We start from the raw sequence: 54,358 nt of genomic DNA on the forward strand, positions 1-54,358 counted from the left end.
GGCATGGCGGTGCCCGACGAATCGGGCGATCCGGTGCGTCTGGTCGGGTCGGTCGCCGACATCACCGACCGCAAGCACGCCGAAGCCCAGCTCCGCAAGAGCGAGGAGCGCTACGCGCTTGCCGCCGCGGCCAGCAATGACGGCCTGTGGGATTGGGATCTCGACGCCGGAACCGCCTATTATTCGCCGCGCTGGCTGTCGCTCCTCGGGCTTGAGGAAGGCAGCATCGGCAACAGCCCGGACGAATGGATGGAGCGCGTCCATTCCGACGACCGCCGTTCGTTGCGCGAAGCGCTCGACGCCCTGGGCGGCGAGAACACCGTTTTCCAGATCGAGTACCGCGTGCACCACGCCGACGGCGGCATCCGCTGGATGGCCTGCCGCGGCATCGCGGTGCTGGACACGCAGGGCCGCCCGGTGCGGCTGGTCGGTAGCCAGGCCGACGTCACCGACCGCAAGACCGCCGAGCAACGCCTGCTGCAGAGCGAGGAGCGCTACGCGCTGGCCGCCGCGGGCGCCAACGACGGGCTGTGGGACTGGCGGCTGGACACGGACGAGGTCTATTACTCCCCGCGCTGGGCGGCGATGCTTGGCTTCGCCGTGGACAGCCTGTCCAACCGCATCGGTGAATGGTTCGAGCGCGTGCACCCCGACGATCTGGCCGGGCTGCGCACCGCTTTCGACCTGCATCTGACGGGCGAGCGCGAACATCTCCAGCACGTCTTCCGCATCCAGGCCGCCGACGGGGACGAGCTGTGGATGCTGGTCCGCGGGCTCGCCGTGCGGGACGGGTCGGGACGGGCGGTGCGAATCGCCGGCTCGATGACCGACATCACCGCCCAGAAGCGGGCGGAGCAGCAGCTCCTGTTCGACGCCTTCCACGACGGCATGACCGGGCTGCCCAACCGCACCCTGCTGCTGGACCGCATCGGCCAGGCGCTCGACCGCAACCGGCGGGCCGGCGGGAAGGCCTTCGCCGTCATCTTCGTCGACCTCGACCGTTTCAAGTCGATCAACGACGCGCTGGGGTCCAGCGTCGGCGACCGGCTGCTGAAGACCATCGCCGAGCGGCTGGACGAGACCCGCCGCATGGGCGACACGCTGGCCCGCCTGTCGGCGGACGAGTTCGCCGTTCTGCTGGACGGCATCGACGATGTGGGCGACGCCCTGTCCGCAGCGGAGCGCATGGGCGAGGCCGTCGCGCGGCCGCTGGCGCTGGACGGCCACGAGCTGGTGCTGTCCGCCTCCATCGGAATCGCCCTCAGCGTCTCCGGCTACGACCGGGCGGAGGAGATGCTGCGCGACGCCAGCCTCGCCATGTACCGCGCCAAGTCGGGAGGGCGGGCGCGCATCGACGTCTTCGACAGCAACCTGCGCCGTCAGGCTATGGCCCAGATGCGCACGGAAACCGACCTGCGCATGGCTTTGGAGCAGAATCAGCTCGTCCTCCACTACCAGCCGATCGTCGCCCTCTCCTCGGGCCAGATCGCCGGGTTCGAGGCGCTGATGCGCTGGAAGCATCCCGAGCGCGGGCTGGTCCCGCCGGGCGAGTTCATCCCGCTGGCCGAGGAATCAGGGCTGATCGTCCCGATGGGCCGCTGGGCGTTGCGCGAGGCGGCGCGCCAGCTCAGCCAGTGGCAGACCCGCTTCCCGCGCTCCACCCCGCTGTTCATGAGTGTGAACGTTTCCTCCCGCCAGTTCAGCGACGACGACCTGATCGGGCTGGTCAGCGAGGTTCTCCAGGAAAGCCGGGTCCCGCCCTCCAGCCTGAAGCTGGAGATCACGGAAAGCCTGCTGATGAAGGACCCCGCCAAGTGCCGGGTGCTGATGCAGGGCATCCGCGACATGGACGTGCGCCTGTCCATCGACGATTTCGGCACCGGCTATTCGTCGCTGTCCTACCTGCACAAGTTCCCGGCGGACACGCTGAAGATCGACCGCAGCTTCGTCCAGGCCATCTCGTCCGGCGAGGGCAACGCCGCCATCGTGCAGGTGATCGCCACGCTGGCCGCCATCCTGGGCATGGAAGCGGTGGCCGAGGGCGTGGAGACCGAGATGGAGTCGGAGTTCCTGCGCGACATCATGTGCAAGTACGCGCAGGGCTATCTCTACGCACGCCCGGCCCCCCCCGACGCCATCGAGGCGCTGCTGCTCCGCGAGGCGGAGGAACCGCTGGTCCTCCCCAGCCTGGCATAAGGCTCCGCATCCTCACCTCCGCCCCCATCCAACGGACACTTTCCCCGGCACCGTTCTTTGTGCGAGTGTCCGCGCTCTTTCACCGGGACAGATCGGGATTCTGCGTTATGGCCGACCGCAACTGCGGAGAATGCACGCTGTGCTGCAAGCTGATGGGCGTGCCCGAACTGAAGAAGCCTTCGGCCAAGTGGTGCGTGTCCTGCGACCAGGGCAAGGGCTGCACCGTCTATGAGGAGCGTCCGCAATCCTGCCGGAACTTCCAGTGCTTCTGGCTGATGGACGAGAACTTCCCCGACGAGTTCCGGCCCGACCGCATCAACGCCTTGGCCGCCTTCAACGACGTGAAGGACAGCTGCGTCCTCCACGTCGATCCGGCCAAGCCGCGGGCCATGTCCAGCCCGAAGGTCAACGCCCTGATCGACGCGCTTCTCAAGAGCTACGCCAAGGTGTTCGTGCTGTCCGGCAAGGAAAGTGCCCTGATCCAGCGCTGAGCGCCGGCACGGTCATCCCCCGCGGAAGTTGAGCAGGCTCGGCGCCTTGTCGATGATCTCCTCCAGGATCAGGGAGGCGGTCTCCAGATCGCGCTCCAGGTCCTGGCCCAGCTTGCCGGCGTAGTTGGGGCGCTTCAGCTTCTCGTGGGCGTCGTGCAGGCTGCGCAGTTCCGCCACGAAGATCTCGCGGGCGCCCATCGGCAGGATTGGGTTGGCCGACAGCACAAAGAAGAAGCGCATGCTGGCTCGCACCAGAAGGGCCAGCATCACCGTGTCCAGCCGCTCGAACTGGTCGCGCAGGTCGTCGGAGCGGGTGTCCACGAGGTTGCGCAACCGCTGCTCGATCAGGATCACCAGCGCCTGGAACTCGCCCACCTTGTCGCGGAATTCGCGGTAGGCGCCGAAACTGTGCTTGCTCGCCTCATGCTCGGCCAGCTGGGCGAGCTTCGACGCCTCCCGGCACTGGCGCTCCAGCGCGGACAGCAGTTCCTTGACCTCGGCGCGGGTGTATTGGCGCTTGCTCATGACGGTGGAAAGACCCTTCGACGCGACGGCCTGCCCTATAGCACGAAGACAGGCGCCGGTCACCGGGACGCTTCACCGCGACAACGGAGCGGCGAGCCGCGATCAGTGATCCGCCGCGACCGGCTTGCCGCCCGGACGCCGCACCAGCGGCATCAGCAGAAGCCCGGCGAAGAACACGCCGGCCATCAGCAGCAGGCAGTCGTTGAAGGTCAGCACCATCGCCTCGCGCTCGACCATGCGGGCCAGCGTCTTCATAGCGGCGGCCTGCGGATCGGCGACCAGCCCGTCGAACTTGGCGGCCAGCCCGTCCAGCGTTTCCTGCACCAGCGGACGGGCGAGGTTCAGGTTGTCGCCCAGCCGGTTCATGTGCAGGGCCGACCGCTCCAGCAGCACGGTGTTGATCGCCGCCAGACCGATGGCGCCACCCAGGTTGCGCATCAGGTTGTAGAGGCCCGACGCGTTCTTGAGCTGCTCCGGCGGCAGGGTGCCGAGCGCGATGGTGTTCACCGGGATGAAGCACAGCATCAGCGACAGGCCGCGCACCGCCTGCGGCAGGAACAGCTCCCAGAAGCCGGACTGGTTGGTCAGATGGGCGTTCAGCCAGACGCCGGTGCCGAACAGGCACAGCCCCAGCGCCAGCATTACCCGCAGATCCATCTTCTTGGACAGCACGCCGGCGATGGGGGCCGACAGAAACTGGAAGGCGCCGGTCACGAACATGATCGTGCCGATCTGCAAACTGTTCAGCCCGCGCACCCGCGCCAGGAACAGCGGCTGCAGGTAGACCGCCCCATAGAGCCCGATGCCGATGATGAAGCTGTAGAGCGAGCCGATGGCGAAGTTGCGGTCCAGAAAGGCGCGCAGCTCGACGATCGGATTGCCGTAGGTCAGGACCCGCCAGAAGAAGCCGACGGCGGACACCGCGGCGACCACCGCGAAGATCGCCACATACTCGTCCTGGAACCAGTCCTGGCGCGGGCCTTCCTCGACCACGAACTCCAGGCTGCCGAGGAAGGCGGCCATCAGCCCCAGACCGATGAAGTCGAAGCCCTTGCGCAGCGCCGGGTTGGGCTTGTCCACGTCGACCAGCGTCCAGACCAGCGAGGTCACGGCGATGCCCGGCAGCACGTTGGCCAGGAACAGCCAGTGCCAGGAGAAGCTCTGGGTCAGCCAGCCGCCCAGCGTCGGCCCGAGCGTCGGCGCCATGGTGGCGACCAGACCGATCATCACCGACACGCCGGCCCGCTTTTCCGGCGGGAACAGGGAGAAGCTGGTGGCGAAGACAGTCGGGATCATTGCGCCGCCGATGAAGCCCTGCAACGCCCGCCACACGATCATCGATTCGATGCTGGAGGTGAAGGCGCAGGCGACGCTGGTCAGGGTGAAGCCGGCGGCGGCGATGGTGAACAGCACGCGGGTGGAGAGAATCCGCGCCAGCATGCCGGACAGCGGGATCATCACCACCTCGGCGATGAGGTAGGAGGTCTGCACCCACGAGATCTCGTCGGCGCTGGCCGCGAGGCCCGCCTGGATCTCCGACAGGGAGCTGGAGACGATCTGGATGTCCAGGATCGCCATGAACATGCCGACGACCATGGACAGGAAGCCCAGCCAGTCGCGCGTGCTCACCGGGCGCGGCCCGGCGCTGGACCCGGCACTGGAAGGGGAAGGAGCCGCCGCATCCCGGCCCGCAGGGGGCGGGGGAGTTTGGAGCCGGGACGCGGCGGTCTCGCCGCCCGCGTCCGCCGGGGGATTGGCGGTGCGGGCGGTGGGCGTGTCGTCGTTGGTGATGGCGGTCATGGTCGCCCTCTCCAGGACGAAAGAGATTGAAACGAAAAACGGGTGTTGGCGTGGTTACTTCGACGCGACCGTCCGGCCGGGGACCAGCGCGCCCATGACGGTGCCCCTGTCGTGCGGCTGCTCCTCGGCGCCGCGGGTGTCCACCTCGGCGACCACCGACAGGCCGGGACGCAGCAGGCCGGACAGCACGCTGTCGCGCGGCAGGGCGATGCGCACGGGCACGCGCTGGACGATCTTGGTGAAGTTGCCGGTCGCGTTCTCCGGCGGCAGCAGGCTGAACTGCGAGCCCGACGCCGGGGCGAAGCTCTCCACCCGGCCGAGCAGATGCTTGTCCGGATAGGCATCCACCTCCACCGTCACCGGCTGGCCGGGGCGCATGCGGGCGAGCTGCGTCTCCTTGAAATTGGCGACCACATAGACGTCGGGCAGCGGCACCAGCGAGAGAAGCTGCACGCCCGGACGCGCGTACTGGCCGACCTGGACGCCGCGGTTGCCGACCACCCCGTCCACCGGGGCGCGGATGACCGTGTTGTTCAGATCGTTGCGCGCGGTCTGCAGGGCGGCCTCCGCCTGACGCAGACGGGCGTCGGTCTCGCTGCGGCTGGCGTTCAGCACGCCGACCTGATCCTGTTCCGCGACCAGAGCGGCGCGGCTGCGGGCGGTCTCCGCCGTCGCCTTGCGCAGGTCAGCGTCCGCCGTCTCGAACTTCTGGCGGCTGGCCCAGCTGTCGCTGGCCAGGGCGCGGGTGCGGTCGAAATCCTGCTGGGCGCGGCGCTGCTCGGCCTCGGCGCTGGCGACCGAGGCGGCGGCCTGATCGATGATCGCCTTCTGGAGCTGCAGCTTGCTGTCGAGGGTGCCAAGCGCCGCCTTCTGCGCGGCGACGTTGGCCTCGGCCTCCGCGACCTTGGCGCGGAAGTCCTGGTCGTCCAGAACCGCCAGGACATCGCCCGCGGCGACCTGCTGGTTCTCCGCCACCCGGACGTCGCGCACATAAGCGGACACCTTAGGGCTCACCACCGTGATGTCGCTGTGGACATAGGCGTTGTCGGTCGATTCGAAGAAGCGACCTTCGGTCCACCACTCCCAGCCGGCGTAGCCGCCACCGGCCAGCGCCGCCACCGCAACACCCGACAGAACGATCTTCCGCACGGCCTTCATCGTGATCCAACCCACCCGTTTCGGTTCTTTGCCCGGCACGGTCCGGCTTGCCGCCATCCCGCCGAAACTGAACCGTTCAGTTTAGTCTTGCGAAAAGATGATCGCGGGCCTACCTGTTGTCAAGAGTGAACTGAACGGTCTAGTTTTAACGTTTGGGATTGTGGTTGAATGCGGAACGCGTTACGGCAGCGGGGACTCGGCGCACGAAGTCCCGCAAGCACCGCCGGCACCGTGGTAGAACAGGACGCAGGGCCGGTTTCAGGACACCCGGCTTCAGGACATGAGGAACGCATGAGCACGCTGGTCGCCCCCACCCCGGAGGCAGGATCGAAGCCCGCGCAGATCCTGGAGGCCGCCGGAAAGCTGTTCCTGGACCATGGCTACGGCGCCGTCAGCATGGACGCCATCGCCAAGACGGCCAACGTGTCCAAGGCGACGCTCTACGCCCATTTCGGCAGCAAGGACGAGCTGTTCCGCGTCATGGTCGCCCGCGAATGCAAGGGGCAGGCGATGGCCGCCGTCTGCGAGGAGGCGCGCGCGCTCGACATGGCCGACGGGCTGCGCCTGATCGCCCGCCATTTCGTCACGCTGATCCTGTCGCCGCAGGCGCTGGCCGGCTACCGCGTGGTGGTCGGCGAGGCCCACCGCTTCCCCGAGCTGGCGAGCGCCTTCTACGAGGCCGGCCCGGCCCGCACCATGGAGCACATCAGCGCCTTCATGACCGACCTTGACCGCCGCGGCCTGCTGCGCATCCCCGACCCGCAGCTTGCGGCGGAGCAGTTCGTCGGACTCGTCAAGTCGCACACGCATCTGCGCTTCATGCTGTGCCTGTCGGAACGCCCGACGGAGGAGCAGCTGACCCGGATCGTCGACGGCGCGGTCTCCCTGATCATCCGGGGCTACGCGCCATAACCGGCCAGCGCCCGGCACGCGCCTCAGCGACCGCCGTCGAAGGTGATCATGACCTCCAGCACCCCGGCGGCGTCCGCCTGGACATCGCGGAAGGTAGCGATCTCACCGGGAAGGATCTGCGGCGGCATCGGCTCGACGGTCCAGTTCCGCAACGGCTGACGGTCGGCGCCCAGCGCGGTGACCCGCAGCGCCGGCACCGTGCGCAGCGTCTCGGAGACGTTGACGATCTGCCCCTCCACCAGCAAAGCGGCCTTGCCGTCCTCGGCCTTCTGTTCCGAGCGGACGTTCTGAAGCTGGAGGCCGGTGCCCGGCGGTTCCACCGGCAGGCCGACCGTCTCGTAGAACAGCGCGGCCGGAGGCCACAACCGCACCACGGTGGCGCGGCCGAAGTAGCCGGCGGCACCGATGGCCAGCAACACCGCCATGAAGGCCCCCCAACCGACCAGCGCCCGGCGCCCGGCGCCGGGGTCCGCCGGGGTTTTGGCCGGTGCCTTCGTCTTGGAGGACGGCGGCGGGACCGGGTGGAATTCGGTCACCGCGTCGGGATGGAAGACGGGATCGTCCTGCGGCGACTGCCACCACATGTGGCCGCATTGGGCGCAACGCACCTTCCGGCCCTGCGGACCAACCGCCGAATCGGCAAGAGTGTACCGTGTGTCGCAGGCCGGGCAGGTGATGATCATAGATGCCGATCGTTGTCACCGAATTTGCAGACTGTCCTTATAGGTAGTCATGAGGTGTGAAGCAAGGAACGCACGGGCGCAGCGCGCGGCCGCTCCAACCAAGGCAATGGGCGCGGCAAGGCGGACAGCGGTGGACGCGCCGGCCCCTGCCGGTGCATTGTCCATCCGCGCACCCGGCGGGACGCCGCCGGGGCCTTCCGTTGCGCCTTTGGTGGGACCGTGATCCGTTTCGAGAATGTGGGACTGCGCTATGGCACCGGACCGGAGGTGCTGCGCGACATCAGCTTCACCCTGCCGCCCGGCTCGTTCCACTTCATGACGGGGGCGAGCGGGGCCGGCAAGTCGTCGCTGCTGAAGCTGATGTATCTGGCGCTCCGCCCGTCGCGCGGGCTGGTCACCCTGTTCGGCAAGGACATGGCGCGGGTCAAGCGCACCGACCTGCCGGCGCTGCGCCGTCAGATCGGCGTGGTGTTCCAGGACTTCGCCCTGCTCGACCATCTCTCGGCGCTCGACAACGTGGCGCTGCCGCTGCGCATGGGCGGCGCGCGAGAGTCCGACGTGGTGGAGCACTGCACGGAAATCCTGCGCTGGGTGGGGCTGGGCAACCATCTGAACTCCCTGCCCTCCACCCTGTCGGGCGGGCAGCAGCAGCGCGTCGCCATCGCCCGCGCGGTCATCAACCGCCCGCGCCTGCTGCTGGCCGACGAGCCAACCGGCAACGTCGACGACGGCATCGGCATGCGCCTGCTCTACCTGTTCGAGGAGCTTCACAAGCTGGGCACCACCGTGGTCATCGCCTCGCACAACGAGGCGCTGATCCGCCGCTTCGAGCACCCGCGCCTGATGCTGGAGAACGGGCGCCTGCACGTCCTGCCGGCACATGCCTCGCGCTGGGCGTGACGCGGAGGGAAGGAGACACGCCATGGCCCTGCCGCCGCTGACCCGCCGAAACTCCGACCTGCCGCTGGCTAAGGACCCGACCTCGCGCTTCCTGATGTGGCTGACTGCGCTGATGGTCTATCTGGCGGCGCTGGCGCTGGCCGGGGCGCTGCTCGTCTCCGACATGACCCGGCGCTGGGACAGCGGTCTGGCCGGCGGGCTGACGGTGCAGATCATGCCGCTGCCCGACAGCGCCCAGGCCGCCCCGCTGGAGGAGCGGACGGAGGCCGCGCTGACCGTCCTGCGCGCCACCCCCGGCATCGCCACCGCCAGCCTCCTGTCCAGCGGCGACGTCGGCCGGCTTCTGGAGCCGTGGCTGGGCAAGGAGGCCGCCGATCCGCTGCTGCCGATGCCGCGGCTGATCGACGTGATGACCAACGGGCCGGTGGACACGGCGGCGCTGTCCGCGCGCCTGACCTCCGCCGCCCCCGGCGCCACGCTGGACGACCATGCGGTGTGGCTGGCCGACCTGCGCCGCTTCGCCGGGGCGATGCATCTGGCGGCGCTGGGCATCGTGGCGCTGATCGGCGGGGCGGGCGTGATGGCGGTGATCTTCGCCGTGCGCTCCGGCCTCGCCATTCACCGCCATGTGGTGGAGCTGCTGCACCTGATGGGGGCAACCGACCGCTACGTGGCGCGGCAGTTCGAATCGCACGTCATCGGCCTGACCCTGCGCGGCGGGCTGACCGGGCTGCTGCTGGCCGCCGGCACGCTGGGCGGGATCGGCCACGCCGCCGCCGGGCTTCACGCCAGCCTGCTGCCCGACCTCGCCACCTCGCCCTGGTGGGCCGTCGCCGCGCTGGCCGCCGTGCCGCTGGCCGCCTGCCTGCTGGCCGCGCTGACCGCGCGCTGGACGGTGCTGCGCACGCTGGAGTCGATGCCGTGACCGCCCGCCCGCTCCGTCCGTCCGGAGGCTGAGGGATGGCCCACTCGCGGCGCGCCCGGGTCCTGCGGGCTTTGCGACGGCTGCTGCTGCTGGCAATGCTGGGCGGGCTGGCGTGGCTCGGCGGGCTGTTCTGGTTTGCCGCGTCGATCCCCCGCAGCCCGCCGCAACCCGGCAGCGCCGAGGCCACCCGCAACACCGACGCCATCGTGGTGCTGACCGGCGGCAGCGGCCGGCTGAGCACCGGGCTTGAACTGCTGGCCGACGGGCGGGCGCACCGGCTGTTCGTCTCCGGCGTCTACGAGGGGCTGGAGGTGCAGGAGTTGCTGAAGCGCTCCCGCCAGTTCCCCGGCGAGATGGAATGCTGCATCACGCTCGGCTATTCGGCGGACAGCACGATCGGCAACGCCTACGAGACGGCGGACTGGCTGCGCGAGCAGGGCTTCACCTCAATGCGGCTGGTCACCGCCAACTACCACATGATGCGCAGCCTGTTGGAGTTCCGCATGGTGATCCCGCAGGTCGAGGTGGTGCCCCACCCCGTCGCCTCCCCCAACGTGCATCTCAACGACTGGTGGCTGTGGCCGGGCACGGCGAATCTGCTGATGACCGAGTACAACAAGTACATTGTGACGCGCCTTCGCTACACGCTTGAGAAGCTGATCGAATCCTGACAAGTTCCCGGCCATGATCTTCCTGCGTTCCCTCGCCTTCAACGTCGCCTTCTATGTGTGGACGGCGGTCATCTGCGTCGGCATCCTGTGGTCGCTGCTGCTGCCGCGACGCAGCATGATCCGCGTGATCACGTGGTATTTCGGCACCGTCTCGTGGCTGGAGCGCACGCTCGCCGGCATCCGATACGAGGTGCGCGGGCGCGAGCACGTTCCCAAAAGCGGGTCGTTCCTCCTGGCCGCCAAGCACCAATCGGCCTGGGAGACGATGAAGCTGCACTTCCTCGTCAACGACCCGGCGATCATCCTGAAGCGCGAGCTTCTGTGGATTCCCATCTGGGGCTGGTACGCCGCCAAATCCCGGATGATCGCCGTTGACCGCGGCGCCAAGGGGCGCGCCGTCGCCTCCATGGTCCGGAACGCCCGCCCGGTGCGGGACGAGGGGCGTCCCATCGTGATCTTCCCGCAGGGGACGCGGGTCGCCGTCGGCGCCTACCGCCCCTACCGGATCGGCGTCGGCGTGCTCTACGACCATCTCGACATCCCCATCGTGCCGATGGCTCTGAACGCCGGCCTCTACTGGGCGCGCAACAGCTTCATCAAGCGGCCGGGCACCATCACCGTGGAATTCCTGCCCCCCATCCCGCCGGGCCTGGGCCGCGCCAAGGCCATGCAGGAGTTGGAGGAGCGGCTGGAGGCGGCCACCGACCGGCTGGTCGTCGCCGCGGGCGGTCCGGCGACCGTGCGGCCGAAGGCGGCGGAACCGGCCACCGCTGCGGTGAGCGAAACCGCGTCCTGATGCGCCGGGGCGCGGCCTTCGCCATCCTCGCCGGTCCTGTGCTGGCAATGTCGATGGTGGCGGCAACGGACGCCCACGCCCAGTCGCAGCCGAGCGCGGAACGCTTTTCCAACGCCGCGGTGACCGGGGGCGTCACCATCACCCGAAAGGCCTGCGCCGCGCTGGAGGCCCAGGAAACCGCCGCCTGGGTCGAGGTGGACGGGCGCGGGGAGTGCCTGCGCTACTACGCGGCGGGCCTGCGCCCCGACCCCGGCCCCAACCCCATCGCCGCGGCCTGGATGCACGGCGACATCATGGGGACCAAGCCGACCTCCGTCGGCCACCAGGAGGGGCTGGGTGTCGCCGCCATGATCGACCAGGAACGGGCCTTGGCGGAGCGGTTCGGCATCCCTTTCCTGTTCCTCGCCCGGCCCGGCGCCTATGGCAGTTCCGGCCGTTTCTGGACGACGCGCCACACGCCGCGCGAGGCGGTCCTGATGAACGCGCTGCTCGACGTCCTGAAGGCCCGCTACGGCGTGACGGAATGGGCCCTGGGCGGCCACAGCGCCGGCGGCACGCTGACCGCGGAGTTCCTGGCCCGCCGCCACGACCTGCGCTGCGCGGTCATCTCCTCCGGCGCGCCGGCCTACCGAGCCTATCTGGAGGCGCGCGGACTCCAGAAGGTGCTGGCCCGCCCGCAGGGCTGGTTCGACCCCGCCGACTCGCTCGACCGCATCCCGCAAGATCCCAAACGCCGCGTCTTCGTCATCGGCGACCCGCGCGAGACCAACATCCCGTTCCACACCCAGCGCGGCTATTCCAACGCCCTGGTGGAGCGCGGCCACGCGGCGTGGCTGGTGCCGCTGGAGCGGGCGCCAGCCCCGCGTCACCACAGCCTCGTGGACTTCGGCGAAACCGCTCTCGGCCTGTGCGGGTCCGGCGCCGACACTGGGCGGATCCTGGCGACGCTCAAGGCCATGCCGGACCAGCGGGACCGCATCAGCAACTGACGGCCAGAACGCAAGAAGAACGGTCGGGTTGACCCTCGGAAGGGCGGCCCCTACTCTTCGGACACGGTTGTCGGCGGGACGGCGTTTTCGACCGGCCGCCCGCGCAAGGGGAAGACGCATGACGGGGATCGCCACCATTTCCCAGCGGATCTGGGACATGAAGTACCGCTTCAAGTCCGCCGCGGGCGACCCCATCGACCAGACCATCGCCGACACCTGGCGCCGCGTCGCCACGGCGCTCGCCGCGCCCGAGCCCGATCCGGCGGTGTGGGCGCCGCGATTCGAACGGGCGCTGTCCCGTTTCGAGTTCCTTCCCGCCGGGCGCATCCTGGCCGGGGCCGGCACCGGGCGGACGGTGACGCTGTTCAACTGCTTCGTCATGGGACGGATCGAGGACGACCTCGGCGCCATCTTCGCCCATCTGCGCGAAGCGGCGCTGACCATGCAGCAGGGCGGCGGCATCGGCTACGACTTCTCCACCCTGCGGCCCAAGGGTGCCCTCGTGAAGGGGGTGGGCGCCGACGCCTCCGGCCCGCTGTCCTTCATGGACGTGTGGGACAGCATGTGCCGCACCATCATGTCGGCGGGCGCCCGGCGCGGCGCGATGATGGCGACCCTGCGCTGCGACCACCCCGACATCGAGGATTTCATCGACGCCAAGCGCGAGCCCGGCCGGCTGCGCATGTTCAACCTGTCGGTCCTGGTCACCGACGCCTTCATGGACGCCGTGCGCAAGGACCGGCCCTGGCCGCTGGTCTTCGACGGGCAGGTTCACCGCGAGGTGCGGGCCCGCGGCCTGTGGGACCGCATCATGCAGGCCACCTACGCCTATGCGGAGCCGGGCGTCATCTTCATCGACCGGGTGAACGGGCAGAACAACCTGAATTATTGCGAATCCATCTCCGCCACCAACCCATGCGGGGAGCAGCCGCTGCCCCCCTACGGGGCCTGCCTGCTCGGCTCGATCAACCTCGCCGCCCTGGTGATCGACCCGTTCGAGGAGACGGCCCGGCTCGACACCGACCGGCTGAAGGAGCTGACGGCGCTCGCCGTGCGGATGATGGACAATGTGGTCGACGCATCGCGCTTCCCGTTGGAGCCGCAGGCGCGGGAGGCCCACGCCAAACGCCGCATCGGGCTGGGCGTCACCGGGCTGGCCGACGCGCTGATCCTCTGCCGCACGCGCTACGGCGGCGAGGCGGCGGTCGCGCTGACGGAGTCCTGGCTGAGGACCATCCGCAACGAGGCCTACCGCGCCTCCGCCCTGCTCGCCGCGGAGAAGGGCGCGTTTCCGCTCTTCGATCGCGACGCCTATATGGCTGCCCCGATGGTGCGCGGGCTGGACGAGGATGTGCGCGGCCTGATCGCGGAACATGGCATCCGCAACGCGCTTCTGACCTCAATCGCGCCAACCGGGACGATCTCACTGTTCGCCGACAACGTATCGTCGGGGATCGAGCCCGTCTTCTCCTACAGCTACGAGCGCACCGTCCTGATGCCCGACGGCACCCGCCGGACGGAGGAGGTGAGCGACCACGCCTACCGCCTGTTCCGCGCGCGGTTCGGGGACGAGGCCCCCCTGCCCGACTGGTTCGTGGACGCACAGTCGCTGACCCCGGCGGAGCATGTGGTGATGCAGGCGGCCGCCCAGCGCCATGTGGACAGCTCCATCTCCAAGACCATCAACTGCCCGGAGGACCTGCCCTTCGACGCCTTCAAGGACGTCTATTGGCAAGCCTACGAGCTGGGTTGCAAGGGCTGCACAACCTACCGCCCGAACGCGGTCACCGGCTCCGTCCTGTCGGTGAAGAAGGAGGGCGCGACCCCGTCCCCAACCCAGGCCCCCGACCCCGCCGCGGCCTCGGGCGTCATGGCGTCGTCCAAGCCACCCGACCGTCCGGAGACCCTGCCAGGCGAGACTTACAAGGTGCGCTGGCCGGACAGCGACCACGCCATGTACATCACCATCAATGACATCGTGGAGAACGGACGGCGCCGGCCTTTCGAGGTCTTCATCAACTCCAAGAACATGGAGCATTACGCCTGGACCGTGGCGCTGACGCGGATGATCTCCGCGGTGTTCCGCCGCGGCGGCGAAGTCGGCTTCGTGGTGGAGGAGTTGAAAGCGGTCTTCGACCCGCGCGGCGGCGCCTGGATGCAGGGCCGCTACGTCCCGTCCCTTCTGGCGGCCATCGGTGACGTGATCGAACGGCACCTCAAGGCCATCGGCATGCTGCCGGACGACAGGCCCGCCGACGGGACGCCGACCGCTCCGCCGTCCGCCGATGCCGCCCCCGGTGCCGCACCGGTGGTCATCGGAACCGAGCCGGCCAATCTCCGGCAATGCCCGAAATGCGGCCAGCCCGGCCTGATCCGGCAGGAAGGCTGCGACAGCTGCCTGAACTGCGGCTATTCCAAATGCGCCTGAGGGCGGTCAGCACCGCGACGGCTCGCCGGAAATCGGCGGCGCCGGCACGCAGGGCGCGTCGCCTCCGTTCCGGGTGACGGCCGGCGTCGCCGTGGCGCCGGACAGGAGTTCGTCGATGCCGACCCCCTTCGCGATGGCGATGCCGGGCGCCATCATCAAAGGCACCCAGATCACCGCGGACAGCAGGTTGGCGGTCTGGAAGCTGTGGTGAGGCATCGCCATCATCCCGGCGGTGATCGGCACCACCGGCCGCAGCGGCCCGAGGAAACGGGCAAGGAACACGCTCTTGCCGCCGTGGCGCAGGAAGAAGCGGCTGCCCCGCTCCAGAAGCTCCGGCCGCTGACGGAATGGCCAGACAACCGGGACACGGTCACCGAACACCCGGCCGAGCCAGTAGGACACGGCGTCGCCCAGCACCGCGCCCAGCGCGAGGGCGACATAGACCTGCCAGAAGCCGAGAGCGCCGGAGGCGACCAGCGCGCCCCCCGTGGCGATCAGCACCACGCCCGGCACCACGAACCCGACGAAGGCCAGGGACTCCGCGAAGGCGCACAGGAAGAAGATCACCTCCGCCCAGGATGCGTTCGCTTCGATGAAGGCTCCCCAACGCTCCATGCCGTCGATCAGCACATTCCTTGCTGCGTCGTTCATTCAGGTTCCCTGTGAGGCGGCTCGTTGGAGCGGACTGTGCCACAGATCGGCAGCGCCGTGCAGATCGGTGAACACCCCATCCCGCCTCGCCGTACAGGGATCAGGGCGCGGCCTGGAGCCACTCGGCCAGCATCTTCTGCCCGGCCTCGCGCAATTCCGGACCGATCCGCGCCGCTTGACCGCGCAGCACGCGCGGGTCAATGCCGGCCCCCGCCAATTCGGCGGCATGGCCCGTCAGCCATCGCTCGATGCCGGCGGCTACATCGACCTCCGGATGGAATTGCAGGGCCAGCGTGTGGCGGCCAACCGAAAACCCCTGGGTTGCGCAGAGCGGCGTCGACGCTAGGCTCTCCGCCCCGTCGGGGACCTGGAAGGCGTCCCCGTGCCAGTGAAGCACCGGAACGCCCTCCAGATGTCGAAGCGGCCCGGCCCGTCCGGCATCGGTCAGAGTGAGCGGGCCGAATCCGATTTCCTTGTGGCCCATGGGGCGCACCGCCGCACCGAGCGCCTTGGCGATCTGCTGCGCCCCGAGGCAGATGCCGAGCGTCGGGCGCCCCGCGGCCAGCCTTGCGGCCAGGAGCGAGGATTCCTCGGCGAGATACGGATAGGCGTCGCTTTCATAGACCCCGACGGGACCGCCGAGGACGATCAGCAAGTCCGGCTCCAGCGGATCAAGCGTCGCGAAAGGCGCCGCGTCGAGATCATGATAGCGGACCGCATAGCCGGCATCCGACAGAACCGCGCCGAAGATGCCAAGGTCTTCAAAATGGACGTGCCGGATTGCCAGTGCCGTTTTGTGCATGGGTCGCCTCCCGCTCCCGCGCCGGGAACGTCGTGGATTGGTCGGCTCTCGGATACCAGACGAATGGCTCGCTGTGCCCAGCCATTTCCCAGCAATGGCCCAGACCAATTCTCCTTGGTCCGGAGGCCCGCCGAATTTACGGCGTCGTCGCCGTGCGAAGCGCCTTCTCCAGCTTTCTGACCGCGGTCTCGATTTCGAACGGCGTGTAGGCCGCGAAGCCCATCAGGAAACCCGCCTTGCCGTCGCCGGCGGCGTGCAGCGCCGACAGGCCGAGCAGTTCGATCCCGGCCCGCCGCGCCGCATCGACGGCGGTGCGCTCGGCAAGGCCGCCGGTCAGCAGGCAGGGCATCTGCAGACCGCCGATGGGAACCTGCGGTTCGACGAAGTCCGACAGGTGCTTGGCGACGAGACCCGCCAGCGCATCGAGGCGCTCGGCATAGACGCCGCGCATGGCGCGGACATGCGCCCCGAAATGCCCACCCTCCATGAAGCGGGCCAGCGTAAGCTGGGCCATCGGCGCCGTATGGCCATCCAGCAGGGTGCGCGCGACGGTCATCGGCTTCACGAGTTGGGGCGGCAGCACGGCGTAGCCGATCCGCAGCCCGGGAAAGAGCGATTTGGTGAAGGTGCCGATGTAGATGGTGCGGCCATGCGGATCGAGCCCCTGCACGCAGGCCGTCGGCTTGCCCGCGTAGCGGAACTCGCTGTCGTAGTCATCCTCGATGATCCAGGCCTGATGCCGGGCCGCCCACTCAATCAGGGCCAACCGGCGATCCAGCGCCAGCGTCGCGCCGGTCGGGAACTGGTGGGACGGCGTCAGGAACACCGCCCTCGCCCGCTGCGGCTCGGCCAGGATGCAATCGACGACGATGCCCTGCCGATCGACGCGGACCGGAACGCAGTCCAACCCCGCCGCCTCGAACGCCTTGCGTGCGCCGTAATAGGCCGGGTCCTCCAGAAAGATCCCGTCGCCGAGGTCGAACAGCATGGTCGCGCAGAGCGCCATCGCCTGTTGCGAACTGGTCAGCACCAGGACGCGGTCGGCGGTGGCACGCGCGCCGCGTTCGAGGTTGACATAATCGGCGATGGCGCGGCGAAGCGGCTCGGTCCCCTGCGGATCACCGTGAAACAGGCTTTGCGTGCCGACCTCCTTGCGCACCTGCCGTTCCAGACGCTCCCAGAGCGCGAGCGGAAAGCTCCGGGTTTCCGGAACGCCATGGGCGAAGGGCCGCGGCGCCGGCATCTCGCGCACGCCGCCCCCCTCGAACACGGCGGCCCCGCGCCGGCTGAGGGCCGGTGCCGGATCGCTCGGGAGCGTGTCGCGCCGGGGCCGGCGGCGGCCGGGGGTGAACTCGCTGATCTCCGCGACGAAGCTGCCGCTGCCGACGCGCCGGTCGATGAAGCCTTCGGCGTGAAGCTGGGCGTAGGCCGCCTCGATCGTGTCGCGCGACACCCCCAGCGAGGCGGCGAGCGCGCGCGAGGCGGGCAGCGGCTTGCCCGGCCCAAGCGCGCCGTCGACGATGAGCTGTCGGACGGCCCGCTGAATCCGCGCGTGAAGCGGCATGGCCGCATGGGCGGGGTTGGCGATCCACGCCTTCACGGACTCGAGCTGGGAATGCCGGAACAATTGGTCTGGCCTTCTTAGTGAAAGCGGATGGGCACATCAGGCCATTGGTCGGCTAGTTGTCAAGGCCGCTCATCGCCCTTGCGGCTCGAACCGTCCGGAGGTCCCGCGCAACCATGCCACCCAATTCCGCTCCCATCCGCCTCAACGACCTCGCCCACCCCGTCGTGGCGGGCCTGATTTCCGTCATCGTCAATTACGGCGGCACCTTCATCCTGGTCTTCCAGGCGGCGAAGGTCGCGGGGCTTAGCCCCGATCTCACCGCCTCCTGGGTCTGGTCGGTCTCCATCGGCGTCGGGTTGACCGGGCTGTTCCTGAGCTGGCGCCATCGCGAGCCGATCATCACCGCCTGGTCCACCCCGGCCGCGGCGTTCCTCGTCACCGCGCTGGCGACGACGCCCTACGCCGAGGCGGTCGGCGCCTACATGATCTCGGCGGCGGCCTTCGTCGCGCTCGGCCTGTCGGGCTGCTTCGAGAAGGTCATCCGGCTGATCCCGCCCGGCATCGCCTCCGGCCTTCTCGCCGGCATCCTGCTCCCCTTCGGCATCGGGGCGTTCGGCGGGGCCAGCGTCGATCCGCTGCTGGTCGGCCTGCTGATCGTCGCCTATGTCGCGCTGAAGCGGTTCTCCGCCCGCTACGCCGTGGTCGGAATCCTCGTCCTCGGGCTGGCCTTCCTGCTGACGCAGGGCCGCGTCGATCTGTCGGGGCTGTCGCTGGAGTTCGCCGCCCCGGTCTTCACCGCGCCGGAATTCTCGCTGAACGCGCTGCTGTCCGTGGCACTGCCTCTGTTCCTGATCACGCTGTCCGGCCAGTACATGCCGGGGATGCTGGTCCTGCGGAACGACGGCTTCACGACGAGCGCCAACCCCATCGTGACGGTGACCGGCCTCGGCTCGCTGCTCATGGCCCCGTTCGGCTCCCACGCCTTCAACATCGCCGCCATCACCGCCGCCATCGCCACCGGCAAGGAGGCGCACGAGGACCCGTCCAAGCGCTGGATCGCCGGGATCGCCGCGGGCGTCTTCTACGTGCTCGTTGGGGTGTTCGGGGTGACGCTGGCCGCCGTCTTCATGGCGTTTCCCGCGACCTTCATCACAGCGCTCGCCGGTCTGGCGTTGCTCGGCACCATCGGCGGCAGCTTGGCCGGGGCGATGGCCGATCCGGCGTCCCGCGAGGCGGCGCTGATCACCTTCCTGGCGTCCGCCGCGAACATCAAGCTGCTCGGCATCGGCGGGGCGTTCTGGGGCCTGCTGATCGGCCTCGTCGCCCATCTCGTCCTCAACGGGCGCCTGCGCCTGCCGCGCCGCAGCCTGGCGGTAAGAAAGGGGGCGGTGACCGAGGGGGCGGCCCCGTAATCGCCCTATCGGCTATCCCCGGGACGACCGCTCGATGCCGGGGATGGTTGCGACCGTTTCCGCCAGGAACTCCACCAGCAGCCGGACCCGCGCGATGCCGGCCCGCTCCGGCACGATTAGCAGGTTGAGCGGCACGGCAGGCGGCGCGTGGTCGGGCAGAAGAACCTCCAGGCGGCCGTCGGCGAGCAGGTCGTCCACCAGCCAGACATGGGCCGGGCCGATGCCGCGCCCGGCGAGGTAGGCCTCGCGCGCGGCCAACCCATGATCGACCCGCAGCCGTCCCCCCAGGGAAACGGCGTGGAGGGCGCCGTCCGGCCCTTCGAGCGTCAGCCGATCGCTCCCCGCGATGTTCGACATGCGGACGCCCTCGAACCCCGCGAGGTCGCCCGGCGTCGTCGGCCGGCCGTGCCGCTCCAGACAGGCCGGCGCCCCGACGAGAACGCGCCGGCTCGCCCCCAACGCCCGCCGCTTCAGGGAGCTGTCGGTGAGCGGGCCGAGGCGGATGGCGATGTCCACGCCGTCGCGCACGAGGTCGATGCGCTCGTCGGTCAGGCCGAGATCGACGGCGATGTCCGGATGGCGGTCCTGGAAGGCGAAGATCAGCCGGCTGATGTGCCGGACGCCGAGCGCCGCCGTGCAGGACACCCGCACCGTCCCGGCCGAGGCGCGGCCGGTGTCGCGTGCCTCGTCGCCCGCCTGTTCGACGAGGCGCAGGATCTGGACGGCGTTGGCGTAGTAGCGCTCGCCCTCCACGGTCAGCGCGACACGCCGGGTGGTGCGGCTGAGCAGGGCGACACCCAGCGCCTCCTCCAACTCGCGGATGTGCCGGGTGACGCTGGATTGCCCGATGGCCATCTCGCGCGCCACCGCCGACAGGCTCCCCCGTTCGGCGACGCGGACGAAACTGCGCATACGGTCCAGCGTGACGTTCGATTGATCCATTCTACGGCAGAATTCTATCCATTCACCTTGTCTACCGGATCAATCTCCACCGGCATAGCTTGAGGCGCAAGCGTTTCAAGCGAACAGGTGCCTGCGATGAATGTGCTGATTGTCTTCGCCCATCCCGACCCCCGCTCCCTCAACGCCGCCCTGCGCGATGCCGCCGTCGCGGAACTGGAGGCGCAGGGCCACGCGGTGCGGGTCTCCGACCTCTACGCCATGAACTGGAAGACCACGGTGGACCACGCCGACTTCCCCAGCCTCGGCGAGGGGGAGCGCCTGAAGGTGGCCGCCGCCTCCGCCGCCGCCTTCGCCGCCGACGCGCTGACCGACGATGTGAAGGCCGAGCAGGAGAAGCTGCTGTGGGCCGACGCGCTGATCCTGCAATTCCCGCTTTGGTGGTTCACCATGCCGGCGATCCTCAAGGGCTGGGTCGACCGCGTCTACGCCTACGGCCTCGCCTATGGCGTCGGCGAGCACAGCGACCGCCGCTGGGGCGACCGCTACGGCGAGGGCCGCTTCGCCGGCAAGCGCGCCATGCTCGTGGTGACGACGGGCGGCTGGGCCGAGCATTACGCGCCGCGCGGCATCAACGGCCCGATCGACGACCTGCTGTTCCCGATCAACCACGGCATCCTGCATTACCCCGGCTACGACGTGCTGCCGCCCTTCGTCGCCTACCGGGTGGACCGCTTCGACGAGGCCGGCTTCGCGCAGGCGGCGGAAAGCTTGCGGGAGCGGATGCGGACGCTGGAGACGGCGTCGCCGATTCCTTTCCGCCGCCAGAACGGCGGCGACTATGCGATCCCCAGCCTCGAACTCCGCCCGGAGTTGGAAGCCCCCGGCGCGTCCGGCTTCGCCCTGCACCGGAGTCTTTGAGCGCGCTACAGCCGGATCAGGACGACGCCGAGGATCAGGGAGGCGGCGCCGGCCAGCCGGGTCGGGCTCACGGGCTGCTGCGGCAGGCCGAGCAGACCGACATGGTCGAAGGCGAGAGAGCCGAGCATCTGGCCGACCACGATCAGCGCCAGCACCGTCGCCGCCCCCAGGCGGGGCACCATCAGGATCGCGGTGCCGATGAACAGCGCGCCGAACAGCCCGCCGGTCCAGGTGACCCATGACCCCACCCCGCCCACCGCTTCGGCGAGGCGGGGGCCGGGTGCGAAGAGCGCGACCGCCAGCATCGCCAGCATGCCGACGACATAGCTGACGAAGCCCGCCCACCAGGGCGAGCCGAGGTCGGCCCTGAGGTTGGCGTTGAGGACCTGTTGCAACGCGACGCTGACTCCGGCGCCGACCACCAGAAGGTACGAGACGGCGGACACTGCGATGGACATGCCATGCTCCCAAGCTTGCCTGTGGGCGCGCCGCCGGACCCTTGTCCGTGCGGCGCTCTCGGGCGGATGGGTAGCAGGCGGAGCGGCGGCGGTCTGGTACGGATGTGACCTACCCGGCCCGGTAGCGGCCCGGAGTCACGCCGAAGGCGCGGCGGAAGCAGCGGCCCAGATGGCTCTGGTCAGTGAATCCGGTGTCCGCCGCGACCGCGGCGATGGGCTCCCCGGCGCGGAGCAGCAACCGCGCCTCGTTCAGCCGCTCCTGAAGCCCGAAGGCGTGGGGTGGGACGCCGTGGTGCTTGCGGAACCGGCGGGTGTAGCCCTCGCGGCTCATCCCGGCGCGGCGGGCCGCCTCGCCGACGCTGTCCCACGCCTCGCCCCCCGTGAACGCGGATGCGGGCTCCGGCCCGGTCCCGCGGGAGCGACGATGCTCCTCGGCGATCCGCGTCAGGTCGGGCCAGCCCAGCCCGCCCGTCCTCCGCCAGTGCCCGGCCAGCCCGGCGATCGCCTCCGGCGCGGCGTACAGGCCGGGCGGCGTGTAGAGGTTGATGCAGACGACCTCGTCCGCTCCGCACAGCGAGCGGTGCGGCGTTCCCGCCGGGATGTGCACACCCTCGCCGGGACCGGCCTCGCGCAGGTCGCCCGCGATGACGAAGCGCCGCCGCCCCGTCAGGACAAAGGTCAGCTGGTCCTCGCGATGGAAATGCACCGGCAAGGCCACGTCGCGGCCGCGCACCGTCCCCAGCTCGACGATGCCGCTGCCGGTGGGGCGCCAATAGTCCCAAACCTGCGGCGGACGCCCCATGACAGCGATCCTTTCCATCGACCTGTTTCCGGCGACCTGTTTCCGGCGACCTGTTTCCGGGTTGTGATTTTCGCATGGCGCCGATCTGGACTCCATCGCACCGCACATCCTGTGGCATAAGAGCCCCCGCCATGCCATGGGAACAACGCCGCAGGAACGCAGCCGCACATGATCCGCTTCGACAACATCAGCAAGCAGAATGGTCACCGAATCCTCTTCCTCGAAGCATCGGCGGCGTTGAACCGGGGTGAGAAGATCGGGCTGGTCGGTCCCAACGGGGCGGGCAAGACGACGCTGTTCCGCATGATCACCGGCGAGGATTTGCCGGACACCGGTCAGGTGGCGATCGAGAAGCAGGCGACCATCGGCTATTTCAACCAGGACGTCGGCGAGATGTCCGGCCGTTCCGCCGTCGCCGAGGTGATGGACGGCGCCGGCCCGGTCAGCACCGTCGCCGCGGAGCTGGCCGAATTGGAAGCCGCCATGGCCGACCCCGACCGCGCCGACGAGATGGACGCCATCATCGAGCGCTACGGCGAGGTCCAGGCCCGCTTCGACGAGCTGGGCGGCTACGAACTGGAGGGCAAGGCGCGCGAGGTGCTGGCCGGCCTCAGCTTCAGCCAGGAGATGATGGACATGGACGTCGGCATGCTGTCCGGCGGCTGGAAGATGCGCGTGGCGCTGGCCCGCATCCTGCTGATGCGGCCCGAGGTCATGCTGCTCGACGAACCCAGCAACCATCTGGACATCGAAAGCCTGATCTGGCTGGAGGGCTTCCTGAAGGGTTTCGAGGGCGCCCTGCTGATGACCTCGCACGACCGCGAGTTCATGAACCGCATCGTCAACAAGATCATCGAGATCGACAGCGGGTCGCTGACCAGCTACTCCGGCGACTACGGCTTCTACGAGCGCCAGCGGGCGCTGCGCGAGAAGCAGCAGGAGGCGCAGTTCGAACGCCAGCAGGCCATGCTGGCCAAGGAGCTGAAGTTCATTGAGCGCTTCAAGGCCCGCGCCTCGCACGCCAGCCAAGTCCAGAGCCGGGTGAAGAAGCTCGACAAGATCGAGCGCTTCGAACCGCCCAAGCGCCGCCAGATCGTGACCTTCGACTTCCCGCCGGCCCCGCGCTCCGGCGACGACGTCGCGGTGCTGAAGAACGTGCACAAGGGCTACGGCAGCCGGACCATCTACGAGGGGCTGGACCTGACGATCCGCCGCAAGGAGCGCTGGTGCGTCATGGGCGTCAACGGCGCCGGCAAGTCGACCCTGCTGAAGCTGGTGGCCGGCGCGACCGAGCCGGACAGCGGCACCGTCGCGGTCGGCGGCAGCGTGCGCATGGGCTATTTCTCCCAGCACGCCATGGACCTGCTGGACGGCGACAAGACGATCTTCGAATCGCTGGAAGCATCCTTCCCGCAGGCGAGCCAGGGGGCATTGCGCGCGCTGGCCGGCTGTTTCGGCTTCTCCGGCGACGATGTGGAGAAGAAGTGCCGCGTGCTGTCCGGCGGCGAGAAGGCCCGGCTGGTCATGGCGATCATGCTGTTCAACCCGCCCAACTTCCTGGTGCTGGACGAGCCGACCAACCACCTCGACCTCGACACCAAGCAGATGCTGATTTCGGCGCTGGGCGCCTATGAGGGCACCATGCTGTTCGTCTCGCACGACCGGCATTTCCTGGCCGCCCTGTCGAACCGGGTGCTGGAGCTGACGCCGGAGGGCATCCACCAGTATGGCGGCGGCTACACCGAATATGTGGCGAGCACCGGGCAGGAGGCGCCGGGCATCCACTGAGGCCGGCCGGGGCGGGAACGCGTGCGCCGCAACAAGCGGCTTGCGCGGCCTGCCCCCTCCATGGAAACTCGTGCCCGTGTCGTTCGGGCTGAGTTGCGCAACCTTGGAGATTTTGGAATGGCTGGGTACGACAACGCCGACGGCCCCGCAGGGCTGGTCATCCGCCTGATCGACAGCGCGGTGAAGGCTTTGAACGAGATGTCCGATGCCGCGGGCGAGATCGCTCCGGACGTCGGCAATCTGACGGACACGCTGGTGGCCGCCCAGCGCATCGCCGACCGCGCGTCGCAGGATCTGCAACGCCTGTCCCAGAAAGTGGCGGCCCAGTAACGGCCGAAACGGTGCGGCGCCGTGAAGCGCCGCACCGGTTCTCACATCACCGGCGCTGGCCGGCGGTGAAGGTGAAGTTGTCAAAGCTGTTCTCGGCGACGCGGAACCACAGGAATTCCTCGTCGCGGAACTTCTTCCACGGCTCGTAGATCTTGGCGAACTTCGGATTGTTCTTAGCCGTCTCGTCGTACAGCTCGTAGGCCGCCTTGTAGCAGGCCTCCATCACCTCGCGCGGGAAGGGACGGAGCTGGGCGCCGCCGGCCACCAGACGCTTCAGGGCGGCGGGGTTGTCGGCGTCGTACTTGGCGTTCATGATCGCCAGCGCCTCGAAGCAGGCCGCTTCCAGAGCCGCCTGATAGGGCTTCGGCAGCTCTTCCCACTTCTGCTGGTTGACCAGCAGCGACACGTTCAGGCCGCCTTCCCACCAGCCGGGGTAGTAATAGTACTTGGCGACCTTGTTGAAGCCGAGCTTCTCGTCGTCGTAGGGGCCGATCCACTCGGCGGCGTCGATGGTGCCCTTTTCGAGCGACGGATAGATATCGCCGCCGGCGATCTGCTGCGGCACGACCCCCAGCTTGGTCAGCACCTGACCAGCGAAGCCGCCGATGCGGAACTTCAGGCCGCTCAGGTCCTGCACCGTCTTGATCTCCTTGCGGAACCAGCCGCCCATCTGGGTGCCGGTGTTGCCCGCCGGGAAGTTGACGACGTTGTAGCCCTTGAAGAAGTCGCGCAGCAGTTCCATACCGCCGCCCTGGAGAATCCAGGCGTTCTGCTGGCGGGCGTTCAGGCCGAACGGCACCGTCGAATCGAAGGTGAAGGTCGGGTCCTTGCCGACATAGTAATAGCTGGCGGTGTGGCCGCACTCGACCGTGCCGTTCTGCACGGCGTCGAGCACCTGGAGGCCGGGAACGATCTCACCGGCGGCAAAAGGACGGATCGTGAACTTGTTGTCGGTGATGGCGGCGACGCGGCGTGAAATCACGTCGGCGGCGCCGTAAATGGTGTCCAGGCTCTTCGGGAAGCTGGACGCGAGGCGCCAATGCACTTCCGGCGTGCTCTGCGCGATGGCCGGAGCCGCCAGGGTGCTGGCCGCGACGCCGACACCGGCGCTGGCAAGGAACGAACGGCGTTTCATACGGGAAGTCCCCTCCTGTTCTTTTGTTCAGGAACGAACCTATCAGCGTCCTCCGAACCCCCGCAAAAGGTTAGCCGTGCAATGGGCGAATAGCTTCCCCGACGAAATATTTCGTGACAAATGGTTTGCGGTTGAAGCCAACGGTTACGGCACCGCCAATTGGTGGTCGCGGAACCGCCCATAGGTGTAATGGGCGGCACAGCCCCCCTCCGCCGACACCATGCAGGAGCCCATGGGGTTCTCCGGCGTGCAGACGGTGCCGAACAACTTGCAATCGCTGGGTTTCTTCACCCCGCGCAGAATGTCGCCACACTCGCAGCCCTTGTGGTCGGGCACCGCGCGGCCCGGCACGGCGAAGCGCCGCTCCGCGTCGAAGGCGGCGAACGCCTCTTTCAACCGCAGGCCGCTTTCGGGAAGCGAGCCGAGGCCCCGCCATTCGAAGCCGGATCGCACGTCGAAGGTCTCGGCGACGAGCCGCTGGGCCTTCCGGTTGCCCTCCGGGGTCACCGCGCGGGTGAACTGGTTCTCCACCACCGCCCGCCCCTCGTTCACCTGACGGATCAGCATCAGGATGGCCTGGAGCACGTCCAGCGGTTCGAACCCGGCGATCACCACCGGCTTGCCGTAGGTTTCCGCCACGAACTCATAGGGGCGGCTGCCGATGACCACGGAGACGTGCGCCGGCCCGACGATGCCGTCGAGCGGCAGCGTGCCCATCTCCCGAACCTCCGGGCTGTCCATGATGCCCCGGATGGCCGCGGGGGTCAGGACGTGGTTGCAGAAGACGCTGAAGTTCCTGAGGCCCTTGGCCTTGGCGGCGTGGACGGCCACCGCGGTCGGCGGGGTGGTCGTCTCGAAGCCGATGGCGAGGAAGACGACCTCGCGGTCCGGATTCTCCTCGGCGATGCGCAGAGCGTCCATGGTCGACAGGACCATCCGCACGTCCGCACCCTCGGCCTTCGCCTTCAGCAGGCTGACCCGCCCCGATCCTGGAACGCGCAGCACGTCGCCGTAGGTGCACAGGACCACGCCGGGCTGGCGGGCGATGGCGATGGCGTCGTCGATCCGCCCCACCGGCAGAACGCAGACCGGACAGCCCGGCCCGTGGATCATCCGCACATTGTCCGGCAGCAGGTCGGGGATGCCGTAGCGGGACACCGCGTGGGTGTGGCCGCCGCAGAACTCCATCAGATGATAGGTCCGCCCGGTCGCCGCCTCCCGCGCGATGGCGGCGGCGATGCCGCGGGCCAGCGCCGCGTCACGGAACTCATCGACGTACTTCATCGCTCCAGCCCCTTCCGCCTGCCGTCACGGCATTTGGACGGCGGCGGCGAGCGCTGGCGTTGATGCGGATCAAGAATGGGGCGCGGCGCGGCGGCATCACGACCGCCGCGCCGCGAACGCCCTTACTTCGAGGCGCCCATCACGGGCAGCGACAGCTCCGGCCCCCGCCCCGAATCCTCAATGGCGATGGCGGAGGAGCCGGGGGAGCCCAGCGCCACACTGACCGGACGCCCGTTGTTGTGGTTCTTCCACATCTCGTAGAGCGCCAGCGCCGCGTAAATCTTGGCCTCGCGGCTGGTGTTGTAGAGCCATTCCTGGGTCGGGATGACGCGCAACGCGCCATTGCCCGACTGCTCCACCCGCTCCGCGAAGCGGTAGCCGAGCTGGTTGTTGATGCCGGCCAGCAGCCCGTCGAAGCCCGAGGATATGCGCCCGAACCCGGCGTCCGACGCCGCGGAGGACGCGCCGCCCAGCGTGCTGGGCGTCTGCCGCTTCACGAGGTCGCCGAAGACCCAGCCCTCCTCACCGGTGCGCATCGAGCGCACGCCGATCCAGTTGCCCTCCTGCTTCAGCTCGATCACCTCGTCGCCGCGGGTGACCGTGGAGCGGACCGAGGCGTTGTCGGACGGGGCCGCGCGCAGGTTCACCTTCTCACCGGTCACCGTGTGGATATCGCCGGAGGCCGCCGCCACGGGCAGGGCCAACGCCACCGCCACACCGAGGCCGGCCAGGGTTCCGAGAAAAGTCTTCGTCATCCGAGACATGTGCATTCTCCCGCAGAACGCGCGCATCGCGCGCCGTTTCCCCTACAACAGGCAAAGGCGGGGTATGCTCCATGGGCAGAGGACGGGCGGGCGGAACTACTCGAAAGACACACGCAGGGGGCTGTCGCCGGCGGGCCAGACGCCGCGGTCAACGGCGCGGGCACCCTCGAAGACCAGCCAGCTCTGCCGCCCGTAATGGGACAATGGGCGCAGCAGCGCCTGGAGCGCCGCCGCGTCGTCCGCCGCGACGGCCAGCAGCGGGCGGCCGCCCTGCGGCGTTCTTGCGGTCCACACCCGCGCCGTCCCGCGCCCCTTGAGGCTGTCCGGCATCGGCGGCAGGCCGAGCCGGGCCAGCAGCCGTTCGACCTCCCCCGCCGTCCCGATCACGGCGAGCGGGGCGGCGGGATCGGAACGCTCAGCGGCGGCAATGCGCGGTTTGCCATCGGCAAGACGCTCGGCCAGCGCACGGGCGGCCTCGGCGGCCGGGCCGTCAGCGGTGGCGATGACGGTGGTGGCCGCGTGGTCCAGCGTCACGTCGCGCAGGGTCGGCGGCGCCTCCCCCGGCGCCAGACGACGGAACAGGCCGAAGCCAGGATCGACCGCGAGCACCCTCGGCGCTGCGGCGGTCGGGATCGTCACGGTGGCCTCGCGCCCGTCGAGGCGGACATCGTGGCGCTCCGTCCCCGCCGCGGTTTGCACCTCCACCGGCACGGTCAGGCCATAGTCCGGCTCGCCCTGGCGCAGGGTCAGCGCCACCCCGTCACCCTTGCCCTTCGCTTCCACCAGTGCCAGCGTCGGCGCCCCCACGCGGGTCAACCATTGTTCGAAGAAGGGCCCGAGGTCCCGCCCCGACGACGACGCGAAGGCCCGGCGCAGGTCGTCCCACCCCGCGTCCTGAAAGCGCTTCTCCTCCCAGAAACGGCGGATGCCCGCGTCGAAGGCGCCCGCCCCGATCTCGGCGCGCAACATGTGGAACAGCATCGCCGCCTTGCCGTAACCGACGATCTGGGCGGCGTCGTGGACCTTGGCGCGGAAATCGGTCAGGGCCGAATCGCGCTCCGCGGGAAGGGCGGCGTAATCGCGCAGCCAGTCCAGCCGCATGGCCCGCGCCGCGTCCTCCCCGCGCGCCTCCGCCGCCGCGTAGTCGGCCATGAAGGTGGTCAGCCCCTCCGACCAGTTGCCGGGCCACATGCCGCTCTCGCCGACACGCACCCCGTTGCCCCACCAGTTGTGCAGGATCTCGTGGGGCAGCGACTGGGCGCGGATGAAGGGCAGCGGCATCACCTGCCGCCCGATGTAGGTCAGGCCCGGAAAGCCCAGCCCGACCGGCAGCGGCGCCGACAGGATGGCGAAGCCGGCGAAGGGATAGGCGCCGATCCGCGCCGCCTGCGCGTCGATGGTCCGGGCGCTGAGGTCCAGATACTCGTCGGCCAACGGGGCCTGCTCCGGATGGAAGTAGCTGCGGAGACGAAGACCATTGTGCATCCGTTCCGTCACCTGCCACGCCCCGGCGAAGAGCGACGGCTCCTCGACGCTGCGCTCCTCCGCGAAAGTCGCGGTGTAGCCGGCACCATCGCGCGTCTCCTCGACCAGACGGCCCGTCGCCACCGCGACGAAGGGCGCCGGCACGCGCACCGACAGGCGCCAGGAGGGCGGCTCCGCCGCGCCGCTTTCGGGAGTCGGAATCCAGCCGGTACCGGCGGGCAGATAGGCGCCCTCCGCTCCACCTCCCCCACCACGCGACTCCGGCGTCAAGGGCGGCAGGGTCCCGTCGTAGCGCAGGCGAAGCTCGCCACCACCCTCCGGAACGGTGACCGGCAGGGCGTTGCCGCGCACCGCCACCGGCTTGCCGTCGAGCCGGGCTTCGCCGACCACCAGGCCCGGCGCCAGCCGCAGCCGGTGCGTTCCGGCGGACAGGCGCAGCCGGTCCTCCACCTCCAGCCGCCGCGCGGCGGGGTCCAGCGTGACGGTCAGGTCATGGTGCAGGCCGGCGGCCCAGCCGGGCGCGGCGGCGAGGATGCCGCAAAGGGCGAGGAGGAGGGTGCGCATGGCCCTGCAATATAAGGCTTGGGCTGCGCCGCGCCAGCGGAGGCACGCCAAGCCGTCAATGATCGCGCTCCGCCCCATGGCAGCATTCTCCACCCTCCTCCAGATCGCGCAGGATCGGGCAATCCGGACGCTCGTCGCCGTGGCAGGCGTGGGCCAGATGCTTGAGCGTGTCGCTCATCGCGCGCAACTCGGCGATCTTGGCCTCCAGCTCCGCCACATGGTCGAGCGCCACGCGCTTCACCTCGGCGCTGGAGCGGCTGCGGTCCTGCCACAGCCCGACCAGGATCTGGATGCGCTCGATGCTGAAGCCCAGCGTCCGCGCCCGCTTGACGAAGCGCAGGACGTTCACGTCGCTGGACGAATAGACGCGGTAGCCCGCCGCCGTCCGCCCGGCCTCGGGGATCAGGCCGATGGATTCGTAGTAGCGGATCAGCTTGGCGTTGACGCCGGAGGCCTTCGCCGCGTCCCCGATGGTCATGCCGCTCACGCTCATGGCTTCCACCCCCGCAGCGACAGGGCGTTCAGGACGACGCTGACCGAACTCAGCGCCATCGCGGCCCCGGCCAGCACCGGGCTGAGCAGACCCGACGCCGCCAGCGGGATGCCCACCAGATTGTAGATGAAGGCCCAGAACAGCCCCTGGCGGATCTTGGAATAGGTGCGGCGCGACACGTCGATGGCGCCGGCGACCAACGCTGGATCGCCACGCATGAGCGTGACCCCGGCGGTGTGCATCGCCACGTCGGTGCCGGTCGCCATGGCGATGCCGACATCGGCGGCGGCCAGGGCGGGCGCGTCGTTGATGCCGTCGCCGACCATGCCGACGACCTTGCCCTCCGCCTTGAGCGTCGCCACCACGTCCGCCTTGCCGTCCGGAAGCACCTCCGCGAAGACGCGGTCGATGCCCAGGTCGGCGGCCACCGCGCGGGCGGCCCCGGCGCCGTCGCCGGTGACCATCACCGTCTCCACACCCTGCGCCTTCAGGGAGCGCACGGCGGCGCGGGCGCTCTCCTTCACCGTGTCGCCGAAGGCGACGAGGCCCAGAACGCGCCGCTCCGGCGCCGTTTCGGCCAGCCACGACACGGTACGCCCGGCGGATTCCAGCGCCGCCGCCCGCGCTTCCAGCGCCACGTCGGACAGGCCGTTTTCCGCGACCAGCCGCTTGCTGCCCAGCAGAAGGGCGCGGCCCTCCACGGTGGCCGACACGCCGCGCCCGGCCAGCGCCTTGAAGCCCTCCGGAGCCGTCGCCGGCACGCCCTGTTCCGCCGCGCGGTCGCGGACGGCGCGGGCGAGCGGGTGCTCGCTGCCGGATTGGAGTGCCGCGGCCAGCCGCAGCAACTCCGCGTCGTCGAAGCCATCCGCGGACACCAGATCGGTGACGCGGGGCTTGCCCTCGGTCAATGTGCCGGTCTTGTCGAAGGCGACGGCGGTGATGGCGTGGGCGTGCTCCAGCGCCTCCGCGTCCTTGATCAGGATGCCGTGGCGGGCCGCCGCGCCGGTGCCGACCATGATCGCGGTCGGCGTGGCGAGGCCCAACGCGCAGGGGCAGGCGATGACCAAGACCGACACCGCCGTGATGATCGCCGTCTCGACGTTCCCAGTGCCGATCCACCAGCCGGCGAGCGTCACCGCGGCGATGACCAGCACCACCGGCACGAAGACCGCCGCCACCTTGTCGACCAGCCGCTGGATCGGCGCCTTGGACGCCTGGGCACCCTCGACCATGCGGACGATTTTGGCGAGCATCGTCTCGGCGCCCACCGCCACCGTCTCGACCAGCAGCAGCCCATCCACGTTGATCGACCCGCCGGTGACGCGGGAGCCCGGCGCCTTCTCCACCGGCAGGCTCTCGCCGGTCAGCATGGATTCGTCCACGCTGCCCGCCCCCTCCACGACACGCCCGTCGACGGGGATGCGCTCGCCGGGGCGCACCGCCACACGGTCGCCGACGCGCACCTGGGCGATGGGCAGGTCCACCTCCACGCCGTCGCGGCGGACGCGGGCGGTGTCGGGGCGAAGCTGCATCAGCGCGCGGATCGCCGCGGCCGTCCGGCCCTTGGCGCGGGCCTCCAGCCACTTGCCCAGCAGCACGAAGGTGATGAGCACCGCCGACGCCTCGAAATAGAGATGCGGCGTGTGGCCCGGATGCGCCGTCAGCATCATGTAGACGCTGAGACCCCAGGCCGCCGAGGTGCCGAGCGCCACCAGCAGGTCCATGTTGCCGGACCCGGCGCGCGCCGCCATCCAGCCGGCCCGGTAGAAGCGCCAGCCCAGCCAGAACTGCACCGGGGTCGCCAGCAGGAATTGCGCCCAGGGCGGCAGCATCAGGTTCAGCCCCAGCAGGTCCCCCGCCATGCCGAGAACCAGCGGCGCCGACAGCGCGGCGGCGATCAGCACATGGTGGAGGTCCCGCCGGTTGCGGTCCTGCGCCGGGTCCGCCGCCGCCTCGGTGGAATCGGGCTCGGCGACCGGGGCGGCGGTGAAGCCGGTCATCTCCACTGCTTCGGCCAGCCGGGAGGCGTCCACCGTCCCGGCATAGGCGGTGACGTGCGCCCGCTCCGTCGCGAGGTTCACGGCGGCGGACTCCACCCCCGGCACGCGCAGCAGCGCCTTCTCGACACGGGCGACGCAGGAGGCGCAGGTCATCCCGCCGACGGTCAGATCGAACTCCTGCCTCTGCGGTTCGAAACCGACGTTCTCGATGGCCTCCGCCACCGCCCGCGGATCAGGATCGCCCGCAAAGGCGACCCGCGCCCGCTCGGTGGCGAGGTTGACCGACACGTTGGTGACGCCCGGCAGGCGCGACAGTGCCTTTTCCACCCGCCCCACACAGGAGGCGCAGGTCATGCCGGAAATGCCGATGTCAAGGCCGGTGGTGTTCATTGCAGGCGTCCTCATGAACCCCCTCCCCTCTGGGGAGAGGGTGGCCCGGAGGGCGGGTGAGGGGGTTGAGCGTGGCGGTGCGTTCGGGACAAGCGCAACCCCCTCACCCTAACCCTCTCCCCAGAGAGGAGAGGGGACAGAGCCGACATCGACTGTACAGTGGCGGACATGATCGTCCCTTTTTCTTCGCCAACCGGCACCCTCAGATAAGGCTTCCAATGGCTGGAAGGCCAAGGGTGCCGGAAACCATTATGCGACAGGCAGCCCTTCGGCCTCGAAACCGGCCTTCTCCAAGGCTGCCCGCAGGGCGTCGGCGCTGGGCGTCCCGTCGACACGGACGTCCTTCGAATCCAGGTCGATCCGCACATCCTCGACCCCGGCGACGGCGCCGAGCGCGCGGCGGACGGAGGCGGAACAGCCGCCGCAGGTCATGCCGGGAACCTTGAACGCAACCATGACGAACTCCTTCCCACAAGATGGTGATGCCGCCAGCTTCCACCTTCCAACGATTGGAAGGTCAAGAGGAAATTCGCCGCTCTGATCATGGTTCCGATCATGGACCCACCCACTGCCGTGGTACCGCCGGAACCAACCGCTCCGCTTGCGCATTCATGGGTCATGGACATCACCCGCCAGCGCAGCTTTCTCCATGACGAAACTCAATTCGCCCACGCGCTGGCCCGCGCGGCGGCGGGGGCGATCATCTTCGCCCTGCCCCTGCTGATGACCATGGAGATGTGGGAGCTGGGCTTCTACATGGACCGCTTCCGGCTGGCCCTGTTCATCCTGGTGACCCTGCCGGTGCTGTTCGGCCTGTCCTACTTCGCCGGGTTCGAGGAGACATTCTGCTGGCAGGACGATCTGATCGACGCGCTGTCGGCCTTCGCCGTCGGCTTCCTGATGTCGGCGGTGCTGCTGACCGTCTTCGCCATCGTGCGTCTGGACCAGCCATTGCCGGAGATCATCGGCAAGATCGCGCTCCAGTCCGTTCCGGCCAGCATCGGCGCCATGCTGGCGCGCAAGCAGCTCGGCCAGCAGGACGACAGCGACAAGGAGCGACGCATCCGCTCCAGCTATCCGGGGGAACTGTTCCTGATGGGGGCGGGGGCGCTGTTCGTCGGCTTCAACGTCGCCCCGACCGAGGAGATGATCCTGATCTCCTACAAAATGTCGCCCTGGCACGCGGTGGCGCTGGCGGTGCTGTCGCTGGGGCTCCTGCACATCTTCGTCTACACGGTCGGCTTCGCCGGGCAGGAGAGCGCCGGGGACGACGGGTTCCTGTCCGTCTTCCTGCGCTTCTCGGTCGCCGGCTACGGCATCGCCCTGCTCATCAGCCTCTATCTGCTGTGGACCTTCGAGCGGATCGCCGGCCTGTCGATGATGGAGCTGGTGACCGCCACGGTGGTGCTGGGCTTCCCCAGCGCGCTGGGCGCCGCCACCGCCCGCCTGATCGTGTGACGGGAGGGACACCGATGGCCGACATCCGGGAAAACGACATCGAATCCAGGGACGAGGACGGCAGCGCGTCGGTGTCGCGGCTGGCCTGGATCTCGTCGGGGCTGGGGCTCTTGCTGTTCCTGGGCTCGGTGGGGGTGCTGGGTTACGAAGGCATCACCCGCGGCAACGGCCCCCCGGTGATCACCGCCGTGGTGGTGGAGGTGGTTCCCGCGGGCCCGCGCTGGCTCGCCCACATCCGGGTCACCAACGACGGCGGCAAGACCGGCGCGAAGGTCCAGGTGGAGGGGCAACTGATGGCGGGCGACGAGGCGCTCGAAACCTCGGTAGCCGAGTTCGACTATGTGCCCGCCGGCTCCGAACAGAAGGGCGGCCTGTTCTTCGACCGCGACCCGCGGGCACGCGATCTGCGCCTGCGCGTGCTGGGCTACGTGGAGCCCTGAACCAAGCGGGCTCCGGCCTGTTGTCCTGGCACCGGAAACAGAGGACACCGACCCCGCGATGACCCGCCTGACCATCGACGAGGCGCAGCAGCGCATCCGCCTTTTCCTGACCGGCGACATGGTGGAGGCGCTGCGCGCCGTGGACTATGAATCGCCGCCGCTGGCCGACCAGCCTTCCGGCTTGACGCTGGAAGCCGCAAGGCGGGCCGCGGTGCGCTTCAGCCACGTCGAGGGGGCGTCCGACTGCCTGTACCGCGTGGACGCCTTCGAGGAATCGCTGGTGATGCGGCTGCAACTGAACGTCCGCCGCTTCGTGGCGATCTATCAGGTGCCGGTCGCCGATCCGGTGGCCAGCGCCACCATCTCCCCGCATTTCGAGCGCTGGGCCATCGGCGCCGGCCACGCCGGCTGGACCATCGGCTGGCGCGACGGCGCCGACCCCTGGCAACCCGACCGACGCGTGGTGGAAACCTACTGCTACGCCATGCTGCCGGAGGACTTCCTCGACAACCCGCTGGAGCAGCTCTACTGGCGGACGGACCTCGTGCAGATGACCCGCGCCTTCATGCTGGAGGCCCGCCGCATGGGCATCCGCCTGGCTGTCCCGGAGGGGATGTGAAGGTCCCCACGCCCTGCGGGGACCTTCCTCACCTCAGGCCAGATCGAACAGCAGCACCTCGGCGCTGACCACGCCGTCCAGCGTCAGCGATTCCTCCTTGCTGATCGCGGCGCCGTCGCCTTCCTTCAGGATCTCGCCGTTCAGCCGGACCTGACCGCGGGCGACCTGCACCCAGGCGTGGCGGCCCGGACGCAGCTCGTGGGTCACGCTGTCACCCTCATCCAGAAGCGTGGCGTAGAGGTCCACGTCCTGGTGGATGATCACGCTGCCGTCGCGCCCGTCCTGGGAGCCGACGAGGCGCAGGCGACCCTGCTTCTCCTCCCGCTCGAAGGCCTTCTGCTCATAGCCGGGGACCATGCCCTCCTCGTTGGGCAGGATCCAGATCTGCAGGAAGTGCACCGGGTCCTTCTTGGACGCGTTGTACTCGCTGTGCCGGATGCCCGACCCGGCGCTCATCCGTTGCACGTCGCCAGGCCGGATGACCGAGCTGGTGCCCAGCGTGTCCTTGTGCTCCAGCGCGCCGTCCAGGACGTAGGACACGATCTCCATGTCGGCGTGCCCATGGGTGGGGAAGCCGGCGCCGGGAATCACGCGGTCGTCATTGATGACGCGCAGCGCGCGGAAGCCCATGTGGGCCGGGTCGTAGTAGTGGCCGAACGAGAAGCTGTGCTTGCTGTTCAGCCAGCCCATGTTGACGGCGCCCCGTTCGTCGCGGTTGCGGATCGTGATCATCTCTGCTCCTCCTCGTCCTGTGCGAGGCCCTGTGGCCCCTCGTCTGGAGAGGAATGTGCTCCCGTTTCCGCAAAACAACAATTGCCGGAGTTGCGGCTTATCTGTTCCATGAGACGCAACAAACGGCTATGATGGCGGCTCCCCTCAACCTGCGTCGCCGACCACCATCATGCCCGCCATCATACCCGATGTTTCGCCCCTCCTCCTCGCCATGGACCTGACCGGAATCTTCATCTTCGGGCTGACGGGAGGGACGCTGGCCGTGCGGCACCGTCTGGACATCTTCGGCGTGATGGTGCTGGCGCTGGTAACGGCGCTGGCCGGCGGCGTGCTGCGCGACCTGCTGATCGGGGCGATCCCGCCGGCCACCATGCAGGACGAGCGGTACCTGATCACGGCACTGGCCTCGGGCCTGTTTGCCTTCTTCTTCCACCCCTTCATCAACCGGCTGGTCAAGCCGGTGATGGTGCTGGACGCGGCCGGCCTGGGCATCTTCGCGGTGGCCGGCTGCGGCAAGGCGCTGGCCTATGGGCTGGGTCCGCTGCCGGCGGTTCTGCTGGGCGTGCTGACCGCCTGCGGCGGCGGGCTGGTGCGCGACGTGCTGGTGGCCGAGGTGCCGCGGGTGCTGCGCGAGGAGATCTACGCGGTGGCCGCCCTGCTGGGCGCGGCGATCGTCATCGCCGGGGCCATGCTGGACCTGCCGAAGGCGCCGGTCGCCATCGCCGGGGCGGCGGCGGCCTTCCTGCTGCGGGTGGTCAGCGTGCTGCGCGGCTGGAGCGCGCCGCGGGCCCCCGGTTCATGACATTTGCAGTGAACAACCAAAGGCTTCGGCTGTTGGAGTGGGCATGAGCGACACCGTGACCGACAACCCGGCCATGAGCCGATTCGAACTGGACGTGAACGGCCAGACGGTCTTCGCGACCTACCGCCGCCGCGGCTCCATCCTGCACATCCCCTATGTGGAGGCGCCGCCGTCCCTGCGCGGCACCGGGGCCGCCGGGCGGCTGCTGGAGGGGGTGATGGCCATCGCCCGCGCCGAAGGGCTGACCATCGTCCCGATCTGCGGCTACGCCGCCAACTGGATGCACCGCCACCGCGAGCATCACGACCTTCTGGCGCGGTAGGTCTCACAGCGCTCCCTGCGGCCGTTGCCCGTCCTTCGCCGCGAAGACCTCCTTGGCCGCGAACAGACCGTTGAGGGCCGCCGGGAACCCCGCGTAGACCGCCATCTGGATGAGGACCTCGACGATCTCGTCGCGGGTCAGCCCGACGTTCAATCCAGCCTCGATGTGCACCTTGAGCTGGGGTGCTGCGTTGCCCATGGCGGCGAGCGCCGCGATGGTGGCGATTTCGCGCGAGCGCAGATCGAGCCCGGGCCGCGAATAGATGTCGCCGAAGGGAAATTCAAACAGATAGGTCGCGAAGTCCGGCGCGATGTCGGCAAGCGCCGCCACCACCTTATGGCCGGCCTCGCCGTCGATTTCGGCAAGCGCCCGTTGCCCGCGCTCAAGCCGTCTTTCTTCGATCCCGGATTCGATTTTGGACAGGTGCATCATCGTCAGTCTTCCTCTGTTCCGTTTCGACGTAACCGTCGATCTTGGTATCGAGGACGAGAAGACAGGCGTTCAGGTCATCGACCTGGGCACGCACGCGCTCGCGGTGTTGCTCCAGCAAGGCCCGCCGTTCCGCTTCGGTCCCGGCGCCCTCCTCGCGCAGCGCCGCGTAGCGGAGCATGTCGCGGATGGGCATGCCGGTCGTCTTCAGACGGCCGAGAAACTCGATCCAGGTCAGGATCGAAGCGTCGTAATCGCGGTGGCGGGACTGGTTCCGGTCGGCGTAGGGCAGCAGCCCGATCCGCTCATAGTAGCGGATGGTGTGGGCCGTCAGTCCCGAGCGTTTCGCGAGGTCTCCGATCTTCATGCGCGTCTGCTTCTCATCACGATGCACAGGACGCTACGGGTTCGAGCGCGCTCTAAGTCAAGAGGGTTTCGGTCACCTCGGCCGCCAAGGCGTCACAGGCCGAGATAGGCCTGCTTCACCGCGGGGTCGGCCAGAAGCTCCTCGCCCGTGCCGGCCAGAACGACGCGCCCGTTCTCCAGCACATAGGCGCGCTGCGCCAGCTTCAGCGAGGCGGCGACGTTCTGCTCCACCAGGATGATCGTCATGCCCTCGGCGGCGAGCGCGCGGATGGTGCGGAACAACTCCTGCACCATGGTCGGGGACAGGCCGAGCGACGGTTCGTCGAACATGATCAGGTCGGGCTTGCCCATCAGGCAGCGCCCGATGGCCAGCATCTGCTGCTCACCGCCCGACAGCGTGCCGGCGGCCTGCTCCAACCGCTCGTTCAGGCGGGGGAAGAGGGTCAGCACGCGCTCGAACGTGTCCTTCGCCCCGGCGCGGGCACGCGGGATGACGGCGCCCATTTCGAGATTCTCGCGGATGCTGAGCGTCGGGAAGATCTGCCGCCCCTCCGCCACCTGCCCGATGCCGAGATCGCAGACGACGTGGCTGGGCAGGCCGGCGATGTCCTTGCCGCGGAAGCGGATGGTGCCGCGCGCCGGCTTCAGGATGCCGGAGATGGTACGGATCAGCGAGGTCTTGCCCGCCCCGTTGGCGCCGACGATGGCGGTCGTCGTGCCCTCCGCCACCGCGATGGACACGCCGTCGAGCGCCTGGGCGTCGCCGTAGAAGAGGTCGAGGTCGGATACGGTCAGCATGCGGGGTCTTGCGTCGTGGCGGCCTTGGGAGAAGGGCCGCCACCTTAGCGCAGGCGCCGCCGGAACCGAACGGCTTTTACTTCAGGAAAAACAGGACGCTCATCGCCAAGCCCACGGCGATGATGCCCGCGCGCAGGATGCGCGACGGGATCTTGCGCCCGACCCGCGCCCCGACATAGCCGCCGGCCACCGCCGCCACGGTCATCAGCGCGGCGTAGGACCACTCCACCGCCCCGCCGACCGCGTAGGCGGCGACCGCGATGGCGGTCAGCACGGCGGAGAACAGGTTCTTGAGCGCGTTCATGGCGTTCAGGTTGGTCATCCCGAACAGGCTCAGCTGCGCCAGCAGCAGGATGCCGAGGCCGCCGTTGAAATAGCCGCCATAGACCGACACCGCGAACAGCGTGGCGAGCATGGCCCCCGTCCCGTGCAGCCCCACCGCCCGCAGGCGGGCCGCCAGCATGCCGCCGAAAGCGAACAGCGCGGTGGCGACCAGCAGCAACCAGGGCACAATGCTGCGGAACACCGAATCCGGGGTCACCAGCAGCAGCGCCGCCCCGATCAACCCGCCGGTCAGGCTGACCACCGACAGCGTGACCAGCCCGACCCCGCCCACAGGCTCCAGGTCGTGGCGGTAGCCGTAGACGCCGCTGGCATAGCCGGGCAGCAGCGCCACCGTGCCGGTGGCGTTCGCCGCCACCGGCGGCACCCCGGCGTAGATCAGCGCAGGAAGGGTCAGGAAACTGCCGCCACCGGCGACCGCGTTCATCGCCCCGGCCAGGAAGGCCGCGGCGAGCAGAAGAAGGGATGTCGTCACCATCGTTCGGGTCGTTTTCGTTTCTTGTTGTTTGTTTATCCCCTCGCCCCTCTGGGGAGAGGGTTAGGGTGAGGGGGCGCCCGTAGGGCGTCCAAGCACTGCAATGAGGGAGCGTTGTCGGCCTGCGGCCGCCCCCTCATCCCATACCCTTCTCCCCGCTCTCGGCGGCCAAAGGTCGCCTGTCGCCGACAGCGCCCGCAAGCGGGCGCGAAAGGGAGGGGAGAAGGGCTCAACAACCTACCCCCGCCCCCGCAGCTCACGCCGGATGATCTTGCCCGTGGTCGTCATCGGCAGGCTGTCCACGAACTCCACGGCGCGCGGGTATTCATGGGCGGCCAGCCGTGTCTTCACATGGGCCTGGATTTCCGCCGCCAGTTCGTCGCTGGGACGCACGCCGTCCTGAAGGACGATGAAGGCCTTCACGATCTCCGTGCGCAGGGGGTCGGGCACGCCGACCACGGCGGCCATGCGGACAGCGGGATGGCCGATCAGGCAATCCTCGATCTCGCCGGGGCCGATGCGGTAGCCCGCCGACGTGATCACATCGTCGTCCCGCCCGACGAAGCGGATGTAGCCGTCCGCGTCAAGCTCGCCCTGGTCGCCGGTGACCAGCCAGTCGCCGACAAACTTCGCGGCGGTGGCCTCCGGGTTGTTCCAGTATTGCAGGAACATCACCGGGTCCGGACGGTGCACGGCGATCAGGCCGATCTCACCGGGAGGACGGCGGTTGCCCTGCCCGTCGATCACCGCCACGTCGTGGCCGGGGGCCGGCCGGCCCATGACGCCGGGCTTGGGCGGCATGACCGTGGCGCAGGAGGACACGATCATGTTGCACTCGGTCTGGCCATAGAACTCGTTGATGGTCAGCCCGAAGGTCTGGCGGCCCCAGTCGAGAAGCTCCGCCCCCAACGTCTCGCCGCCGCTGGCGACGGAGCGCATGCTGTAGGTCCAGCGCGTCTGCGGGTCCTTCACTGCACGCATCATCTTCAGCGCGGTCGGCGGCAGGAAGGCGTTGCGCACCTGGAAGTCGGCGATCAGGCGGAAGGCCTCCTCCGCGTCGAACTTCTCGAAGCGGTGGGAGACCACGGTCACGCCGTGGTGCCAGGCGGGCATCAGCACGTCGAGCAGGCCGCCGATCCACGCCCAGTCCGCCGGGGTCCAGATGCGGTCGCCCGGCTGCGGGAACAGGTCGTGGGAAATCTCCACCCCCGGCAGATGGCCGAGCAGCACCCGGTGCGCGTGCAGCGCGCCCTTGGGCTGGCCGGTGGTGCCGGAGGTGTAGATGATCACCGCCGGGTCGTCCGCCGCGGTGTCCACCGGCGTGAAGTCCTCCGACGCCGCATTGACCAGCGCGTGCCAGTCCAACTCGCCCTCCCCGGCCTTGTCGATGCGCAGGACGAGTTTCAGTTCGGGCAGGCGATCACGGATCTGGGCGATCTTGGCCGCACCCACGGCGTCGGTCACCACCGCCCGCGCCCCGCAATTGCCGAGCCGGTATTCCAGCGCCTCCACCCCGAACAGCGAGAAGAGGGGAACGGCGACCCCGCCCATCTTGTAGACGGCGACGTGGCTGACCGCGGTCTCCGGCGCCTGGGGCAGCAGGATGCCCACCCGGTCGCCGCGCGCCACCCCATGGGCGGCCAGCGCGTTGGCGAGGCGGTTCGACAGGCGGCGGATGTCTGCGAAGCTGTAGGTTTCCACCGCGCCGTCGCGGCGCTTGTGGATCAGGGCGGTGCGGTCCGGATCGCGCTCCGCCCACTTGTCGCAGACGTCCACGCCGATGTTGTAACGCTCCGGCACCGACCAGACGAAACGGTCGCGCAGTCCCTCGTAGCTGTCCGCTTCCGGCAGCATGCTTTTCCTCCCGTCAGGTTCTTGCCGGCCGCTTGGACGCGGCCATTTGGTTTCATCATAGGGGCAACGGCGGCGGTCCGTCACGCGGACGGAATAGTTTGCGGGGCTGCCATGTTCATGGACAGAGGGTTCATGAACACAGGTTCCGTTCCGTGGGGTTCGAGATGAAGGCCAAGGGGATCGTTGCGGTTGTGTTGTCCGTGGGCCTGCTGGCCGGCTGCGCCAGCCCCTATGGCTATGGGTATGGCGCCGGGTATGGTGGTGGCGGGTACGGGGCCAACTATGGAGGCGGCTACGCCCCCGGTTACGGCAACAAGGCGACGGCGGGCACGCTGCTCGGCGGTGTGGCCGGCGGCCTCGCCGGGTCGCGCTTCGGCGGCGGCACGGGCAAGCTGGTGGCGGTCGGCATCGGCACGTTGCTCGGCGCCGCGCTGGGCAACGCCGCCGGCCAGTCGATGGACCGCGCCGACCTGATGTACGCGCAGCAGGCGGCGGGGCAGGCCTACATGGCGCCGACCGGTGCGACCGTGCAGTGGAACAACCCGCAGACCGGCAACTGGGGAAGCTACACCCCGACCCGCGACGGCACCGGCCCCTATGGCGAGCCCTGCCGGGAGTTCCAGACCAGCATCGTCGTCGGCGGGCAGCTTCAGCAGGGCTACGGCACCGCCTGCCGCCAGTCGGACGGAAGCTGGCGCATGGTGAGCTGAGGCGGCTCCTTCGACCATGCCTCTTCAACCAAGCGGAGAAATGCTCTAGACAGTCGGGCATGGCGACGATCAAGGACGTGCTGGCCGCGGCGCTGGCCCATCATCAGGCCGGCCGGCTGGCGCAGGCCGCCGCCGGCTATCAAGCCGTCCTCGACACCCTGCCCGACCACCCCGACGCGCTGCATCTGCTCGGCGTCGTCTATCTCCAAGCCGGGCACCCGGCAGCGGCCGAGCCGCGCATCCGCGCCGCCCTCCGCGCCGACGCGACCGTCGCCGATTACCACGACAACCTCGGCAGCGCCCTGCGCGCCCTGGACCGGGCCGCCGAGGCGGCCGACGCCCACCGCGCGGCGATCCACCTGCGCCCGGCCTTCGCGCAGGCCCATTACAACCTCGGCAACGCGCTGGACCGGCTGGGACGGCTGGAGGAGGCCGCGGACGCCTACCGGCAGGCCGCCACGCTGCGCCCCGGCTACGCGCGGGCGCATTTCAACCTCGGCAACACGCTGACGGCGCTCGGTCGGCTGGCCGAGGCTGACGATGCCTTCCGCGCCGCCCTGGCCGACGATCCCGGATTTGGAGAGGCGCACGCCAACCGCGCCTCGCTGATGTTGCAACGCGGCCGGGCGGCGGAGGCGGAGCGGGCCTTGCGCCGCACGCTGGCGCTGCGCCCCGACCACACCACCGCGCTCGCCAACCTGTCCGCCGCCTTGCTGGCCCTCGACGCCCCTGCCGACGCCGAGCGGGCGGCGCGGCGCGCCGAATCCGCGCGCCCGGACTTCGCGGAGGCCGCGCTGCGCCGGGGCGACGCGCTGCAAAAGCGCAACCGTCTGGCCGAGGCCGCCCGCGCCTACGCCCGGGCCGCCGCCCTGTGCCCCGATCTGGCCGAGGCTTACGCGAACCTCGCGCTGGTGCGCCAGACGCAGGGCGACCTGGATGCTGCTGAGGCCGGCTACCGCCGCGCGCTGACCCTGCGGCCCGATCTGGCCGAGGTGCGCTCCAACCTCGCCTATCTGGAACTGTTCAGGCCCGGCGTGACGCTGGCCCGCGTGCTGGAGGCGCACCGCGGCTGGGACGCCGTGCACGGCGCACCGTTGCGGCCCGAATGGGCGCCGCGCGCCCCCGCGGTGAGGGACGGCACCCGGCCTCTGCGCGTCGGCATCCTGTCCGGCGACTTCCGCCGCCACCCGGCGGGCCAGTTCGCGGTGCGGGCGGTCGAAGCGCTGCCGGACTTCGGCGTCGACCTGACCCTCTACGCCAACCAGTTGGAAGCGGACGACCTCACCGACCGCTTCCGCGCCGCGGCGGCGCGCTGGGTGCCGGTCGCCGACCGGACCGACGCTGAACTTGCAACAGTGATCCGCAACGACCGGCTGGACGCGCTGATCGACCTCGCCGGGCACAACGCCCGCGGGCGGCTGGGCGTCTTCGCGCGCAAGCCGGCGCCGGTGCAGGTCGCGTGGTCGGGCTACATGGCGACCACCGGGCTCGCCGCCATGGACGCGCTGGTCGCCGACGCCCACCATGTACCGGAGGGGGCGGAGCGCTTCTACAGCGAGCGCATCCTGCGCATGCCCGGCGCCTTCATTGCCTACGACCCGCCGCCGAACGCGCCGGAGCCCGGCCCGCCTCCCTGCCTGACCGGCCAGCCCATCACCTTCGGCGTCTTCAATATCCTGACCAAGCTGACCGACGAGGTCCTCGCCACCTGGGCCGCCCTGCTCGCCCGTGTCCCCGAGTCGCGTCTGCTGCTGAAGACCAAGGCGCTGTCCTGCCCGGAAACCGCCGCCCAGTGGCGCGGGCGGCTGGCCGCGGCGGGCATCGCGCCGGAGCGGCTGATCCTGGCCGGGGCCACCGGCAGCCGGGAGCATATGGGCTGGTGCGCCCGCGTGGACGTGGCGCTGGACCCCTTCCCCTTCGCCGGCAGCACGACGACGCTGGAAACGCTGTGGATGGGCGTGCCGGTCGTCACCCTGCCCGGCGAAACCTTCTCCAGCCGCCATTCCCTGGCTTTTCTGAGCGTGGCGGGGGTCGAAGGCTGCGTCGCCCGCGACCCGGCGCATTATGTGGACCTCGCCGCCGGCTGGGCCGCCGATCCGGCGCGGCTGGCGGACTTGCGCCGGACCCTGCGCCCGCGCATGGCGGCCGGACCGCTCTGCGACGGGCGGCGCCTTGCCGAAGCCCTGGCAAAGGCGCTGCGGGACCTGCCGCAACGCACCTAGCCTTTCTGGATAGGACGCCCCCAACTCCTAAATTAGGGGTTGTTTGGTCTCCGAATTTTCGTCACATGTTGTATATCAGATTCATCAAGGGTCGTGACGCCCAGGGGGTCCTGGATGCTGAACCTTTCGGCTGTCCGCACGGCCATCGAGGACGTGGAGCAAGCCATCGCCGCGATGCTGGCGCCGGAAACGCTGGCCGCCAAGACGGTCGCCACCAACCGGCGGGCGCTGGCGCGCCTCTACACCGCCTATGCCCAGGGCGTTCTCAAGCGGCACGGCATCGCCGTGGATCTGGACGACATCTGCGGTCAATGCTGCCGCGACTGCCCGGATGGACGCTGCGCCCGGCTTCCCTGCTGACTCACTTGTCCCCGATGAAGCGGACCCAGGGGAAATCCAGAACGTCGAACCAGCGCACCCTTGGCCCTTCCTCCCGCCGCTCCAGCGCGTCGAGCACGGCGAAGGGCGCGGCCTGATCCAGCATCCAGAACCCGCGCCCGTCCCGCAGAAAGGCCCCGATGTAGGCTGCGGTCGACGCAAGGAAGGCACGCCCCCGCGGAGTCGGCTGGAACGCCGCGAAGCAGACGGTAATCTCCCGCGTCGGGCCGCGCCAGCGGGCATCACGCAGCAGCCCGACGTCGGCTCCGTCCAGCAGCGGCGCCAGCGCATCGAGCCCGCCGGCCAGCGTGCAATCGGCGTCCAGATGCAACAGGGGCCGCCCCCAAAGCGTCATCAACTGGTGCCAGCGCAGGAAACGGACGCAGGCGTAGTAGGTGGTCCGCCGGTGATCGTCCCAGCCCGTGAAGTCCACCTGTTCCCGGCTGCAGCTTAGACGCAAGCGCTCCCGCCGTCGGGCGAGGTCGGCCAGGGTTTCCGGCGAAGGGTTCACGACATGGACATGGACCGCCACACCGCCGCCCGCCAGCTCCACCGAATCGAGCAGGCCGGTGGCGAAGCGCCGGTAGTAGCCGTCGTCGCAGGACACTGCCAGCAACGGCCCGCTCCCCGCGGGCGGATCGGCCAGCAGTTCCAGCGGGGGGAAGGCGCCGAGCAGAGTGTCGGCGTCGGGAAGCCCGTCCAGCGCCCGCCGCCCCGCCCGCACCATCGACCACAGGCGCAACTCGAAATCCGCCGCCATCTCCGCCGTGGTGAATCTCCGGGCAAAGCGCCGCATGAAGCGGCTGGCGAGATCCGTCCGCCCCCGCCGGTAGAAGCGGTAGGCGACCGCCGCCGCCGCCCGCGTGTCGCGGGGGTTGCGGCGCAGGACCGTCAGGGCGGTGCGGGCGGCACGGTCCAACAGCCATTCCGGCGCCTGCCCGGCCTGGACGAGCGAAAGCGCCGTCCCGAGCAGCGCGTCCGCCGCCGCCCCATGCCGCGGATCGACGACAAGCGCGTGGGTCAGGGCACGCCCCGCGCGCTCCACCCGTTCCGGTTCGAGGCGCCGGGCATGCGACAGCGGGCGGTCCAGCCCGGCGTCGGCGAGCGCGCTCACCGCAGCGTTGTGCAGCGCGTCGGGATGGGCCGGCGCCAGGGCCACCGCCTGCCGGCGCAGCCGTGCCGCGTCCTCCGTCCGGCCCAGCGCGGCCAGGGCATTGGCGCGGTTGATGCGCGCCTCCGCGAAGTCCGGGCGCCGGGCCAGCGCCTGGGCGAAGGCCGCCGCTGCACCCGCCGCGTCCCCGCGCTCCAGCCGCAGCGAGCCCAGCGTGAAGGTGACCTGGACGTCCGCCGGGTCGAGCGCCGCCGTGCGGGCGAAGGCGCGCTCCGCCTCCTCGGGCTGCCCCGCCGCGCGCAGGGTCCGCGCCAGATTGCCGAGAAAATCCGCGTCGCCGGGCAGCAGCGCCACGGCGCGGCGCAGCAGCGGCAGCGCCACGCCCGGCCGCCCGCCCTGGCTTTCCAGCACACCCAAAAGATGAAGCGCGTCGGGATGGCCCGGCTGGCTGCGCAGGATGCTATGATAGAGCGGCCGGGCCGCGTCCAGCCGGCCCGCCTGATGGTGGCCGACCGCGGCGGCCAGGGCATCCCGAAGTGTCACCATGCCGCCTGTCTACACGCGCCGCCGCGCCGGAGTCCATGCGGTGCCGCAATCGGGGGCGCTGCTTTGTTGCGAAGGAGAGACCATGGCCGACCGGCCGCTCGTCAGCGTCATCACGCCAAGCTGGGGACGGGAAGCCTTCCTGCCGCTGTGCCACGCCCGCGTGCTGTCGCAGACCGTCCCCGACATCGAGTGGCTGGTGTTCGACGACAGCCCGCGCCCGTCCGCCTATCTCCAGCCGCTCGCCGGGCCGCGGCTGAAGTATTTCTACGCGCCGCGCCGCTACGCCGTCGGGGAGAAGCGCAACATCCTGGCCGATCACGCGCGCGGCGAGGTCATCGTCCATTTCGACGACGACGACTTCTACGCGCCCCACTATGTGGAGCGGCTGCTCGGCTGGCTGGACGCGGGCCACGACGCGGTGACCCTGTCCGGCTGGTTCCTGCACAGCGCGGTGCATGGAACCTTCGGCTATTGGGACACGGCGCACGGCGGCTCGCATCACCGCTGGGGGCGGACGACCCGGTCCTATGTGGAGGCCCCGGAGACACCGCCGTCCGACGACAATGTGCTGGGCTACGGCTTCTCCTACGCCTACCGGCGGTCGGTGTGGGAGGGGGTGCGCTTCCCGCCGGTCAATGCCTGCGAGGACGCGCCTTTCATGAAGGCGGCGCGGGAGCGCTTCCGCGTAGCCGCCTTTCCGGACGCCGAGGGGCTGTGCCTGCACACCCTGCACGCCCGCAGCACCAGCCTGTGCCTGCCCCAATACGAATTGCCGCCCCTGCTGCTGGAGCGTTTGTTCGGACCGGAGATCACGGCTTACATGGGGGTTGGGGTGGGTCAGACCTGAACGTCGAGATACATGCCGCGGCGGTAATTGCGCGGCAGCGTCAGGATCCCGTTCACCAGCAGGCTGGCCAGTTCGCGGACGCTGGGGATGCGCTGGCGCCCGCCGCCGACCTGCTCCGCCCGGTTGCGGACGCCGACCGAAGCGGGCGACGCGACGCGCCCGCCCCCAACCTCGGAGCGGATCGGTTCGTTGGAGCGGTCACCGGTGCGTCGCGTTTCAACCATGGCCGAAATGGTACCGCAAAGGCCGCCCCACCGGCAAGGCGGAGGCGGCGCGGTCCATCCGTTGTCGCGCGGAAGCGCTGATATCCACTCTCCCCTCCGGGGAGAGGGTTATTAAGAGCCGGATAAGACCATCCCGATTCCCAACCGCCCCATCGCTTGACAAACTGTTATATCAGCGGTAACCGATACGTCTCTAAACCTTACGGTTTGGATGGGTATAGGTGGTTCGGGGCGTCGGAGGGAAGTCCATAACAATAAGCGCCCCGACCCGCCTTCCCCCATCCTGGGCGAATCCTTACCGCAACCACGCGGTCAGCGCCGTCAGCGCGCTCAGCACCAGCACATAGAGCGCCAGATCGAACAGCGGCGGGTGCCAGACCCAGCCGTAGAACCCCACCGCCCGCAGGCCGCGCCGCAGCAGGCCCGAGACGAACCAGGCCGCGATGGCCAGGATCAGCAGCGGCGGGATGAACAGCCCATAGATGTCGATTTCGCCGATCATGCGGTCACCGGTTCGCGGAGCGATTCGCTGGAGGGGTCGGGGGCGGCGAAGGTCAGGTGCGGAAACAGCGCGCGGCGCAGCCCGGCCAGCGCGATCACCGCGCGGTCGCGCTCCGCCGACCACGGCTCGGCCGACAGGTTGGACAGGGCGGCGTCCATCATCGGCAGGACCTCCGCCGGGGGCGTGCCGAGGCGGCGGCTGGACAGGCCGCGGAAATGCTGCCCCACCGCGCCTAGCAGCCGCGCCACATGGGGCGCCGCCGGGCCGCCCAGCGCGCGGCGGGCGCGCTGCAGCTCCGCCACGTTCAGCCCGACGCGCAGGTCGTTCACCGCGTCCGCCGCCGCCAGATCCTGCTGCGGACCGGCCAGCGCCAGACGGGAGGAGAGCAGCCCCACCCGGTCGAGCATCCGGTTCTCGAAACTGCCCACCGGAATGCCGGAACGGGCGGCGGTCATCGCCGCGATCTCGCTCCAGCCGGCGCGGAGCAGGCGCCGGGCGCTCCACGCCGCGCCGACCGAGCGGCAGAGCTGGGTGACCAGCAGCGCCGTGGCGATGCCCACCACCTGCGCGACGGTGCTGTTGAGGAAGGAGGCGAAATCCCCTGTTCCGAGGTCGAGCAGGCTGAGCGAACCGACCACCCCCATCAGCAGGGCCATTGCCTTGCCCATGGTCGCCGGCCGCGCCACGAAGACGCCCAACACCAGGAAGGTCGGGGCGAGGCCCAGCACCAGCATGGGGAAGCTGTCGAAGGACGGCAGCACGACCAGCAGGTAGAAGGCCGCCAGCGGCACCGACAGCAGGGTGAAGACCAGGAACAGGCGGATGCCGGGTGCGGGATCGTCCAGCGAGGCGAAGAAGCAGCAGAAGACCGCGGTCATCATCGCCGCCGCCGATCCCGACGACCAGCCCGTGCCGATCCAGAAGGCGCAGACCACCGTGATCCCGAGCAGCGCCGCGAAGCCCGACCACAGCGCCATGCCGGCGTCCAGATGGAAGACGTCGCGCGAGCGGCGGCGGGTCAGCGGGTCGAGGCGCTCCGGCAGGCCGCTCTTGCCGTCGCGGATGTGCGCCCGCAGGTCGCGGCAGTCCTGGTGGATGTCCACCAGCGAGCGCAGCCGGGTCAGCAGATTGAGAAGCGTCGCCTCCTTCCAACCGGTGTCTGCGCCGATGGCCGGGGACAGCCGGGCGATCTCCGCGCGCAGGCGGTCGGCGCCGCCCTCCTCATTGTCACCACCCACCCAACGGTCGAGATCGGCCAGCAGGACGGAAACCTCGGCGGGCAACTGGCCACGCAGGGCGTCCAGCCGGTCCTCGATGCCCGCGGTTAGCGGCAGCAGATAGGCCATGCGGTCCTGCATCGCCCGCACCGCGCGCGTCATCCAGCGCACCTCCGACGTGTCGTAGGGCAGATGGGTCGCCATGACGCGCAGTTCGGTGATGTCGCGGGCGAGCTTCTGGCGCTCCTGCGCATTGGCCGCCCCTTCCGGCGCCCGCTCGCGCGACAGGGCCTCGCGGGTCCAGCGCTCGGCGTCGCGCAGCGTGGCGTCCAGCCGGCCGAGCAGCGCCGGCCCGACGCTCTGCGGGAAGACGACGCTGTGCACCACGGTGGCGCAGAGGATGCCGATCAGGATCTCCTCGACGCGGGCCAGACCGGTGTCGAAGATGGTCGACGGGTCGGTCACCGCGGGAAAGCCGATCAGGCCGATGGTGTAGCCGGCCAGCATGAACAGATAGCTGCGCGGCGTGCGGTCGAGCAGCGAGATGAACAGGCAGACCGCCACCCACAGCCCCAGGGCCAGGGTCAGCAGCTCCGGCGAATCGGCGAGCGCCGGAACCAGGGCGATGGCCCCGGCGCAGCCCAGCGCCGTTCCGGCGACGCGGAAGACCGCCTTCGACCGCACCGCGCCTGACAGCGGGCCGGAGACGATATAGGCGGTCGCCATCGCCCAGAAGGGCCGCGGCAGCCCCATGGAGAAGGCGATGTAGAGCGCCGCCATGGCCGCCGCGAAGGCCTTGACCGAGAACAGCGCCTCGCTCAGCGAAACCAGTTTCAGGGCGGGCGTCTTCATTGCTTGGCCACCCGCTCGGCGGGCGCCCCCTGCTCCGTCTCCCGCACCACCTCGACGGTCACGGTGCGCCCGGCGACGAGGTCGCGGGGATCGGGCACCTGCTCCAGAGCGACGCGCACGGGGATGCGCTGGGCCAGACGGACCCAGTTGAAGGTCGGGTTGACGTTGGGCAGCAGGCCCGTGCCATCGGTGCGGTCGCGGTCGACGATGGCGTGGGTCACGCTGTCGACCCGTCCGGTCAGCCGCTCCGGCTCGCCCATGATGGTGACGCGGACCGGATCGCCAATGCGGATGCGCGGCAGCTTGGTCTCTTCGAAATAGCCGACGACGTAGAAGGAATGGCGGTCGATCACCGCGACCACCGGCTGGCCCGCCGTCACGTAGTTGCCGGCCTTGAGCTGGAGATTGGTGACGAAGCCGTCCACCGTCGCCCGCACCTCCGTCCGCTCCAGGTTGAAGCGGGCGAGGTCGAGCGCCGCCTCCATCTGGCGCGCGGCGGCGGCGGCCTTCGCCTGGGCGGCAGCGACCTCCTGCCGCTGGGCGGTGGAGACGACGTTGTTGCCGAGTTGCGCGTAGCGGTCGGCCTCGGCCTTGCGGAAGGACAGCTCGGCGCGCGCGCTTTCCAGGTTGGCCTCGGCCTGATCAACGGCGAGGCGGTAGCGGCTGGGGTCGACGACGAACAGGACGTCGCCCTTGCGGACCGCCTGATTGTCGATGACCTGCACCTCGGTCACCAGACCGGCGACGTCGGAGGACACCTGCACCACGTCGGCCCGCACCCGCCCGTCGCGGGTCCAGGGCTCGTTCATGTAGTAGTCCCACAGCCACCAGCCGCCGCCGACGGCGCCCAGCGTGACGACCAGCGTGACCGTGATCCGAATGAGGAGGGGGAAGATTTTCACCGTGGTTCGTCCTTGCGCTCGACCGGCGCGGCCGGGAGCGATCATTCCGTATCCCGCCGCTGCGGAACGCGCTGCTGTGTAGAACCGCCGTCAGCCCTTCATGGCTCGGGCGTTCGACTCGATCGCCGCCATGACGCGCACCGCGCCGGCGATCTCCGGGCCGGAGGCGCCTTGGAGCAGGCGGCGGCGCACGTCGTTCAGCGCGGCGTTCACCCGGGCCAGCAGGTCGCGGCCCTGGTCCGTCAGGTGCAGCGTCTTGGCCCGCCGGTCGTCCGGGGCCTCCCGGCGCTCGACCAGCTTCGCGGCCTCCAGGCTGTCGAGCAGCCGGACCAGCGACGGCCCCTCCACCCCCATCTCCTCGGCCAGCTCGCGCTGGCGCATCCCGTCGCCGAGTTCGTTCAGAAGCATCAGCGGCGAGATGACGGAGGAGGAAAAGCCGCTCTCCGCCAGCACCTTGTTCGCTTCGCGCCGCCACAGATGGGCGGCGCGGAACAGGTGGATGCCGAAGTTGGACGGAAAGTCCGGGGCGGGGGCGGACGGGTTATTCGATTTCATGCCTATTTAATAGCTTTGCTATCTATTTTCAGCAAGACGCCCCACCCCGCCGCTCGGTCATTGCAGGCATGCGCGCATCCGCGGCGTCATGTGATCGAGGAAGGCGCGGACCCGGTGCGGCACCCGTTCCCGCCCGGTGTAGACGGCGTGGATCTCCTCGCGATCCACCAGCACATCGTCGAGGACGCTGACCAGCCGCCCGGCGGCAAGGTCGTTGCGGATGTGGTACTCGGCCAGCCGGGCCAGCCCAAGGCCGAGCAGGGCCATGTGGCGCACCGTCTCGCCGTTGTTGGCGACGATGCGCGTGTCGATCTCGCGGTCGATTAGCCGCCCGCCGGACTTCAACGGCCAGACCGCGGCGGCGCGGCGGAAGTTGAAGCCCAGGCAGTCGTGGCGCTCCAGGTCGGCGGCGCTCTCCGGCCGGCCCATGCGCTCCAGATAGTCCGGCGACGCCACGATGCGCCGCCGCACGTCGCCCAGCCGCACCGCCAGCAACGCCGAGTCGGACAGCCGCCCGGCGCGGAAAGCCACGTCGGTCCGCGCCGCGTAGAGGTCCACCACCTCGTCGGTCAGGGTCAGGTCCAGGCGGATGCCGGGATAGACCCGCGTGAAGTCGGGCAGCAGCGGCAGCAGGCAATGCCGCCCGAAGGGCACCGACACGCTGATGCGGATCAGGCCGGTGGGCGAACGGGCGCCGCCCGCCACCTCCGCCTCCATGGCGTCGAGGTCGCCCAGCAGGCTCTCGGCCCGCTCGCGGTACAACTCCCCCTCCGCGGTCAGGCGCAGCCGACGGGTGGAGCGTTCGACCAGCCGCACGCCGAGCCGCTCCTCCAACCGGGTCACCAGCTTGGCGGTGGAGGACGGGGTCATGCCGACCTCGCGCCCGGCGGCGCTGAAGCTGCCCAGCGCCGCGACGCGCAGGAAGACCCTCATGTCCCAGGCGCGGCTGTCGCTCATCGGGTGTGCCCTTTCGCCGATCTTGTCATTGAATGACACGATCATGCGAAAACGGACGGCATTCCGCATCCCGTCCTTTTGGCTCATCTGATGCGTCCTGCACAGCTCGCATGGATGGAGCATTCAGTCATGCCACTCGCACTGCTGGCGCTGGCGATCAGCGCCTACGCCATCGGGACGACCGAGTTCGTCGTCGTCGGCCTGCTTCCGACCGTCGCCACCGACCTGAACGTCAGCCTGCCGATGGCTGGCATGGTGGTCAGCGTCTACGCCCTGGGAGTCACCGTCGGCGCCCCGGTCCTGACCGCGCTGACCGGCCGGCTGCGGCGCAAGCCGCTGCTGCTCGGCCTGATGGGCCTCTTCATCGCCGGCAACCTGCTGGCCGGGGTCAGCCCCAATTACGAGACGCTGCTGGCCGCCCGCGTGCTCAGCGCCTTCGCCCACGGCGTCTTCTTCTCGGTCGGCGCGACCATCGCCGCCGATCTGGTGCCGGAGGACAAGCGGGCCTCGGCCATCGCCATGATGTTCTCCGGCCTGACCATTGCCATCGTCACCGGCGTGCCGATGGGCACCTGGATCGGCCAGAATTTCGGCTGGCGCGCCACCTTCCTGGCGGTCTCCGCTCTGGGCGTGATCGGCGCGCTGGGCGTCGCGGCGCTCGTCCCGGCGAAGCTCAGCCAGCCGCCGGCCGCCGGCCTCGGCACGCAGGTCCGCGTGCTGGCCAAGCCGCGCCTGCTGCTGGCCTTCGCCATCACGGCACTGGGCTATGGCGGCACTTTCGTCGCCTTCACCTATCTGGCGCCGATCCTGGAGACGATCACCGGCTTTTCCAACGGCACGGTCAGCCTCGTCCTGGTGCTCTACGGGGCGGCCATCGCGGTCGGCAACATGGTGGGCGGCAAGCTCGCCAACCGCAACCCGGTCCGCGCGCTGGCCTGGCTGTTCGCCCTTCAGGCGGTGGTGCTGATCGTCTTCACCTTCACCGCCTCCAGCCCGGTCCCGGCGCTGGTCACCCTGGCCGGCATGGGCGCGCTGGCCTTCGCCAATGTGCCGGGGCTCCAGCTCTACGTCGTGCAGCTGGCGCAGCGCCACGCGCCCGGCGCGGTGGACGTGGCCTCGGCCCTGAACATCGCCGCTTTCAACCTGGGCATCGCCGCCGGCGCCTTCTTCGGCGGGCAGGTGGTGGACAGCGCGCTCGGCCTCGCGGCAACACCGTGGGTGGGTGGGCTGTTCGTGCTGGGTGGGCTGGCGCTGACCCTGCTCAGCGGCGCGCTCGACCGTAAGGACGGGCGCCGCAGCGAGGCTGTCGCCCAGCCTGCGTGATACCCGGTCGGCCTGATACACTGACAAAAACTCGGCATTCGAGAGGATCGAGACCAATGCACGACGTCACCGCCAACGGCGCCTCCATTCCCGCCCTCGGCTTCGGCACCTTCCGCATGAGCGGCCCCGACGTGCTGCGCATGGTACCGGAGGTCCTGAAGCTCGGCTTCCGCCACATCGACACCGCGCAGATCTACGGCAACGAGAGCGAGGTCGGCGAGGCCATCAAGACGTCCGGCCTGCCGCGCGGCGAGGTCTTCCTGACCACCAAGGTCTGGGTCAGCAACTACAAGGCCGACGATTTCCGCCGCTCGGTGGACGAAAGTCTGGCGAAGCTGCGGACCGACTACGTCGACCTGCTGCTGCTCCACTGGCCGAACGAGGCCGTTGCGCTCGCCGAGCAGATCGAGTCGCTGAACGCCGTCCGGGCCGCCGGCAAGACCCGTCACATTGGCGTCAGCAACTTCAATCGGGCCCTGCTGGACGAATCCGTGCGCCTCAGCAAGGCGCCCATCGTGACCAACCAGATCGAATACCACCCCTACATCGACCAGTCGGTGATGCTGGAGGCGGCGCGCCGCCACGGCCAGTCCGTCACTGCCTATTATGCCATGGCCGACGGCAAGGTCTTCAAGGACCCGGTGCTGACCGACATCGCCGCCCGGCTGGGCAAGAGCCCCGCCCAGGTGGTCCTGCGCTGGCTGGTCCAGCAGGAGGGGGTGATCGCCCTGTCGAAGACGGTCGGCGATAAGCGCGCCGCCGAGAACCTCGCCATCTTCGACTTCGCGCTGTCGGATGCGGACATGGCGGCCATCCGTGGCCTCGCCCGCCCCGACGGGCGGATCGTCAGCCCGGACGGTCTGGCGCCGGTCTGGGACTGACGTCCGGGGCTAATGCGGCATCAGGGGCCAGAACAGCGCAATCGCTGTCGTGCCCAGCACGATGACGATCAGCGACAGCGGCAAACCAAGCCGCGCGTAGTCGCTGAAACGGTAGCCGCCCGGCCCCATGACCAGCGTGTTGCACTGGTGCCCGATGGGGGTGAGGAAGTCGCAGCCCGCCCCCACGGCGACCGCCATCAGGAAGGCGTCGGGTCGCAAGCCCAGATGGTTGGCGAGGCTGGCCGCGATGGGGGCCATCACCAGGACGGTGGCC

At 69.6% G+C, this 54,358-nt stretch carries 55 protein-coding genes and 1 pseudogene (2 of these 56 only partly in view); 24 read left to right on the top strand and 32 right to left on the bottom strand.

All coding sequences use genetic code 11. The features are described from left to right. Window positions 1-2,196, top strand: partial view of an EAL and GGDEF domain-containing protein gene (locus H1Q64_RS19485; RefSeq protein ID WP_237905226.1) — the 3' portion only. 321 nt of this gene lie to the left of the window's left edge; the window shows 2,196 of its 2,517 coding nt (coding positions 322-2,517); its start codon lies off the left edge, out of view; the stop codon is at window positions 2,194-2,196. Between the two features lie 107 nt (window positions 2,197-2,303). Then, complete coding sequence (locus tag H1Q64_RS19490; RefSeq protein WP_040135007.1) at window positions 2,304-2,687, top strand: hypothetical protein; 384 nt, start codon at window positions 2,304-2,306, stop codon at window positions 2,685-2,687. A gap of 12 nt (window positions 2,688-2,699) precedes the next feature. On the opposite strand, the gene H1Q64_RS19495 is transcribed toward H1Q64_RS19490, so the two are convergent. From H1Q64_RS19495 to H1Q64_RS19505, 3 genes are all read right to left on the bottom strand, one after another. Continuing rightward, window positions 2,700-3,212 (bottom strand): hypothetical protein, encoded by a 513-nt coding sequence (locus H1Q64_RS19495; RefSeq protein WP_237905227.1) that lies wholly within the window; start codon window positions 3,210-3,212, stop codon window positions 2,700-2,702. Window positions 3,213-3,314: 102 nt separating this feature from the next. Beyond that, on the bottom strand, window positions 3,315-5,012 hold the full coding sequence (locus tag H1Q64_RS19500) for a DHA2 family efflux MFS transporter permease subunit (protein ID WP_237905228.1): 1,698 nt from the start codon (window positions 5,010-5,012) through the stop codon (window positions 3,315-3,317). A 54-nt stretch (window positions 5,013-5,066) separates the two neighbouring features. Beyond that, window positions 5,067-6,170 (bottom strand): HlyD family secretion protein, encoded by a 1,104-nt coding sequence (locus H1Q64_RS19505; protein WP_237906468.1) that lies wholly within the window; start codon window positions 6,168-6,170, stop codon window positions 5,067-5,069. Window positions 6,171-6,461: 291 nt separating this feature from the next. On the opposite strand from H1Q64_RS19505, the gene H1Q64_RS19510 reads away from it, so the two are divergent. Then, a complete protein-coding gene (locus H1Q64_RS19510) occupies window positions 6,462-7,082 on the top strand; it encodes a TetR/AcrR family transcriptional regulator (protein WP_014198285.1) in 621 nt (206 codons plus the stop codon). Window positions 7,083-7,105: 23 nt separating this feature from the next. Here the strand turns inward: H1Q64_RS19510 and H1Q64_RS19515 are convergent, their stop codons facing one another. Together H1Q64_RS19515 and H1Q64_RS34140 are read right to left on the bottom strand one after the other, a co-directional pair. Next, complete coding sequence (locus H1Q64_RS19515) at window positions 7,106-7,666, bottom strand: hypothetical protein (protein ID WP_419468856.1); 561 nt, start codon at window positions 7,664-7,666, stop codon at window positions 7,106-7,108. A gap of 6 nt (window positions 7,667-7,672) precedes the next feature. Beyond that, window positions 7,673-7,765: pseudogene (locus tag H1Q64_RS34140) on the bottom strand (zinc-ribbon domain-containing protein); the annotation flags it as partial. A gap of 219 nt (window positions 7,766-7,984) precedes the next feature. Here H1Q64_RS34140 and ftsE point away from each other — a divergent pair. The 6 genes from ftsE to H1Q64_RS19545 all read left to right on the top strand — a co-directional run bounded on the left by ftsE (window position 7,985) and on the right by H1Q64_RS19545 (window position 14,474). After that, entirely contained in the window at window positions 7,985-8,665 is a 681-nt protein-coding gene (gene ftsE, locus H1Q64_RS19520; protein WP_014198283.1) for a cell division ATP-binding protein FtsE, read from the top strand. Window positions 8,666-8,687: 22 nt separating this feature from the next. Next, window positions 8,688-9,590: a cell division protein FtsX gene (locus H1Q64_RS19525; RefSeq protein WP_237905230.1), complete on the top strand. Its 903-nt coding sequence runs from the start codon at window positions 8,688-8,690 to the stop codon at window positions 9,588-9,590. A 35-nt stretch (window positions 9,591-9,625) separates the two neighbouring features. Continuing rightward, on the top strand, window positions 9,626-10,261 hold the full coding sequence (locus H1Q64_RS19530; protein WP_237905231.1) for a YdcF family protein: 636 nt from the start codon (window positions 9,626-9,628) through the stop codon (window positions 10,259-10,261). 13 nt (window positions 10,262-10,274) lie between these two features. Next, a complete protein-coding gene (locus H1Q64_RS19535; protein WP_237905232.1) occupies window positions 10,275-11,057 on the top strand; it encodes a lysophospholipid acyltransferase family protein in 783 nt (260 codons plus the stop codon). Next, window positions 11,057-12,046, top strand: a complete 990-nt coding sequence (locus H1Q64_RS19540) for an alpha/beta hydrolase family protein (RefSeq protein ID WP_237905233.1) — start codon at window positions 11,057-11,059, stop codon at window positions 12,044-12,046. The genes H1Q64_RS19535 and H1Q64_RS19540 overlap by 1 nt, the downstream gene beginning before the upstream one ends. Before the next feature lie 118 nt (window positions 12,047-12,164). Further along, window positions 12,165-14,474, top strand: a complete 2,310-nt coding sequence (locus tag H1Q64_RS19545) for an adenosylcobalamin-dependent ribonucleoside-diphosphate reductase (RefSeq protein WP_237905234.1) — start codon at window positions 12,165-12,167, stop codon at window positions 14,472-14,474. 6 nt (window positions 14,475-14,480) lie between these two features. Here the strand turns inward: H1Q64_RS19545 and H1Q64_RS19550 are convergent, their stop codons facing one another. From H1Q64_RS19550 to H1Q64_RS19560, 3 genes are all read right to left on the bottom strand, one after another. After that, complete coding sequence (locus tag H1Q64_RS19550; RefSeq protein WP_237905235.1) at window positions 14,481-15,125, bottom strand: DedA family protein; 645 nt, start codon at window positions 15,123-15,125, stop codon at window positions 14,481-14,483. 100 nt (window positions 15,126-15,225) lie between these two features. Continuing rightward, window positions 15,226-15,927: a glutamine amidotransferase gene (locus H1Q64_RS19555; protein WP_237905236.1), complete on the bottom strand. Its 702-nt coding sequence runs from the start codon at window positions 15,925-15,927 to the stop codon at window positions 15,226-15,228. A 136-nt stretch (window positions 15,928-16,063) separates the two neighbouring features. Then, on the bottom strand, window positions 16,064-17,554 hold the full coding sequence (locus H1Q64_RS19560; protein ID WP_237905237.1) for a PLP-dependent aminotransferase family protein: 1,491 nt from the start codon (window positions 17,552-17,554) through the stop codon (window positions 16,064-16,066). 113 nt (window positions 17,555-17,667) lie between these two features. On the opposite strand from H1Q64_RS19560, the gene H1Q64_RS19565 reads away from it, so the two are divergent. Then, window positions 17,668-18,906, top strand: coding sequence for a benzoate/H(+) symporter BenE family transporter (locus H1Q64_RS19565; protein ID WP_237905238.1), 1,239 nt, complete (start codon window positions 17,668-17,670; stop codon window positions 18,904-18,906). 12 nt (window positions 18,907-18,918) lie between these two features. Here the strand turns inward: H1Q64_RS19565 and H1Q64_RS19570 are convergent, their stop codons facing one another. Then, entirely contained in the window at window positions 18,919-19,848 is a 930-nt protein-coding gene (locus H1Q64_RS19570; RefSeq protein WP_237905239.1) for a LysR family transcriptional regulator, read from the bottom strand. Between the two features lie 96 nt (window positions 19,849-19,944). Here H1Q64_RS19570 and H1Q64_RS19575 point away from each other — a divergent pair, with 96 nt between their 5' ends. Next, window positions 19,945-20,727 (top strand): NAD(P)H-dependent oxidoreductase, encoded by a 783-nt coding sequence (locus H1Q64_RS19575; RefSeq protein ID WP_237905240.1) that lies wholly within the window; start codon window positions 19,945-19,947, stop codon window positions 20,725-20,727. A gap of 5 nt (window positions 20,728-20,732) precedes the next feature. Here H1Q64_RS19575 and H1Q64_RS19580 read toward each other — a convergent pair whose 3' ends face one another. Beyond that, window positions 20,733-21,185: a DMT family transporter gene (locus tag H1Q64_RS19580; protein ID WP_237905241.1), complete on the bottom strand. Its 453-nt coding sequence runs from the start codon at window positions 21,183-21,185 to the stop codon at window positions 20,733-20,735. A 109-nt stretch (window positions 21,186-21,294) separates the two neighbouring features. Beyond that, window positions 21,295-21,987, bottom strand: coding sequence for a helix-turn-helix domain-containing protein (locus H1Q64_RS19585; RefSeq protein WP_237905242.1), 693 nt, complete (start codon window positions 21,985-21,987; stop codon window positions 21,295-21,297). Between the two features lie 168 nt (window positions 21,988-22,155). Between H1Q64_RS19585 and H1Q64_RS19590 the strand changes: the two genes are divergently transcribed. After that, window positions 22,156-23,775, top strand: a complete 1,620-nt coding sequence (locus H1Q64_RS19590) for an ABC-F family ATP-binding cassette domain-containing protein (RefSeq protein ID WP_237905243.1) — start codon at window positions 22,156-22,158, stop codon at window positions 23,773-23,775. 117 nt (window positions 23,776-23,892) lie between these two features. Further along, window positions 23,893-24,105 (top strand): hypothetical protein, encoded by a 213-nt coding sequence (locus tag H1Q64_RS19595; protein WP_237905244.1) that lies wholly within the window; start codon window positions 23,893-23,895, stop codon window positions 24,103-24,105. 46 nt (window positions 24,106-24,151) lie between these two features. Here H1Q64_RS19595 and H1Q64_RS19600 read toward each other — a convergent pair whose 3' ends face one another. The 7 genes from H1Q64_RS19600 to H1Q64_RS19630 all read right to left on the bottom strand — a co-directional run bounded on the left by H1Q64_RS19600 (window position 24,152) and on the right by H1Q64_RS19630 (window position 32,676). After that, window positions 24,152-25,240, bottom strand: a complete 1,089-nt coding sequence (locus H1Q64_RS19600; RefSeq protein ID WP_237905245.1) for a TRAP transporter substrate-binding protein — start codon at window positions 25,238-25,240, stop codon at window positions 24,152-24,154. A gap of 144 nt (window positions 25,241-25,384) precedes the next feature. Then, window positions 25,385-26,524, bottom strand: a complete 1,140-nt coding sequence (gene hypD, locus H1Q64_RS19605) for a hydrogenase formation protein HypD (protein ID WP_237905246.1) — start codon at window positions 26,522-26,524, stop codon at window positions 25,385-25,387. Between the two features lie 122 nt (window positions 26,525-26,646). After that, window positions 26,647-27,288: an SH3 domain-containing protein gene (locus tag H1Q64_RS19610; RefSeq protein WP_237905247.1), complete on the bottom strand. Its 642-nt coding sequence runs from the start codon at window positions 27,286-27,288 to the stop codon at window positions 26,647-26,649. Window positions 27,289-27,384: 96 nt separating this feature from the next. Next, window positions 27,385-29,337: a M1 family metallopeptidase gene (locus tag H1Q64_RS19615; protein ID WP_237905248.1), complete on the bottom strand. Its 1,953-nt coding sequence runs from the start codon at window positions 29,335-29,337 to the stop codon at window positions 27,385-27,387. Between the two features lie 55 nt (window positions 29,338-29,392). After that, window positions 29,393-29,815, bottom strand: coding sequence for a Cu(I)-responsive transcriptional regulator (gene cueR / locus H1Q64_RS19620; protein ID WP_237906469.1), 423 nt, complete (start codon window positions 29,813-29,815; stop codon window positions 29,393-29,395). Between the two features lie 11 nt (window positions 29,816-29,826). Then, complete coding sequence (locus H1Q64_RS19625; protein WP_330874543.1) at window positions 29,827-32,235, bottom strand: heavy metal translocating P-type ATPase; 2,409 nt, start codon at window positions 32,233-32,235, stop codon at window positions 29,827-29,829. A gap of 234 nt (window positions 32,236-32,469) precedes the next feature. Continuing rightward, a complete protein-coding gene (locus H1Q64_RS19630; RefSeq protein ID WP_237905249.1) occupies window positions 32,470-32,676 on the bottom strand; it encodes a heavy-metal-associated domain-containing protein in 207 nt (68 codons plus the stop codon). Between the two features lie 162 nt (window positions 32,677-32,838). On the opposite strand from H1Q64_RS19630, the gene H1Q64_RS19635 reads away from it, so the two are divergent. From H1Q64_RS19635 to H1Q64_RS19645, 3 genes are read left to right on the top strand one after another with little or no spacing between them, the layout of a single operon-like run. Then, window positions 32,839-33,678 (top strand): TIGR02587 family membrane protein, encoded by an 840-nt coding sequence (locus H1Q64_RS19635; RefSeq protein ID WP_237905250.1) that lies wholly within the window; start codon window positions 32,839-32,841, stop codon window positions 33,676-33,678. Between the two features lie 14 nt (window positions 33,679-33,692). After that, window positions 33,693-34,118 (top strand): hypothetical protein, encoded by a 426-nt coding sequence (locus H1Q64_RS19640; protein ID WP_237905251.1) that lies wholly within the window; start codon window positions 33,693-33,695, stop codon window positions 34,116-34,118. Between the two features lie 58 nt (window positions 34,119-34,176). Further along, the gene (locus H1Q64_RS19645; RefSeq protein ID WP_237905252.1) at window positions 34,177-34,737 is read left to right on the top strand and encodes a hypothetical protein; all 561 of its coding nucleotides are present in this window, start codon (window positions 34,177-34,179) and stop codon (window positions 34,735-34,737) included. A gap of 33 nt (window positions 34,738-34,770) precedes the next feature. On the opposite strand, the gene H1Q64_RS19650 is transcribed toward H1Q64_RS19645, so the two are convergent. Further along, the gene (locus H1Q64_RS19650) at window positions 34,771-35,469 is read right to left on the bottom strand and encodes a pirin family protein (protein ID WP_237905253.1); all 699 of its coding nucleotides are present in this window, start codon (window positions 35,467-35,469) and stop codon (window positions 34,771-34,773) included. Window positions 35,470-35,638: 169 nt separating this feature from the next. Here H1Q64_RS19650 and H1Q64_RS19655 point away from each other — a divergent pair, with 169 nt between their 5' ends. Together H1Q64_RS19655 and H1Q64_RS19660 are read left to right on the top strand one after the other, a co-directional pair. Next, window positions 35,639-36,271, top strand: coding sequence for a trimeric intracellular cation channel family protein (locus H1Q64_RS19655; protein ID WP_035678407.1), 633 nt, complete (start codon window positions 35,639-35,641; stop codon window positions 36,269-36,271). Window positions 36,272-36,314: 43 nt separating this feature from the next. Next, window positions 36,315-36,593, top strand: a complete 279-nt coding sequence (locus H1Q64_RS19660) for a GNAT family N-acetyltransferase (protein ID WP_237905254.1) — start codon at window positions 36,315-36,317, stop codon at window positions 36,591-36,593. A gap of 3 nt (window positions 36,594-36,596) precedes the next feature. Here the strand turns inward: H1Q64_RS19660 and H1Q64_RS19665 are convergent, their stop codons facing one another. The 5 genes from H1Q64_RS19665 to H1Q64_RS19685 form a co-directional block, all read right to left on the bottom strand. Continuing rightward, window positions 36,597-37,025, bottom strand: coding sequence for a carboxymuconolactone decarboxylase family protein (locus H1Q64_RS19665; RefSeq protein ID WP_237905255.1), 429 nt, complete (start codon window positions 37,023-37,025; stop codon window positions 36,597-36,599). Further along, entirely contained in the window at window positions 36,976-37,389 is a 414-nt protein-coding gene (locus H1Q64_RS19670; protein WP_237905256.1) for a MerR family transcriptional regulator, read from the bottom strand. Before H1Q64_RS19670 ends, H1Q64_RS19665 begins: the two co-directional genes overlap by 50 nt. A 92-nt stretch (window positions 37,390-37,481) precedes the next feature. Next, window positions 37,482-38,186: an ABC transporter ATP-binding protein gene (locus H1Q64_RS19675; protein WP_174439638.1), complete on the bottom strand. Its 705-nt coding sequence runs from the start codon at window positions 38,184-38,186 to the stop codon at window positions 37,482-37,484. Between the two features lie 76 nt (window positions 38,187-38,262). Next, window positions 38,263-39,006: a sulfite exporter TauE/SafE family protein gene (locus H1Q64_RS19680; RefSeq protein ID WP_114858023.1), complete on the bottom strand. Its 744-nt coding sequence runs from the start codon at window positions 39,004-39,006 to the stop codon at window positions 38,263-38,265. Between the two features lie 234 nt (window positions 39,007-39,240). Then, window positions 39,241-40,857 (bottom strand): acyl-CoA synthetase, encoded by a 1,617-nt coding sequence (locus H1Q64_RS19685; protein ID WP_237905257.1) that lies wholly within the window; start codon window positions 40,855-40,857, stop codon window positions 39,241-39,243. A 164-nt stretch (window positions 40,858-41,021) separates the two neighbouring features. On the opposite strand from H1Q64_RS19685, the gene H1Q64_RS19690 reads away from it, so the two are divergent. From H1Q64_RS19690 to H1Q64_RS19700, 3 genes are all read left to right on the top strand, one after another. After that, a complete protein-coding gene (locus tag H1Q64_RS19690) occupies window positions 41,022-41,567 on the top strand; it encodes an RT0821/Lpp0805 family surface protein (RefSeq protein ID WP_419468849.1) in 546 nt (181 codons plus the stop codon). 59 nt (window positions 41,568-41,626) lie between these two features. Next, complete coding sequence (locus tag H1Q64_RS19695) at window positions 41,627-43,789, top strand: tetratricopeptide repeat protein (protein WP_237905259.1); 2,163 nt, start codon at window positions 41,627-41,629, stop codon at window positions 43,787-43,789. Between the two features lie 114 nt (window positions 43,790-43,903). Then, window positions 43,904-44,149: a hypothetical protein gene (locus tag H1Q64_RS19700; protein WP_035678382.1), complete on the top strand. Its 246-nt coding sequence runs from the start codon at window positions 43,904-43,906 to the stop codon at window positions 44,147-44,149. 1 nt (window position 44,150) lies between these two features. On the opposite strand, the gene H1Q64_RS19705 is transcribed toward H1Q64_RS19700, so the two are convergent. After that, window positions 44,151-45,824 carry a tetratricopeptide repeat protein gene (locus tag H1Q64_RS19705; protein ID WP_237905260.1) on the bottom strand — a complete coding sequence of 558 codons (1,674 nt, stop codon included), beginning with the start codon at window positions 45,822-45,824 and terminating at the stop codon, window positions 44,151-44,153. Window positions 45,825-45,906: 82 nt separating this feature from the next. Here H1Q64_RS19705 and H1Q64_RS19710 point away from each other — a divergent pair, with 82 nt between their 5' ends. Further along, window positions 45,907-46,671 carry a glycosyltransferase family 2 protein gene (locus H1Q64_RS19710; protein WP_237905261.1) on the top strand — a complete coding sequence of 255 codons (765 nt, stop codon included), beginning with the start codon at window positions 45,907-45,909 and terminating at the stop codon, window positions 46,669-46,671. Here H1Q64_RS19710 and H1Q64_RS19715 read toward each other — a convergent pair. The 6 genes from H1Q64_RS19715 to H1Q64_RS19740 all read right to left on the bottom strand — a co-directional run bounded on the left by H1Q64_RS19715 (window position 46,662) and on the right by H1Q64_RS19740 (window position 51,880). Beyond that, on the bottom strand, window positions 46,662-46,895 hold the full coding sequence (locus tag H1Q64_RS19715; RefSeq protein WP_237905262.1) for a hypothetical protein: 234 nt from the start codon (window positions 46,893-46,895) through the stop codon (window positions 46,662-46,664). The two genes, H1Q64_RS19710 and H1Q64_RS19715, sit on opposite strands and share 10 nt — an antisense overlap. A 295-nt stretch (window positions 46,896-47,190) precedes the next feature. After that, the gene (locus H1Q64_RS19720) at window positions 47,191-47,397 is read right to left on the bottom strand and encodes a DUF1656 domain-containing protein (protein WP_014198238.1); all 207 of its coding nucleotides are present in this window, start codon (window positions 47,395-47,397) and stop codon (window positions 47,191-47,193) included. Continuing rightward, window positions 47,394-49,466, bottom strand: a complete 2,073-nt coding sequence (locus tag H1Q64_RS19725) for an FUSC family protein (protein WP_237905263.1) — start codon at window positions 49,464-49,466, stop codon at window positions 47,394-47,396. The genes H1Q64_RS19720 and H1Q64_RS19725 overlap by 4 nt, the downstream gene beginning before the upstream one ends. After that, a complete protein-coding gene (locus H1Q64_RS19730) occupies window positions 49,463-50,368 on the bottom strand; it encodes an HlyD family secretion protein (RefSeq protein ID WP_237905264.1) in 906 nt (301 codons plus the stop codon). The genes H1Q64_RS19725 and H1Q64_RS19730 overlap by 4 nt, the downstream gene beginning before the upstream one ends. 90 nt (window positions 50,369-50,458) lie before the next feature. Next, entirely contained in the window at window positions 50,459-50,923 is a 465-nt protein-coding gene (locus tag H1Q64_RS19735; protein ID WP_237905265.1) for a MarR family winged helix-turn-helix transcriptional regulator, read from the bottom strand. 57 nt (window positions 50,924-50,980) lie between these two features. After that, a complete protein-coding gene (locus tag H1Q64_RS19740; RefSeq protein ID WP_237905266.1) occupies window positions 50,981-51,880 on the bottom strand; it encodes a LysR family transcriptional regulator in 900 nt (299 codons plus the stop codon). A gap of 129 nt (window positions 51,881-52,009) precedes the next feature. Between H1Q64_RS19740 and H1Q64_RS19745 the strand changes: the two genes are divergently transcribed. Together H1Q64_RS19745 and H1Q64_RS19750 are read left to right on the top strand one after the other, a co-directional pair. Next, window positions 52,010-53,203, top strand: a complete 1,194-nt coding sequence (locus tag H1Q64_RS19745; RefSeq protein ID WP_237905267.1) for an MFS transporter — start codon at window positions 52,010-52,012, stop codon at window positions 53,201-53,203. A 56-nt stretch (window positions 53,204-53,259) separates the two neighbouring features. Further along, window positions 53,260-54,084 (top strand): aldo/keto reductase, encoded by an 825-nt coding sequence (locus H1Q64_RS19750; protein WP_237905268.1) that lies wholly within the window; start codon window positions 53,260-53,262, stop codon window positions 54,082-54,084. A gap of 9 nt (window positions 54,085-54,093) precedes the next feature. Here the strand turns inward: H1Q64_RS19750 and H1Q64_RS19755 are convergent, their stop codons facing one another. Further along, a protein-coding gene (locus H1Q64_RS19755) for an SLC13 family permease (protein ID WP_237905269.1) crosses the window boundary here: on the bottom strand, window positions 54,094-54,358 show its final stretch. 1,517 nt of this gene lie beyond the right edge of the window; the window shows 265 of its 1,782 coding nt (coding positions 1,518-1,782); its start codon lies beyond the right edge, outside the window; it ends in the stop codon at window positions 54,094-54,096.

The sequence above is a fragment of the Azospirillum brasilense genome, assembly GCF_022023855.1.
Classification (GTDB): Bacteria; Pseudomonadota; Alphaproteobacteria; order Azospirillales; family Azospirillaceae; genus Azospirillum; species Azospirillum brasilense_F.

Bases quoted from the DNA above. Each gene is read 5' to 3' on its own strand.
- H1Q64_RS19705 (WP_237905260.1), bottom strand. From the start codon at position 45,824: ATGGTGACACTTCGGGATGCCCTGGCCGCCGCGGTCGGCCACCATCAG.
- H1Q64_RS19550 (WP_237905235.1), bottom strand. From the start codon at position 15,125: ATGAACGACGCAGCAAGGAATGTGCTGATCGACGGCATGGAGCGTTGG.
- H1Q64_RS19495 (WP_237905227.1), bottom strand. From the start codon at position 3,212: ATGAGCAAGCGCCAATACACCCGCGCCGAGGTCAAGGAACTGCTGTCC.
- cueR (WP_237906469.1), bottom strand. From the start codon at position 29,815: ATGACCATCGGGGACGCGGCGAAGGCCTCCGGCGTCAACGCCAAGCTG.
- H1Q64_RS19655 (WP_035678407.1), top strand. From the start codon at position 35,639: ATGCCCGCCATCATACCCGATGTTTCGCCCCTCCTCCTCGCCATGGAC.
- H1Q64_RS19585 (WP_237905242.1), bottom strand. From the start codon at position 21,987: ATGGGGCGTCCGCCGCAGGTTTGGGACTATTGGCGCCCCACCGGCAGC.
- H1Q64_RS19610 (WP_237905247.1), bottom strand. From the start codon at position 27,288: ATGTCTCGGATGACGAAGACTTTTCTCGGAACCCTGGCCGGCCTCGGT.
- H1Q64_RS19685 (WP_237905257.1), bottom strand. From the start codon at position 40,857: ATGCTGCCGGAAGCGGACAGCTACGAGGGACTGCGCGACCGTTTCGTC.
- H1Q64_RS19720 (WP_014198238.1), bottom strand. From the start codon at position 47,397: ATGATCGGCGAAATCGACATCTATGGGCTGTTCATCCCGCCGCTGCTG.
- H1Q64_RS19545 (WP_237905234.1), top strand. From the start codon at position 12,165: ATGACGGGGATCGCCACCATTTCCCAGCGGATCTGGGACATGAAGTAC.
- hypD (WP_237905246.1), bottom strand. From the start codon at position 26,524: ATGAAGTACGTCGATGAGTTCCGTGACGCGGCGCTGGCCCGCGGCATC.
- H1Q64_RS19690 (WP_419468849.1), top strand. From the start codon at position 41,022: ATGAAGGCCAAGGGGATCGTTGCGGTTGTGTTGTCCGTGGGCCTGCTG.
- H1Q64_RS19570 (WP_237905239.1), bottom strand. From the start codon at position 19,848: ATGGATCAATCGAACGTCACGCTGGACCGTATGCGCAGTTTCGTCCGC.
- H1Q64_RS19670 (WP_237905256.1), bottom strand. From the start codon at position 37,389: ATGAAGATCGGAGACCTCGCGAAACGCTCGGGACTGACGGCCCACACC.
- H1Q64_RS19630 (WP_237905249.1), bottom strand. From the start codon at position 32,676: ATGGTTGCGTTCAAGGTTCCCGGCATGACCTGCGGCGGCTGTTCCGCC.
- H1Q64_RS19695 (WP_237905259.1), top strand. From the start codon at position 41,627: ATGGCGACGATCAAGGACGTGCTGGCCGCGGCGCTGGCCCATCATCAG.
- H1Q64_RS19580 (WP_237905241.1), bottom strand. From the start codon at position 21,185: ATGTCCATCGCAGTGTCCGCCGTCTCGTACCTTCTGGTGGTCGGCGCC.
- H1Q64_RS19530 (WP_237905231.1), top strand. From the start codon at position 9,626: ATGGCCCACTCGCGGCGCGCCCGGGTCCTGCGGGCTTTGCGACGGCTG.
- H1Q64_RS19525 (WP_237905230.1), top strand. From the start codon at position 8,688: ATGGCCCTGCCGCCGCTGACCCGCCGAAACTCCGACCTGCCGCTGGCT.
- H1Q64_RS19640 (WP_237905251.1), top strand. From the start codon at position 33,693: ATGGCCGACATCCGGGAAAACGACATCGAATCCAGGGACGAGGACGGC.
- H1Q64_RS19665 (WP_237905255.1), bottom strand. From the start codon at position 37,025: ATGATGCACCTGTCCAAAATCGAATCCGGGATCGAAGAAAGACGGCTT.
- H1Q64_RS19565 (WP_237905238.1), top strand. From the start codon at position 17,668: ATGCCACCCAATTCCGCTCCCATCCGCCTCAACGACCTCGCCCACCCC.
- H1Q64_RS19515 (WP_419468856.1), bottom strand. From the start codon at position 7,666: ATGTGGTGGCAGTCGCCGCAGGACGATCCCGTCTTCCATCCCGACGCG.
- H1Q64_RS19660 (WP_237905254.1), top strand. From the start codon at position 36,315: ATGAGCGACACCGTGACCGACAACCCGGCCATGAGCCGATTCGAACTG.
- H1Q64_RS19675 (WP_174439638.1), bottom strand. From the start codon at position 38,186: ATGCTGACCGTATCCGACCTCGACCTCTTCTACGGCGACGCCCAGGCG.
- H1Q64_RS19500 (WP_237905228.1), bottom strand. From the start codon at position 5,012: ATGACCGCCATCACCAACGACGACACGCCCACCGCCCGCACCGCCAAT.
- H1Q64_RS19510 (WP_014198285.1), top strand. From the start codon at position 6,462: ATGAGCACGCTGGTCGCCCCCACCCCGGAGGCAGGATCGAAGCCCGCG.
- H1Q64_RS19750 (WP_237905268.1), top strand. From the start codon at position 53,260: ATGCACGACGTCACCGCCAACGGCGCCTCCATTCCCGCCCTCGGCTTC.
- H1Q64_RS19715 (WP_237905262.1), bottom strand. From the start codon at position 46,895: ATGGTTGAAACGCGACGCACCGGTGACCGCTCCAACGAACCGATCCGC.
- H1Q64_RS19680 (WP_114858023.1), bottom strand. From the start codon at position 39,006: ATGGTGACGACATCCCTTCTTCTGCTCGCCGCGGCCTTCCTGGCCGGG.
- H1Q64_RS19555 (WP_237905236.1), bottom strand. From the start codon at position 15,927: ATGCACAAAACGGCACTGGCAATCCGGCACGTCCATTTTGAAGACCTT.
- H1Q64_RS19540 (WP_237905233.1), top strand. From the start codon at position 11,057: ATGCGCCGGGGCGCGGCCTTCGCCATCCTCGCCGGTCCTGTGCTGGCA.
- H1Q64_RS19745 (WP_237905267.1), top strand. From the start codon at position 52,010: ATGCCACTCGCACTGCTGGCGCTGGCGATCAGCGCCTACGCCATCGGG.
- H1Q64_RS19645 (WP_237905252.1), top strand. From the start codon at position 34,177: ATGACCCGCCTGACCATCGACGAGGCGCAGCAGCGCATCCGCCTTTTC.
- H1Q64_RS19505 (WP_237906468.1), bottom strand. From the start codon at position 6,170: ATGAAGGCCGTGCGGAAGATCGTTCTGTCGGGTGTTGCGGTGGCGGCG.
- H1Q64_RS19735 (WP_237905265.1), bottom strand. From the start codon at position 50,923: ATGAAATCGAATAACCCGTCCGCCCCCGCCCCGGACTTTCCGTCCAAC.
- H1Q64_RS19725 (WP_237905263.1), bottom strand. From the start codon at position 49,466: ATGAAGACGCCCGCCCTGAAACTGGTTTCGCTGAGCGAGGCGCTGTTC.
- H1Q64_RS19740 (WP_237905266.1), bottom strand. From the start codon at position 51,880: ATGAGCGACAGCCGCGCCTGGGACATGAGGGTCTTCCTGCGCGTCGCG.
- H1Q64_RS19575 (WP_237905240.1), top strand. From the start codon at position 19,945: ATGAATGTGCTGATTGTCTTCGCCCATCCCGACCCCCGCTCCCTCAAC.
- H1Q64_RS19650 (WP_237905253.1), bottom strand. From the start codon at position 35,469: ATGATCACGATCCGCAACCGCGACGAACGGGGCGCCGTCAACATGGGC.
- H1Q64_RS19490 (WP_040135007.1), top strand. From the start codon at position 2,304: ATGGCCGACCGCAACTGCGGAGAATGCACGCTGTGCTGCAAGCTGATG.
- H1Q64_RS19635 (WP_237905250.1), top strand. From the start codon at position 32,839: ATGGACATCACCCGCCAGCGCAGCTTTCTCCATGACGAAACTCAATTC.
- H1Q64_RS19710 (WP_237905261.1), top strand. From the start codon at position 45,907: ATGGCCGACCGGCCGCTCGTCAGCGTCATCACGCCAAGCTGGGGACGG.
- H1Q64_RS19600 (WP_237905245.1), bottom strand. From the start codon at position 25,240: ATGAAACGCCGTTCGTTCCTTGCCAGCGCCGGTGTCGGCGTCGCGGCC.
- H1Q64_RS19615 (WP_237905248.1), bottom strand. From the start codon at position 29,337: ATGCGCACCCTCCTCCTCGCCCTTTGCGGCATCCTCGCCGCCGCGCCC.
- H1Q64_RS19595 (WP_237905244.1), top strand. From the start codon at position 23,893: ATGGCTGGGTACGACAACGCCGACGGCCCCGCAGGGCTGGTCATCCGC.
- H1Q64_RS19535 (WP_237905232.1), top strand. From the start codon at position 10,275: ATGATCTTCCTGCGTTCCCTCGCCTTCAACGTCGCCTTCTATGTGTGG.
- H1Q64_RS19625 (WP_330874543.1), bottom strand. From the start codon at position 32,235: ATGAGGACGCCTGCAATGAACACCACCGGCCTTGACATCGGCATTTCC.
- H1Q64_RS19590 (WP_237905243.1), top strand. From the start codon at position 22,156: ATGATCCGCTTCGACAACATCAGCAAGCAGAATGGTCACCGAATCCTC.
- H1Q64_RS19700 (WP_035678382.1), top strand. From the start codon at position 43,904: ATGCTGAACCTTTCGGCTGTCCGCACGGCCATCGAGGACGTGGAGCAA.